This window comes from Micromonospora sp. NBC_01740, assembly GCF_035920365.1.
Classification (GTDB): Bacteria; Actinomycetota; Actinomycetes; order Mycobacteriales; family Micromonosporaceae; genus Micromonospora; species Micromonospora reichwaldensis.
Window position 1 is genome coordinate 1,185,129 of sequence record NZ_CP109150.1, and the last position, 56,429, is coordinate 1,241,557.

Below are 56,429 nucleotides of genomic sequence, written 5' to 3' on the forward strand. Positions count from 1 at the left end.
GGTAGACGACGAACCGGGAGTTCAGCCGCTGGTTGCCGACCCGATGGCCACGTTCGGACGGCCACGCCGCCGGGTTGCCGTCGACGCCGAACAGCGGCCTGCCCTCGCTGAACCACTCGTCGAGCACGTCGGTCGTCCAGCCGAAGACCGTCAGTACGCTGCGCCGTTTCGGCGGCGAGCCCTTCTTGGCCTTGCCGTGCCGGACGTAGCAGACGCCGTACTCGCCGAACTCCGTCCCGCGGGGGTTGCGGCCGAAGTCGGTCGCATCCAGCATCCGGGTTTCGTTGCGGCGCAGCCCGTAGGCGTACGCGGTCTTGAACAGGGTCGCGTCGCGGAACGCCGGCAGCCAGCCCTTGCGGCCGAAGCTACGGATGCGGTCCACCTGGTCGTCGCAGTAGGAGAAGAAGGTGTGCAGCTCGCGGAGGGTGAACGCCCGCTTCGCGGCGTCGGCCTCGTTCTCCTGGGCGTGCACCGCGGTGTTCCACTCGTGGACCACTTGGATCGGGTGCGACCCGAACCGGGCCTCGCACTGCTGCGTCCAGTCGTAGGCCGGGTCGGTGACGTACTGGCAGAACGAGCGCACCGCGTCCTGATAGGAGCGGATCGTGGTCCGCTTGACGTGCCGGATCGAGCGCAGATCACCGAGCCACTCGTCGAGCATCTGCGGCATCCACTGCCACGGGAACGCGTTGGCCGCCGCGGCGAACGCGCGGACCGTGGCCCGCCTGCCCTCGACCGTGCTCGCCGCGAGGTTGCGCGCCAGTTGCTGGTTGCGCCACCCGTCGAGCATCGCGTCGAACACCTGCTCGGCCGGCCGCAGCAACGGCACGCCGTCGACCACATGCAGCCGCGCCGCGCCCGGCATTGGTCCGTTGAACCCCATCCGAAACCACCCTCCGTCACTCGCATCCAACGCGTGGATCTCGCATCAGATGCGACCGCAGCCGCGTTTGGGCTGGTCAAGTCATCGAAGTGGGACGGCGGAAATCGGCGGGAATCACGTCCGCTACGGTGGAATCCGACTCTCAAGAGGTCGCGTATGCCCTGGTCAAAGCCCTGCGATCGCGCGGCGAAGCGGACACGCAAAGTGTCGCGAGTTCGCATCAGATGCAATACGCGGCAGAAGGAACATCGGAGCGATAAGTAACGCTAAGGATGATCTTGATGTGGATCGAGCGGGCGCCGATGTCGGTGCCCGCTCAATAGTTGGTGACGCTCGGGGACTTACTGCTCGGTCAGGTCGGGTCGCCACATCTGGATCTGAGCGTCGAGGTCGCCATCACGGAGGTCGTTGAGCGCGGCCATGTAGCCGATCTCGCAGGCGTTTACCAGCATCTTGATGACTTCGGTCGGTGCGTCTTGGTAGCCGTAGGCGGACCAGACGTTGGCGATCGCCTCGTACGCCTGGCGGCCGTCGGCGGGGTCATGCTCGGTGTTGGCGTGCAGGTTCGCGATCGCCTCAGACCATTGATGGACGTCGTACTCCGAGTAAGGCATGACGGCAAGTATGCGCGCGGTGCCGCGGTACCGAGGCTTCTGCGCACTTACGGCAGGCCGCCGACCTTGAACGGTTCCGCAGCGAGCTGGCCACCGCGCAGACCGCCCTGGCCACGGCCCGCGCCGCCGGGAAGAATCGCAAGCGGTCCGGTTGTGTCACTGCCCCCTGCTTCCGAGGAGTTCCCGCAGCGTGGCACCGTCGCGGTCGAGGATGTCCTGAACCTGTTCGGTGTCGCGTGGCCGCAGTGTGCGCCGCCGCGCCGCCCACTCGTCCCGGCGGCTAGTCCACTGCCGTGCAGCTGCGGCATTCTGCTGCGATTCTGCCTCGTCGGCTTTGGTGCTGGCGATGCCGATCAATTGAGCGAGGACGTCAATGGCCGCTTCAAACCCGACGGCTTGGCCTTGCGAGATCGTGTCGCGTTCCATGGCGTGGTCCTTCCGTATGGTGGGCGGTAAGGTCAGGATCCCACTGAGGATCTTGGAACGATGAGGGACTGCAGTTGCCGGACTACATCGGATGGTTGCGACAGCAGGTCGGCCAAGCCCCGATCTTCCTGAACTTCGCGGGCGCGTGTGTGCTGCATGACGGCCAGGTGCTGCTGCAACGTCGCAGTGACGACGGCTGCTGGGGGCTACCGGGTGGCGCCATGGAGCTCGGCGAGTCGGCCGAGGAGGCGGCGGTGCGGGAAGTCGCCGAAGAGACCGGACTGCAGGTGCAGATTGACGGCCTGCTGGGTGTGTGCACCAAGTACCGCCATGTCTACCCGAATGGCGACGTCACGCAGCCGATTACGGTGTTCTTCCGCTGCTCCGTCGCCGGAGGCCAGCTGACCGAGGGCGACAGTGAAACCCAGGAGCTGCGCTTCTTCGCGTTGTCCGCCCTGCCGCCGCTGAGCCACCAACAGCACACCGACGCGCTTGAGGACCTGCGGGCGGGCCGAGTCGGCGTTCACCGATAGCGGATACGCCACAATCAGCGGCCCCGTTCGGCATCGCCGGGTCCACGCTGGGCAGTGATGCCTTCCGGGCGCAAAGCCGTCTGCGGCGCAGGAGACGCTGCAGTCCGCAGTCCCCGTGCAGGGAAGGCGCGCGCCGCGACGAACGTTCGCGCATTCTCAGCCACGACGGCGGCGATCTTCTCGCTGATAGCGGGCGTGCCCACCACGAACGCCTCGCACTCCCTCCCCCATAACCGAACGCCTGACGTGGCGCCCGATGGGAGGTTGTCGTCCTCATGACATCGCTCCCTATAGGACAGTATCGGGGTGATGCATCGCGCTCGCGACTACCAACAGTTGGGACTGCATAGATTCCCACGCTTTGAGGACCTGGACGGCCCCGACGCCCGAGGCGAACGAGCCGCCGTCGGGAAGGGTTAGGACTGCGCCGGCAAGGCGGGCTGGCCGTAGGTGGTGTCGAACCAGCGAATGAAGCCATGGTGTTGCCCCATTGAGCGGTGATCCGGTCGTGGATTGCACGCTGGTCGTGGCCGGGTAGGAACTGCCGGGCGCCAGCGACAACGCCGGCGCAGCGGTCTTCCGCGTCTTCACGACGCGATCACGTCCAAGGAGATCTCGTCCCCGCACGCGCGGGGTCTTCCGATGCTCGCCGTGGTCGCACCCCGCGTATGGGACTCGTCCCCGCACGGCAGCGACTCGGAGCGTCGCGCGGGCAGCGCCTCGGCACGCCGCCGTGAGACGTGCCGGGGGTGGCTCAGCGGGGGGTGAGTTCCTTGGCGAGGAGTTCGGCTATCTGGGCCGTGTTCAGGGCGGCGCCCTTGCGGAGGTTGTCGCCGGTGACGAAGAAGTCCAGGGCGCGGGGGTCGTCGACGGCGCGGCGGATCCGGCCCACCCAGGACGGGTCGGTGCCGACCGCGTCGATCGGCATCGGGAACTCGCCCGCGGCCGGGTCGTCGACCAGGATCACCCCGGGCGCGTTCCGCAGCACCTCGCGGGCGCCCTCGGCGTCCACCTCGGTGGCGAAGACCGCGTGCACCGCGACGGAGTGGCCGGTCACCACCGGCACCCGTACGCAGGTGGCGGAGACCTTCAGGTCGGGCAACCCGAGGATCTTGCGCGACTCGTTGCGCAGCTTCATCTCCTCGGACGACCATCCCGCGTCGGCCAGGGAACCCGCCCAGGGCACCACGTTGAGCGCCAGCGGCGCGGGGAACGGGCCCACGTCGTCGCCGACCGCCTGGCGTACGTCGCCGGGGCGGGAGCCGAGCACCCGGTCCCCCGCGATCTTGGTGAGCTGGGCGTGCAGGGTGTCCACGCCGTTCTGGCCGGCGCCGGAGGCCGCCTGGTAGGAGGCGAGCACGAGTTCGCGCAGCCCGTACTCGCGGTGCAGCGGGGCGATCGCGATGATCATCGCCAGCGTGGTGCAGTTGGCGTTGGCGATGATCCCCTTCGGCCGGTTGCGTACCTGCTCGGGGTTGATCTCCGGCACCACCAGCGGGACGTCGCGGTCCATCCGGAAGGCGCCGGAGTTGTCCACCGCGACGGCCCCGTGGCCGACCGCGATCGGGGCCCACCGCGCCGAGACCTCGTCCGGGACGTCGAACATCGCCACGTCGACGCCGTCGAACGCCTCCGGGGTCAGCGCCTGGACGGTCAGCTCCTCGCCCCGGCACCGCAGCCGCCGCCCGACCGAGCGCTCGGAGGCGAGCAGCCGGATCTCGCCCCAGACGTTCTTGCGGCCGCTGAGCAGCTCGCACATCACCGTGCCGACGGCACCGGTCGCCCCGACCACGGCCAGGGTGGGCAGCGGCGACACGGTGGCTACCGTCCCGTTCCCGCGTAGACGACGGCCTCGGTGTCGCCGCCGAGGTCGAAGGCCTCGTGGATGGCGCGTACGGCGGCGTCCAGGTCGGTGTCGCGGCAGACCACGGAGACCCGGATCTCCGAGGTGGAGATCATCTCGATGTTCACCCCGGCCGAGCCGAGGGCGGCGAAGAAGCCGGCCGCGACGCCGGGGTGCGAGCGCATGCCGGCCCCGATCAGCGAGACCTTGCCGACGTGGTCGTCGTAGAGCAGGCCCTTGAACTTGACCGACTCCTGGATCTTGCTCAGGGCGGCCATGGCCGTCGGGCCGTCGGCCTTGGGCAGCGTGAAGGAGATGTCCGTGCGGCCCGTGCCCTCGGTGGACACGTTCTGCACGATCATGTCGAGGTTGATCTCGGCGCCGGCCACGGTGTCGAAGATCCGCGCGGCGGCGCCCGGCTCGTCGGGCACCCCCACGATCGTGATCTTGGCTTCGCTGCGGTCGTGCGCGACCCCGGTGATCAGTGCCTGCTCCACGGGAAGGTCCTCCATCGATCCGGTGACCATCGTGCCGGTGTTGGTCGAGTATGACGAACGGACGTGGATCGGCAAGCCCGCCCGGCGGGCGTACTCCACGCTGCGCAGGTGCAGGATCTTGGCGCCGCAGGCGGCCAGCTCCAGCATCTCCTCGTAGGTGATCTGGGTGATGTGCCGCGCGTTCGGCACGATCCGCGGGTCGGCGGTGAAGACGCCGTCCACGTCGGTGTAGATCTCGCAGACGTCCGCGTGCAGCGCGGCGGCGAGCGCCACGGCGGTGGTGTCGGAACCGCCCCGGCCCAGCGTCGTGACGTCCTTGGTGTCCTGCGAGACGCCCTGGAAGCCGGCGACGATGACCACCGCGCCCTCGTCGAGCGCGCCCTTGAGCCGCCCCGGCGTGACGTCGATGATCCGCGCCCGGCCGTGCACCGACGTGGTGATCACGCCCGCCTGCGAGCCGGTGAACGAGCGGGCCTCGTACCCCAGGTTGTGGATGGCCATGGCGAGCAGCGCCATGGAGATCCGCTCCCCGGCGGTGAGCAGCATGTCCAGCTCGCGGCCCGGCGGCAACGGGCTGACCTGGTTGGCCAGGTCGAGCAGCTCGTCGGTCGTGTCCCCCATGGCGGAGACCACCACGACGACGTCGTCACCGGCCTTGCGGGCGGCCACGATGCGCTCGGCCACCCGCTTGATCCGCTCCGCGTTGGCGACGGAGGACCCGCCGTACTTCTGCACCACGAGTGCCACGACGGTGCACTCCCTCCCAGCGACGACCCTGAGCGTGCCGACGCCGCCGGATCAGGGCCGGCGGCGCGTGTCAGACGCACCCAGGGTATCGGTCGGGCAACTCGGCCGGGTCAGGTGATCCCACGATCCGGCCCGGCAGCCCGGGGCGGGGTGGTGCGCGACACGCCGGGGCGCCACGCGTGGCAGGGGCCCCACGCGTCGTTTCCGGGCCGCAGAATGGCCCCGTGCACGCCCATCTCCGCCCGGCCGGCCCTCCCGCGAAGCCCGCGCGCCCGCCGGTGCGCCCGGCTCGACGCCTGGCCGGTCCGCTCGCGCTCGCCCTGCCCGCGCTCCTCGTCGCCTGCACCGCCGACGAACCGGCCACCCGGCCCACGCCCACCTCGACACCGGTGCCGGCGGGGGTGGACGCGGCGCGCGACGAGCTGGCGGCGCTGGCGGCCGCCGCGCAGGATCGGCACCTCGTCGCCAGCTACACGCTGCGCGCCCCGGAGTCCCCGGACCGGACGATCCTGGTGACCAGCGCGAACGACGGGAGCTGGCGGGTCGACGTGCCGGGCGGCGCGCTCGGCGGGACCGCCGACGTCTCGTTCGCCGCCACCGCCGACGGGCTGTTCCAGTGCGCCCTGCCGTCCGCCGCCCGGCCCGAGCCGGCGACCTGCGTACGCCTCGGCGACCGGGACGAGGCCGTGCCCCGCCGGCTCGACCCCCGGGTGCAGCACCCGTTCACCGACTGGCTGGACGTGCTGACCGACCGCCGGGCCCCGCTCGCCGTCTCCCCCGCCGAGCCGCCGCCCGGCGCGTCCGGCGCCTGCTACTCGGTGGAGACCACCTCGGCGTCGATCAACGCGCCGCTGGACGTGGGGATCTACTGCTACGACGCCGACGGCACGCCCACGGCGGTGCACACCACGTCCGGCACGCTGATCCTCGCCGGGACGCCCGCGCCCGCCCCGGCCACCGTGCAGCTGGCCGGGCCGGTGGTCGACGCCGAGCCGCTCGGCACGGCGGCTCCTGATCCGACTGCGGAGGCGACCACGAGCCCGAGCACGGGAACGCCGTGACCGTCCGTGATGTTACGGGTGCCGTTCGCCACATTCGGACATCCCACCTTTAACCGCTGAATCGCCCTTACGGGACACTTGGCCCATGGCCGACCTCACCCCGCTGCTCGCGTTCCGCTGGAGCCCCCGGTCCTTCGACCCGGTGGCGGAGCTGTCCCGCGAGGACGCGTCCGCGCTGCTGGAGGCGGCCCGCTGGGCGCCCTCGGCCGGCAACGCCCAGCCGTGGCGGTTCGCGCTCGGGCACCGCGACGACGAGACGTTCAAGCGGATCCTGGTCAACCTGCCGGAGGCTGATCAGCGGTGGGCGCAGCGCGCCGCCGCCCTGCTGCTCGGCGCGCACCGGACCGGATCGGCCGGGCACGCGTACGACCTGGGCCAGGCCGTCGCCCACCTCACCGTGCAGGCCACCGCGCTCGGCCTGCACGTACGCCAACTGCACGACCTCGACCACGCCGGCCTGGCCGCCGACCTCGACCTGCCGGCGGGCGTACGACCGCACGTGGTGGCGGCCGTCGGGCAGCTCGGCGACCCGCTCAGCCTCCCGGCGGACCTGCTGCGCTCCGAGACCGGCCTGCGCCGCCGGCTTCCCCTGGCCGAACTCCTGCTGACCAGCCAGGCTGCGAAGTGCGTCTCATAGTCCGGACCCGCCTTCCCGCACCCCGGCCCGCCACGTAGGGTTACCTGGTCATGTGGCGGGCGTACCTTCTCCTTGGTCGCCGCGACGAGGCCTGAAGGCCGGCACCTCGTCGCGGAGTCGAACCGCGCCGTCCAGCACATCCGAAACTTCCCATCGGCAACCGCCCGGGCACCGTCGCCCGGCACCTGGCCGACACCTTCCGATTGCTGACGCCACATGTTCCAGGGAGCACTCCGTCATGGCTCAACCCATCGCCGACGCTGAGACCGACCCGATCGCCCGGCAGCGCCCCAGCCGGATGCCGTACCACCGCTACCAGCCGTACCACCAGCAGTTCCGGCTCGACCTGCCCGACCGCACCTGGCCGACCCGGCACGTCGAGGCCGCGCCGCGCTGGTGCGCGGTGGACCTGCGCGACGGCAACCAGGCGCTGATCGACCCGATGTCGCCGGAGCGCAAGCGCCGGATGTTCCAGCTGCTCGTGCAGATGGGCTACAAGGAGATCGAGGTCGGCTTCCCCTCGGCCAGCCAGACGGACTACGACTTCGTACGCCAGCTCATCGAGCAGGACCTGATCCCGGAGGACGTCACGATCCAGGTGCTCACCCAGTGCCGGGAGCACCTGATCGACCGCACCTTCGAGTCGCTGCGCGGCGCGCGGCGGGCGATCGTGCACTTCTACAACTCGACCTCCACGCTCCAGCGGCGGGTGGTCTTCGGGCTGGACCGCGACGGCATCGCCGACATCGCCACCCAGGGCGCGCGGCTCTGCCGCAAGTACGCGGAGATCCACACCCCGGACACGGACATCCACTACGAGTACTCGCCCGAGTCCTACACGGGCACGGAGCTGGAGTACGCGCTGGAGGTCTGCACCAAGGTCATCGAGGTCATCGACCCGACCCCGGACCGCAAGCTGATCGTCAACCTGCCGGCCACCGTCGAGATGGCCATGCCGAACGTCTACGCCGACTCGATCGAGTGGATGCACCGGCACCTGCCCCGCCGCGACAGCCTGGTGTTGAGCCTGCACCCGCACAACGACCGGGGCACGGGCGTCGCCGCCGCCGAGCTGGGGCTGCTGGCCGGCGCGGACCGGGTCGAGGGCTGCCTGTTCGGCAACGGCGAGCGCACCGGCAACGTCGACCTGGTGACGCTGGGGCTGAACCTCTTCTCCCAGGGCGTCGACCCGATGATCGACTTCTCGAACATCGACGAGGTGCGGCGCGCCGTCGAGTACTGCAACCAGCTGCCGGTGCACGAGCGCCACCCGTACGCGGGCGACCTCGTCTACACCGCCTTCTCCGGCTCCCACCAGGACGCGATCAAGAAGGGCTTCGACGCGCTCGCCAAGGACGCGGCGGCGGCCGGGGTGCCGATCGACCAGCACACCTGGGCGGTGCCCTACCTGCCGGTCGACCCGAAGGACCTGGGCCGCACCTACGAGGCGGTCATCCGGGTCAACTCGCAGTCCGGCAAGGGCGGCGTCGCGTACATCATGAAGAGCGAGCACCAGCTCGACCTGCCGCGCCGGCTCCAGATCGAGTTCTCCGGCGTGGTGCAGCAGGTCACCGACCACGACGGCGGCGAGGTCGACCCGGGCACCATGTGGGAGATCTTCGCCACCCACTACCTGATCGACCACCAGGTCGACCCGGCGCTCGCCCTGGACGGCTACGCCATCGGCACCGCCGAGGGCAAGGTCGAGATCGAGGCCCGCGTCGGCCTGGGCGCGGAGCCCCGCTCGCTGACCGCCGTCGGCAACGGCCCGATCGACGCGTACGTCAACGCGCTCCAGTCGGTGGGCGTGGCGGTACGGGTGCTCGACTACCACGAGCACGCGCTCTCCTCCGGCGGGGACGCGCAGGCCGCCGCCTATGTGGAGTGCGAGGTCGACGGCCGTACGGTCTGGGGCGTCGGCACCGACGCGAACATCGTCACCGCCTCCGTGAAGGCCGTGACGAGCGCCGTCAACCGCGCCCGCGCCTGACGCGGCGAGGAAGGGCATCCGGTTGCGGCAGGGTGCCCTTCCTACCGCTTCGGTGGGCGGTGGATGAGCAGGGCCGCCATCGCCGCCCCGGCCAGCAGCAGGCCGGCGCACCAGAGCATCGCGCCCCGGTACGCGCTGGTCAACGCGGCCGGCTGCGCGTAGCCGGAGCCGGAGAGCCCGACCAGCAGCGGGAGCGCGGCCACCGCCAGCAGGCCGCCCGCCCGGGACGCCGCGTTGTTGAAGCCGCTCGCCACGCCCGCGAACCGGTCGTCGACCGCGGCCAGCACGGAGGCGGTCAGCGGCGCCACCACCAGCGTCAGCCCGATCCCGAAGAGCACCACCCCGGGCAGCACGTCCCGCCAGTACGACGCGCCGGGGCCGACGCCGCGCAGCAGCACCAGCCCCGCGGCGGCGACCACCGGCCCGACGGTCAGCGGCAGCCGCGGCCCGATCCGCGCCGACAGCGCGCCCGCCCGCGCCGAGCCGACCAGCAGCAGCACCGTCATCGGCAGCAGCGCGACCCCGGTGAGCAGCGCCGACCAGCCGACCACGTTCTGCAGGTAGACGGCGAGGAAGAACGTGAAGCCGCCGAGCGCCGCGTAGACGAGCACGGTGAAGACGTTCAGCACCGAGAAGAGCCGGCTGCCGAACAGGCCGGTGGGCAGCATCGCGCCGTCCCCCCGGCGCCGCTCGACCAGCACGAAGGCAACCGCGCCGACCACGCCCGCCAGCACGGCGACGAGCACCGGCACCGAGTCGAGGCCCCGGACGGGGGCGTCGATCAGCGCGTACGTGACGCCGGCCAGGGCGAGCGCGCCGAGCAGCGCGCCGGCCACGTCGAACCGGCGGCGGTGACGTCCCGGCCCCCCGGTGCGGGACGCGGCCTCGTCCCGGCTCTCCGGCACCCAGCGCAGCGCCGCCAGCACCACGAGCACGGCCAGCGGCAGGTTGAGGAAGAAGATCCACCGCCAGGAGAGCGCGTCGACCAGCCAGCCGCCGAGGAAGGGGCCGAGCGCGGTGGAGACGCCGGAGAGCCCCGACCAGGCGCCGATGGCGCGACCCCGGTCGTCCGGGTGGAAGCTGGCCTGGAGCACCGACAGCGAGCCGGGGGTGAGCAGCGCGCCCCCGGCGCCCTGGAGGAACCGGGCCGCGATCAGCCACTCGGTGCCCTGGGCCAGGCCGCAGAGCAGCGACGCTAGCGTGAACCAGACCACCCCGAGCAGGAAGACCCGCCGCCGCCCGAAGCGGTCGCCGAGCGCGCCGCCGAGCAGGACGAAGGCGGCCAGCATCAGCAGGTACCCGTTGACCGTCCACTGGAGACCGGCGACGGTGGCGTCCAGGTCCGCACCGAGGCGGGGCAGCGCCACGTTGACCACGGTGGTGTCGAGGAAGACCATGCCGGAGGCGAGGACGGCGGCGAGCAGGGTGCCCCGCCCGTGCGCGGTGCCCAGCCGGAGCGCGGGCGTGGTTTCGGTCATGGCGTCCAATCTGCCCCGCACGATATGAGAGACGCCACGAATCGCCGAAACCCGGCCCGGGTACTGTGCGGGATCGCCGGGAGCCCGCAAGCTGGAGAGGTGTCGTCTGTGCGTACCAGATCAGGACCGCGCGCCGCAGTGACGGCCGCGCTCGCCGCGGCGCTGGCGCTCGGCGCGGCCGGTTGTGTCGCCGTCGACGAGCCGGACGTCGCGCCGAGCAGCGGTGGCAGCGGCGGCAACGCCGCGCAGAAGCTGACCCAACTCACCGTGGCCACCGCCGGGTCGATGAAGGGCTACAGCCGCAGCCGCTTCCCGCACTGGCGGGACACCGGCAAGAACTGCGATGTACGCGACAGCGTGCTGAAACGCGACGGGGAGGACATCAAGCTCTCCGGCTGCAACGTGGTCGGCGGCCGCTGGGAGAGCGTCTACGACGACCGCGCGTTCACCGACCCGTCCGACGTGGACATCGACCACACCGTGCCGCTGGCGAACGCGTGGCGCTCGGGCGCCGACGAGTGGGACGACGCGAAGCGTGGCGAGTTCGCCAACGACCTGGACCGGCCGCAGCTCATCGCGGTTTCCGCGTCCTCCAACCGGGCAAAGGGTGACCAGGACCCGTCCCAGTGGAAGCCGGCGAACCGGTCGTTCTGGTGCCAGTACGCCGACAACTGGGTGACGGTCAAGCACCACTGGCGGCTGACGGTGACCAGTGCCGAGAAGGCCGCCCTGACCGACATGCTGGAGGGCTGCACATGGGCGAGCAAGCCGTGACCGGAGCCGGGGCGACCCCCGCCCCGGAGCAGACGCCGGACGCCACCGGGGAGGACGCGGCGGCGGCCACCGGCAGCGCGCCGCCCGGGCCGACCACGGCCGGCATGACGGCGGACGGCGCGGCCGGCACGACCACCGGCGTGCCGGGGGCCGGGATGGCCGCCGACGCCGAGGGCACGTCGACCGCGGCGCGGGAGCGTACGGCCGACGTGGTGCCCGGCCCGGGCGGGGTGATGACCGACGAGGTCGGGGTGGTCACCGGCGAGCTGACCCTGCGCACCGCGTACGCCGACGGCCAGGTGACGCTGACGGTGCAGTACCGGGACGCCGACGAGTGGTACAGGGTCACCGGCGGCACGGTCGCGCTGGCCGACCCGGCCGGGCTGGACGCGGTGCACGGGATCGCGGTCGCGCTCCTGCACCGCCCGGAGGGCTGACCCGCCGACCGCCCGGACGCGGCCCCCTCGACGAGGACCGCGTCCGCGACGCGGATCAGACGTACGAGCCGGGCTCGTTGGGGGCGGAGACGGTGTGCGGCTCCTCGCCCTCGCCGAGCGGGCGGGTGAGCTGCACGCTGACCTTGTGCGGGCGCAGCTCCCCGCTGGCGATCCGCTCGGCGAAGTGGCAGGCGACCCGGCTGCCGCCGACATCCCGCAGCGCGGGCCGCTCGTCCGCGCAGCGGGTCGGCTGCGCCCACGGGCAGCGGGTGTGGAACCGGCAGCCCGCCGGCGGGTTGGCCGGCGAGGGCAGGTCGCCGGCGAGCAGGATGCGCTCTCGGCGGTCCTCCACGTCCGGGTCCGGCACCGGCACCGCCGACATCAGCGCCCGCGTGTACGGGTGCATCGGCTCCGTGTAGAGCCGGTCGCTCGGCGCCTCCTCGACCAGCGCGCCCAGGTACATCACGCCGACGGTGTCGGAGATGTGCCGGACCACCGCGAGGTCGTGCGCGATCACCAGGTAGGTCAGGCCGAGGGTGTCCTGGAGGTCGTCGAGGAGGTTCACCACCTGGGCCTGGATCGACACGTCGAGCGCGGAGACCGGCTCGTCGGCGACGATCAGGTCGGGCCCGAGCACCAGCGCGCGGGCGATGCCGATGCGCTGCCGCTGGCCGCCGGAGAACTCGTGCGGATAGCGGGAGAGCGCCCAGCGGGGCAGGCCGACCTTGTCCAGGGTCTCGCCGATGACCCGGCGCCGCTCGTCCCGGTTGCCGCCGATGCCGTGGGCCTGAAGGCCCTCGGTGAGGATCGACTCGACGTTCTGCCGGGGGTCCAGGCTCGACATCGGGTCCTGGAAGATCATCTGCATCCGGCGGCGCATCGACCGCAGCTTGCCCGCCGGCAGCTTCGTCAGCTCGACACCGTCGAACCGGACCTCGCCGCCGGTGGGCGGGGTGAGCTGGAGCAGCGCCCGCCCCAGCGTCGACTTGCCGCAGCCGGACTCGCCGACCAGGCCGTACGTCTTGCCGCGCGGGATGCTGAGGTCGACGCCGTCGACGGCCTTCACGTGGCCGATCGTCCGGTCGAAGATCACCCCCGTGCGGATCGGGAAGTGCACCTTCAGGTCGCGGACCTCGACGAGGAATTCGCTCTCGGTCACGGCTTCTCCTCCTCGCGCGGGGCGGGCACCTGGCCCGCGGTCGCCTCCGCCGCCGGGGCGGTGGCGGCCGGTGCCTCCGCCGGGGCGGTGCTGGTGGCGGCCGGCGCCGCCGCAGGCGCGGTGCTGCTGCTGGCGGCCGGCCGGGGCACGGTGCCGGGCACCGGCGCCGGGTTGACGCAACGGTAGCTGCGCCCGTCGTGGGCGTGCACCAGCGCGGGCGGCTCCCCCACGCACTCGTCGACCCGCCGGGTGCAGCGCGGCGCGAAGGCGCAGCCGTCCGTCCAGGGCAGCAGGTCGCGGACCGAGCCCGGGATCGGGTTCAGCCGCTCGCCGCGCCCGGCGTCCAGGCGCGGCACCGAGCCGAGCAGACCCACGGTGTACGGGTGGCGGGGCTCGCGGAACAGCGGGCGACGGCGGGCCGTCTCCACCACCCGGCCGCCGTAGAGCACGTTGATGGAGTCGCACAGGCCGGCGACCACACCCAGGTCGTGCGTGATCATCACCAGGGCGGTACCGGAGTCCCGGACCAGCTCCTTGAGCAGTTCCAGGATCTGCGCCTGGATGGTCACGTCCAGCGCCGTGGTCGGCTCGTCGGCGATCAGCAGCCGGGGCTGGCAGGCCACCGCCATCGCGATCAGGGCGCGCTGGCGCATGCCGCCGGAGAGCTGGTGCGGGTACTCCTTCAGCCGCCGCTTCGGGTCGGGGATGCCGACCCGGTCGAGCAGCGCCGCCGCCTCCTTCTCCGCCGCCGCGCCCTTCATCCCCCGGTGCCGGGTGAGCACCTCGGTGACCTGCAACCCGATCGGGATCACCGGGTTCAGCGACGAGAGCGGGTCCTGGAAGATCATCGCGACGTCGCGGCCCCGGATGTCCCGGCGGGACCGGTCGTCGAGCTGGAGCAGGTCCGTGCCGTCGAAGACGGCCTTGCCGCCGACGCGCAGGCCCGGCTGCTTGGGCAGCAGACCCATGATCGCCAGCGAGGTGACGCTCTTGCCGCAGCCGGACTCGCCGACCAGGCCGACCACCTCGCCCGCGTCGACGGAGAAGGAGACCCCGTCGACGGCGTGCACGGCGCGCTGACCGCGCCGGGCGAAGGTGACGGAGAGATCTTCGACATCAAGCAGAGCCATGTCGGGCCCGCCTTTCGTTCGCGACTGCGGGGCTCGTCAGCGCACTCCTCGCGCTCACCGGGCTGGCCTTTTCGTTCGCGACTGCGGGGCTCGCAAGCTCACTCCTCGCGCTCACCAGGCTGGCCTTTTCGTTCGCGACTGCGGGGCTCGCAAGCTCACTCCTCGCGCTCACCGTGCTGGCCTTTCGTTCGCGACTGCGGGGCTCGCAAGCTCACTCCTCGCGCTCACCGGCCCTACTTCCGCAGCTTCGGGTCGAGTGCCTCGCGCATCGCCTCGCCGAGCAGGGTGAAGCCCAGCGCGGTGACGATGATGGCGAGGGCGGGCAGGATCGCCAGCCGGGGCGCGGAGTCGAGGTACTGCTGCGCGTCGGCGAGCATCACACCCCACTCGGGGATGGAGGCGTCGTTGTTGCCGAGCCCGAGGAAGGAGAGCGCCGCGGCCTCGATGATCGCGGTGGCCAGGGTGAGGGTGGCCTGCACGATGACCGGGGCGAGCGAGTTCGGCACCACGTGGGTCAGCGCGATCTTCGGCTTCTTCACGCCCAGCGAGACGGCGGCCAGGACGTAGTCGCTGTTGGCCTGGGAGATCATCGAGCCGCGCAGCAGCCGGGCGAAGACCGGCACCGACACCACGCCGACCGCGATCATGACCGTGGTCAGACCGGCGCCGAGCAGGGCGGCGATGCTGATCGCCAGCAGCAGGCTCGGCATGGCCAGCAGCATGTCGACGAAACGCATCAGCACGTTGTCGACCGCCCGGCCCCACCGGCCGCCGAGGCCGGCGGCGGCGCCGGCGACCCCGCCGATCAGCGAGCCGACCGCGAGGCCGATCAGGGTGGAGACCACGCCGACCAGCAGGGTCTGCCGGGCACCGACGATCATGCGGCTGAACTCGTCGCGACCGATGTGGTCGACGCCGAACCAGTTCTCGCCCCGGAAGCCGGGGAAGTCGCCGAGGCGGATCTCGCTCTTCCAGAGCTGGGCGTCGGGCGCGTACGGGACGAAGAACGGCCCGAGGACGGCGACCAGCAGGAACAGGCTCAGGATCACCGCGCCGACGATCGCCGCCGGGTTGCGCCGCAGCCGGCGGAACGCCTCCTTCCAGAGGCTGACGCCGCGCTCGTCCTCCCGGGCCGCCAACTCGGCGAGCCGGTCGATCTTTTCCTTCTTGGTGCCGCCGGTGATCGTCATCGGACCCTCACCCTCGGGTCGATCAGGCTGTAGGAGAGGTCGACCAGGAGGTTCACCAGCACGTACACCACCGCGATGATCAGGATGAAGCCCATCAGCACGGGATAGTCACGCTGGCTGATCGCCTCGTAGATGAAGGCTCCGATGCCGCTGAAGGCGAAGACGGTCTCGGTCAGCACCGCGCCGGAGAGCAGGCCGCCGGTGAGCAGGCCGATCGAGGTGACCACCGGCAGCATGGAGTTGCGCAGCACGTGCCGGCGCCGGACCGTGCTCTCGGTCAGGCCCTTCGCCTCGGCGGTGCGTACGAAGTCCTCGTTGAGCACCTCCAGCACGCTGGCACGGGTGATCCGGACGATGATCGCCAGCGGGATGCTGGCCAGCGCGACGGCCGGCAGCACCAGGTGCCAGAGCGCGTCGGCGGCGGCGTCCCACTCCCGGGTCATGATCCCGTCGAGGACGAAGAAGTTGGTGACCCGCGTCGCCCCGAGCGTCGGGTCCTGCCGGCCGCTCGCCGGGAACCAGCCGAGGTTCTCCGCGAAGATCGCCTTGAGCACGTACGCGAGGAAGAAGACGGGGATGCAGATGCCGATCAGGGAGCCGCCGACCGAGAGGTGGTCCAGCATCCGGCCGCGGCGTCGGGCCGCCAGGTAGCCCAGCGGGATGCCGACGCCGACCGCGATCAGCATCGCCGTGACGGAGAGCTCCACCGTGCCGGGGAAGCGCTCGACGAACTCGGTGACCACCGTCCGCTTGGTGGAGGTCGACGTGCCCAGGTCGAGGCGGATCAGCCGCCGCACGAACCGGCCGTACTGCACCAGGATCGGCTCGTCGAGGCCCATGTTGCGCCGGATCGCGGCGCGCATCTCGGGCGTCCCGCGCTCACCGAGGATGGCGGTCTCGGGACCGCCGGGCAGTCGGCGGAGCCAGATGAACAGCAGGAGGGAGAGCCCGAACAGCGTGGGTATCAGCTGAAGCAGGCGTCTGACGATGAACCGGAACACGGCGGCCTCGAAAGGGGTACGGAGGGTCGTGGGCGGGCGCTGCCGAAACAGCGCCCGCCCACGACTCGGAGCGTCAGATCAGGACTTGAACTCGGCGGTGGAGAACCGCTCGTCGGTGAGCGGGCTCGCCTTGACCCCGGTCACGTCCTTGCCGAACACGATCGCCGGCGGCGAGTGCGACACCGGGACACCGGGCAGGAAGTCCATGATGGCCTTGTTCAGGGCCTTGTACTTCTCGGTCCGGGCCGCCACGTCGGCGGTGCTGTCCGCGTCCTTGAACTGGTCGAACAGGGCCTTGTTGGTGAAGCCCCACTCGGCCTTCGTCCGGTCGAACATGGTGCCGATGAAGTTGTAGCCGTCGCCGTAGTCACCGGTCCAGCCGAGGAAGTGCAGGTCGTGCTTGTTGCCCGAGGTGGTGGCGTTCAGGTAGTCCGGGCTCCACTTGAGCGGGATGGCCTGGACGTTGATGCCGACCGCCTTGAGGTCCGCCGAGAGCAGCTCGAAGATGTCCTTCGGGTTCGGCATGTACGGCCGGGTGACCTCGGTCGGGTAGTGGAACCGCAGGGTCAGGTTCGTCGCGCCGGCCTCGGCCAGCAGCGCCTTCGCCTTCGCCGGGTCGTAGTTGTACTTGGTGACGTCGCCGTTCCAACCCTCGACGGTGTCCGGCATGAAGTTGTCGGCGACCTTGGCGCCCGGGGGCAGCTTCGAGTCGACGAGAGCCTGCCGGTTCAGCGCGTGCGCGATGGCCTGGCGGACCTTCACGTCGGCGAGCTTCGGGTTCCCCTTCTGGTTCATGGCCAGGTAGAGGATGTTGAACGCCGGGCGGGTCAGGACGTTGAAGCCCTCACCCTTCAGCGGCTCGACGTCGGCCGGGCCGACCAGGTCGTAGCCCTGGATGTCGCCGGAGCGCAGCGCCTGCTTGCGCGCGTTCTCGTCCGAGATCGTCTTGTAGATGAGGGTCTTCAGCTTCGCCTTGGTGCCGGCGTAGTCCTCGTTGCGCTCGATGGTGAGCGTCTTGTTGGCGACGTCCCAGGACTTGAACTTGAACGGGCCGGTGCCGGTCGGGTGCGCCGTGGCGTAGGCCGGGTACTTGATGTCCTCGGCGGTGCCGCCCACGTTGCTGGCGTCGTACTTCTCCAGCGCGGTCGGGCTGTGCATCGAGAACGAGGGCAGCATCAGCGCGGCCGGGATCTTGCTGGAGACCCGGGTGAAGGCCAGGTCGACCGTCGTGGCGTCCTTGGCGGTGCACGACTTGAAGAGGCTCGGCGGCAGGTCCGCGCTCTCGTTCTTGGCGAAGCCGCCCATGACGTCCTGCCAGTACGGGGTCACGTCCGGGCTCTGCATGAGGCCCTTGGCGTTGTACCAGCGGTCGAAGTTCTTGCAGACCGCCTCGGCGTTGAATTCGGTGCCGTCGTGGAACTTCACGCCGGAGCGCAGCTTGAAGGTCCACGTGGTGCCGGCGGCGTCCGGGGTCCAGGTCTCGGCCAGACCGGGGGTGACCTTGGTGCCACCCTCCTCCGGACGGACCAGCGTCTCGAAGACCTGACGCGCCACGCGCAGCGACTCACCGTCGCTGGCGAAGCTCGGGTCGAGCACCTTCGGATCTCCGGCTACGCCGAAGACGAGGGTGTCCTTCTTGCTACCGCCGGAACTGTCATCGCGGTTGCTCTCGGCGCAGCCTGCTACCGCGAGGGCCGCGACCGCGACGGCCGCGAGGGCGACCTTCGGCCTGGATGCACGCATGGGTGCTTCACCTCGTCCTTGGGGTTACGGACAATCGTGGTGACAGGGGTCACCGATCGCCGTGACCTTAGCCGCCGTTCGGACCGGCGGGAAACCATCGCGGAACCGGTTGGTACCGGATCGTGTCTTAACCGATGCGCACCGCCTCAGCGGCCGTTCCGGACCGCCGACAAAGGGGCGCTATGTCCGGGTTGGCCGATGCCGATTTGTTACATCGATCGTCGCCTGCTTCGCTCCGATGTCAGACCCCACAGTGGATCCGACAGTGCCCGTACGGCGATGGCCGGCACCCGAATCGGGTGCCGACCATCGCGGAAACGTCAGACGGCGCGACGGCCCTCGAAGGCGCGGCCGAGCGTGATCTCGTCGGCGTACTCCAGGTCGCCGCCGACCGGCAGGCCGCTCGCCAACCGGGTCACCGAGATGCCCATCGGCTTGACCATCAACGCCAGGTACGTCGCGGTCGCCTCGCCCTCGGTGTTCGGGTCCGTGGCCAGGATCAGCTCCCGCACGGTGCCGTCGCTGAGCCGGGCCATCAGCTCGCGGATGCGCAGATTGTCCGGCCCGATCCCCTCCAGCGGATTGATCGCCCCGCCGAGCACGTGGTAGCGGCCCCGGAACTCGCCGGTCCGCTCGATCGCGACCACGTCCTTCGGCTCCTCGACCACGCAGAGCACCTCGTCCGTGCGGCGCGGATCGCGGCAGATCCGGCACCGGTCGGACTCGGCCACGTTGTAGCAACTGGTGCAGAACCGCACCAGCTCCTTGACCTTGCGCAACGCCCCGGCCAGCCGGTTGACGTCGGCCGGGTCGGCGGACAGGACGTGGAAGGCGATCCGCTGGGCGCTCTTCGGGCCCACGCCCGGCAGCCGCCCCAGCTCGTCGATCAGGTCCTGGATGGCGCCCTCGTACATCTGCCGCTCAGAAACCGGGCAGGCCGAGGCCGCCCATGCCGCCGGTGACCGGGCCCATCTTCTGCTCGGTCAGCTCCCGCGCCGCCTCGGCGGCGTTGTGCATGGCCGCGACGACGAGGTCCTCCAGGGTCTCCACGTCCTCCGGGTCCACCGCCTTCGGGTCGATCCTGATCGACTTCAGCTCGCCGCTGCCGGCGACGGTCGCGGTGACCAAGCCCCCGCCGGCGGTGCCGGTCAGCTCCGCCTCGGCGAGCTCGGCCTGCGCCTTGGCGATCTGCTGCTGCATCTTCTGCGCCTGCTTCAGCATCTGCTGCATGTTCGGCTGTCCACCTGGGCGCACGGATGGCTCCTTCTCGCACTCGTCTGCTCGGCCGCCGCTCAGCCTATCGGCTGTGAGCAGCCTCGCCCCGCCCGGTGCTTCCCTCGCGCCGGGTCCGGGCGCAGGATCACGGGACCGACCGGACGGAGGTGGCGGATGTCCCGGGAACAGGCCGCGGCGGCCATGGAACGACAGGCCCGGGCCTGCGCCGACATGGATGCCGCCCTCTACGCCCACCTGCTGGCGCGCGCCGCAGGGGACGTACGGGCCGGCGGCCCGTGCGCCACCGTCATCAAGGGGTACGAGGACGCCGACGCCGACGCCCTCGTGTCGATACGCCTGCTCGGCGGGGTGCACGCCCTGGTGCTGTCCGGCCGGGCGCCCGAGCTGGCCCGGTTCTACCCCAGCGCGGGTGGGGCGTACCGGGCGGCGGACGCCCCCGCCTGCTGGGCCGCGTTCCGGGCGGTCGTCGAGGCCGAGCACGACACGCTGCGCGGCTGGCTGCGCCGACCGCCCCAGACCAACGAGGTCGGTCGGGCCAACCTGCTGCTGGCCGGCCTGCTGCACGCCGTCCACGAGGTGGGCGGGCTGCCGGTGCGCCTCGTCGAGCTGGGCGCGAGCGCCGGGCTGAACCTGCGCGCCGACCGGTTCCGCATCGAGGCCGCCGGCTTCGCCTGGGGACCGGCCGACTCCCCGGTACAGCTGCCGGACGCCTGGCGGGGCGGGGTGCCCGACTGGCTGCGGGCGGCGGCCGAGGCGTACCCCGAGCTGACCGTGGTGGAGCGGCTCGGCTGCGACGTCAGCCCGCTCGACCCGGGCGACCCCGACGGCGCGCTCGCGCTGCGGGCGTACCTCTGGCCGGAGCACACCGCCCGCGCGGCCCGGCTGGCCGGCGCGCTGGAGCTGGCCGGGCGACTGCCGGCCCGGGTCGTCGCGGCGGGGGCGGCGGACTTCCTCGCCGGGATCACCCCGCGCCCCGGCACGCTGACCGTGGTGTGGCACTCGGTGATGCGCCAGTACGTCCCGGGCGAGGAGTGGGCGCGGGTCACCGCCGAGCTGGACCGGCTGGCCGCCGCCGGCGGCACCGACGCGCCGGTCGCCCACCTGTCCTTCGAGCCGCACCCGCGGGAGGCCCGCAACGACTTCCAGCTCCGCGCCCGGCTCGGTACCGGCCCGGAACGCCTGCTGGCCGAGGCACACCCCCACGGCCTCCCGGCCTGGCCCGCCTGACCCCCACCCTGACCGGCCCGACCCGCCTGGCCGGCGGCCCTGACCGCCGCACCCGCGCCCTTGCCCCGTGCCACCGCGCCCGATGCGTCATCGCCGTCGCCGTCGCCGTCGCCGTCGCCAGAGATCTTGGTACTGGAGCGCCCCTGGAGGGGCCGATTCCTGCCAAGATCTGCCGCGTTCGCCTCGCCGTGCTCGGCGAGGCGTGCCCCCGCGTCGGCGTGCCCTCCGCGTCGGTGTCGGCGTCGGGGTCGATGCCCAAGCTCCCCATGTTGGCCAAGGGCGTCGGCGTGCCCTCCGCGTCGGTGTCGGCGTCGGGGAGGGCTATCGGGCGTCGACCTCGTCGATCTTCTCTGCGCCGAACGCCTCGCGGAGCAGTCGTACCGCCTGTTCCTCGCTGGACTCCCGCGCGGTCTGCTCGTCGATGACCTCGTCCAGCGGCTCGTCACCCGGGTCGAAGCCCTCGAAGTTCGGGGCCGCCGGCCGGGCACCGCCGGGGCGTCCCCCGCCGCCGCGCACCGGGCCGTCGAAGTCCGGGTCGTACGGCGGCTCGCCGGCCCAGTCGGCGTCCGCGGTCTTGCGGACCGGCTGGCCGGTACGCGGACCACGTCCCGCCGCAGCCGCCCGCGCCGCCGCGATCGCGCTGCTCACCGGAGGGCTGGCGGGCGCGGCCTGCTGCGGCGCACCCGAGGGACCGGCGGGCTTCGGTACGGCGGGCGCGGCGGTCGCCGACGCCGTGGCGGCGGTCGCCGGCCGGGTGGTCACCCCTGCGCCGGGCAGGCCGGTCGCCGCCGGGGCAGCGGCTGCCGTACCGCTGGTCGACGTGACGGCCGACGCGCCACCCGGTCGAGCCGGTTCCGGCCAGTCGTCGCCGCCCCCCGCCGCGCCACCTGGGCGGGCGGGCTCGGGCCAGTCGTCGCCGCCTCCGGCCGCGCCACCCGGGCGGGCCGGTTCGGGCCAGTCCTCGGCGCCGCCGGCAGCGGCGGGAGCACCTCCGCTGCCCGACGCACCAGCGCCGGAGGTGGGTCGGGTCGGGTCGCCCTGACCGCCCGCAGCACCACCCGCGCCGTTCGCGCCACCAGGCCCGCCGGCCGCACCACTGAGGCCATGTGGGCCGGCCAGGCCACTCGCGCCGGCCGGGCCACTCGGACCGGCCAGCCCACTCGGACCGCCCAGCCCACTCGGACCGCCCGGGCCGCTCGGACCGCCCGAGCCGGTCGCGCCGGTCAGGCCATTCGGGCCGCCTGGGTCGGCCAGGCCACTCGCACTGCCTGGGCCGGTCGGGCCACCGGAAATGCCGCCGCCGCCCGCGCCACCACCGGACGCACCGCCACCAGACGGGCCACCACCAGCCGGGCCGCCGCCGGACGGGCCGGCGCCGGACGGGCCGGCGCCGGACGGGCCGGCGCCGGTCCGGTCCTGGTGGGCGGGGGCTGCCGACGGCGGGGATGCCGGGCGGGCCGCAGCGGCGGGACGGGACGAGCCACCGAGTGACGTGCCACCCCGCTCGCCGGCCACCTCGCAGCGGATCTGCCAGCGGCCACCGAACTCTTCGTAGAGCACCTCGGCCAGCACCGACGTGTGGTTGCCCATCATCTGCGCGAGCACCGCCGACTTGACGGTCAGCACCAGGGTGTCGCCATCCACGTCACGGACCACCGCGTCGCGCATCAGCGCGGCGGCCGGCTTCTTGATCCGGTTGACCTTCGCGACGATGTCCGGCCAGACCCGGCGCACCGCGACGGCGTCCAGGGGGCCTGCCGCAGCCGCGCCGGGGCGGGGCGGGGCGGGGGTGGCCGGGTCGGGCAGCACCGCCGAGGGGGGCACCTGACGGTGGGCGGGAGCATCAGCGGGCGGCCCACTGGCGGGCGCGCCCACCGGCTCCGTGGCGCCCGGGGCTGCCTGCGCCGTACGGGAGCCGGTGGCGGCCAGAGCCGCCGCGCGGGCAGCCGCAGCGCCGGACTGGGCGCCGGCAGCCGCCGGCGGGCCGGCGGGCGACGGGTCGGGCGCGGCGGCAGCCGCGGTCGGGGCGGGAGCTTCGGGGCGTACGGGAGGAGGGGCGGCAACCGGCGCGAGGCCGGCGGCGGCCGGCGGCACGTCGGTGCCGGCGAGGGTGAGCCGGCGCTCCATGCGTTCGAGGCGCTGGAGCAGGCCGCCGGTGCTGTCGTCGGCGCCGGGCAGCAGCATCCGGGCGCAGATCAGCTCCAGCAGCAGCCGGGGCGCGGTGGTGCCGCGCATCTCCACCAGGCCGTTGTGCACGATGTCGGCGCAGCGGGACAGCGTGGCCGGGCCGAGCCGCTGGGCCTGGGCGGCCATCCGCTCGATCTGGTCGGCCGGGCCGTCGATGAGGCCCTTGGCGGCGGCGTCCGGCACCTGCTGGAGCACGATCAGGTCGCGCAGCCGCTCCAGCAGGTCGGAGGCGAACCGGCGCGCGTCGTGCCCGGCCTCGGCGACCCGGTCGACGGTCGCGTACGCCGTCGCGCCGTCCCCGGCCGCCAGCGCGTCGCACATCTCGTCGATGAGGGCGGCGTCGGTCACGCCGAGCAGGGCGGCGGCCCGGGAGTAGGTGACTCCCTCCGGCCCGGCCCCGGCGATGAGCTGGTCGAGCACGGAGAGGCTGTCCCGGGCGCTGCCGCCGCCGGCGCGCACCACCAGCGGGAAGACCGCCGGCTCGACGGCGACGTTCTCGGCCTCGCAGAGCTGCTCCAGGTAGGGCCGGAGCACCTTCGGCGGGATCAGCCGGAACGGGTAGTGGTGGGTCCGCGACTTGATCGTGCCGAGGACCTTCTCCGGCTCGGTGGTCGCGAAGATGAACTTGACGTACTCCGGCGGCTCCTCGACCAGCTTGAGCAGGGCGTTGAAGCCGGCCGACGAGACCATGTGGGCCTCGTCGATGACGTAGATCTTGAAGCGGCTCTTGGCCGGCGCGAAGATCGCCTTCTCGCGCAGCTCGCGGGCGTCGTCGACGCCGCCGTGGCTGGCCGCGTCGATCTCCAGTACGTCGATCGAGCCGCCGTCGGTGGCCAGCTCGCGGCAGGAGTCGCACTGCCCGCACGGCTCCGGCGTCGGGCCCTGCTCACAGTTCAGCGAGCGGGCCAGGATCCGGGCGCTGGAGGTCTTGCCGCAGCCGCGTGGGCCGGAGAAGAGGTAGGCGTGGTTGAGCCGCCCGCTGCGCAGCGCCTGCGACAGCGGCTCGGTGACGTGCTCCTGCCCGATGACCTCGGCGAAGGTACGCGGCCGGTACTTGCGGTAGAGCGCCAGTGCCACTCGTCCCGCCTCCTCTCGACCGAGCCATTCTGCGCCGGTCGGGCGCGGGTGACCACCCACCACCCCGTGACCTGACCCGCAGGGACGTTACCGGGACCCGGAGACAAAAAGGCCTCCCGTGCACCCGGCAGAGCCCGCTTATCCTTGCTGCCTTCCGGCCCTGGGGAGGTTCACGAGATACCGCCGCACGGGAGGTACCGCCAACCCTACCCGACGCCACGTCGATCTTCAGGGGGTGGTGGGGTGGCCCACCCGCCGGGGACCTGTATCCTCGTCTGCGGAGGATTCGCCTAGAGGCCTAGGGCGCACGCTTGGAAAGCGTGTTGGGTTAACACCCTCACGAGTTCGAATCTCGTATCCTCCGCTCGCTGAGCAGCACGAACGCGAGGGCCGACCCCCATCGGGGACGGCCCTCGTACCGTTTCTGCCGAGCGCCACGGCGGCTCCCCTGGTTACGCTCCTCCGACCTGTGTCGATGCCTCATCGACGATCGGTCGGTGGCGGTCGCGCCTCTCGACGGGTGAGGTCGGAAGGGGCGACCCGCTTGGGCAAAAATCCGCGCTGGCTGCTCTGGACGCAACTGGTCGCGATGTCCTGCGTCCTTCTCTCCCAGGTGGGGTCCGGGTTCGACCGACCGCTGGAGATCGTCGTCGGCTGCGGGGCGGCCGGGATGGCGCTGTACTGTGTCGCCGCGCTGATCATCGGCCGCACCAGCGGCAACGCCGAGAAACCCGATGCCGGGTGAGCGAGCGGCCGACCGACCCGGAGTTCGACGAATGCGACTGCCCGGAGAAGGTCGACGCGGCCTTGGCGCGTACGGAGCCCGGGGCCGGGCCGGCGCTTCTCTGGCTGGTGCTGGACGAGTTCCACCCGCCTGCCGTCGTCCTTCCCCGGATCAAGCGCGGGCTCCGGTCGCGGGACGCGCAGACCAGGGGGAACGCGTTGCAGTCGCTGGGTCACTTCGGGCGCCTGCACCGCGACGTCGACGTCGAGTCGCTGGCGCTGCTCCGGGGCGCGCTGCGCGACCGCACCCCGCTCGGTGGCTGTCAGCTACGCGGCTACGCCGACAACGCGGCGGACGACATCGGCACGTTCGTGCCCCGGCACCGTCTGCCCCGCTGGCTGCGCCGCCGCCACGCCGGGCCCTGGCGACCGCGCCGGCTGCGACGGTGAACGCCGCCGACGAAGCGACTGGTCACGGCGTGATCCCTGCCGCACGTCGATCAGGAAACACCGCCCGCGTCCTACGCTGACAGCCGCATCCGACAGCGAGACAACCGGGCGGCGGCGACCTGCGGGCGTCGACCGGCCCGGGGAGAGCGCGGACACAGGTGAACGCAACGCTGAACGTCGCCGACGGGCTGGCCGTGCTGGCTGCCGGGGTCGCGGCGGGAGCCATCAACGCGGTGGTGGGCTCGGGCACGCTGGTGACCTTCCCGGTCCTGCTCTCCCTCGGCTATCCTTGACCACCGACCCGGGTACGGGCCGCACCGGACGAATCCGGGCGGCGCGACAACGGGTGGGCGCGGCAACGAGCGGGCACGGCCACGGGTGGGCGCGGCTCGGCGGGCGGTCATCCGCGTGGGCGGGCCCAGGAGACGAAGCGGTCGGCTAGTTGGGCCGGGCTCACGCCGGGGTCGAGTGCGACGAGCTGTGCGGCGGCCTCGACCTGGAGAGTCGCCAGGTGGACGGTGAGCGCGGCGCGGTCGTGGCGGTACTCGCCGAGCAGCCGCAGCTTCGCCGGCGAGCAGGGCCAGGCAATGCCGCACGCCCGGCACCGCCACGTGGGCCGGGTCGGGACGTGCTCCCGGGTGCGGCGGCTCACCGCGCCGCCGGTCCCGCAGACCCGACCCGGTCCACCGACCCGGGTTGCTCCGTCCCGAGCCGGTCCACCGTCCCGAGCCGATCAGCCGTCCCGGGCTGTTGAGCCGCCCCGAGCCCGTCCGCAGCCCGGACCCGGGGCGTATCGGTGGCGATCACCCGGGCGCGGTCGACGCGGATCGAGGCGAAGCGCTCGCGGGGGCGGAGGGTGCCGTCGGCGTTCACCTGATGGCCGCGTACCTCGGCCCAGAGCCGACCCTCGAACGGGCCGACGCTCAGCACCTCGGTGACGCGCAGCGTCAGAGGGCCCTCGCCGAAGCGGTAGGCGTCGTCGGGAACGCGGATGGTCGTACCGGCGGGCCATCCCACCGGCCGGCTCCGGGCGGGGGCGGCCGGTGGGGGCGGATCGTCGCGGTCGGCCGGGGGACGGGGCTCGCCCCGATGCTCGGAGACTGGAGCGCGGCGGGTTGGCACGGGCGGACCTCCTTGGCGGCTCGGCAGGGCTCGCCCTGGCGGGACGAAAGGCTGAAAGGGCCGGGCTGGCAGGGACGTGGGACTGGAGGGGGGCCGCCCCGCCCTCCCCGCCGGGGCGGCCCCGCGACTGACGCCGACCGCCGGGCTCCTTCGCCTCCACCGGCCGCGCCGTCTTCGTCACCCCAACTTGCCGTGTGTGGGCAGACAGATACATCCCGTAGCGCTATGGTCGCCAGATATTTGAGACATCCGATGGGAGGAGCCCGTGAACGATGCGCTCCGGGTGGCGCTCAGCGACACCGGGCACACGATCGAATCCCTCGCCGAGACCGTCGGCGTCGACCCGAAGACGGTCGGGCGGTGGCTGACCGAGGACCGCATCCCGCACGCCCGGCACCGGTTGGGGGCGGCGGAGGCCCTCCGCCGGGACGTGTCGGACATCTGGCCGGACACTTCGAGACGTCGTGACCCGATCTGGTTCCGTCCGTGGCAGGAGATCGAGCGCGAGGCGGTGTCGCTGCGGTCGTACCAATCGATGGTGTTGCCGGGCCTGCTCCAGACCGAGGCGTACGCGCGGGCCGTGCTGACCGGCGGCGGCCTCTTTCCCCGCGGCGACGTCGAGCGCCACCTCGCCTCCCGGCTCGCCCGCCAGGGCATCCTGCGGCAGGACGAGCCGCCGCAGTTCACGGCCGTGATCGACGAGGGGGTGCTGCGCCGTCCGGTCGGCGGCCGGGCCACGATGCGCGAGCAGCTCCGGGCCGTCGTCGCCGCCTGCGCCGAACCACACGTGCGGGTGCACGTCGTGCTGTCGTCGGTCGGCGCCTACGCGGGCCTGAACGGGCCGTTCGTGATCGCCAGCAGCCACGACCACCGGGTCGCCGGCTACCTCGACAACCAACTCCAGGGCCAACTGGTTAGCGATCCCGCGGACATCGCCGCCATGATGGCTGCGTGGGAGAACGTGCGCGGCGAGGCGCTGTCCCACTGGCAGTCGGTCGATCTCATCACGGAAGTGGCGGAGACATGGAGCTGAACGGCGCGCGGTGGCGCAAGAGCAGCCGCAGCAGCGGCAACGGCGGTGACTGCGTCGAGGTCGCCGACAACCTGCCCGGCGTCGTCGCGGTGCGCGACTCGAAGGACCCGGCCGGCCCGGCGCTCGCCTTCGCGCCGGCGGCGTGGCGCGCGTTTGTCGCCACCATCGCCGAGCGCCCCTGAACCGAGCCCGCCCACGGCAGAGGTACCCCCGACACAAGGCGCGGGTGGAACACCACGGGTGCCTCCCGACGCGGGATGCACCCGTGTCGTTCCACCCGCCCTTGGCGGCGGCAGGGATCACCTCCTGCCTCTCCGCCCTGCCCGACCGACCCTCGCCGGAGGCCGCGCCACGCCCGGAGGAGGGCCGGCAGTGCGGCATTGCGGGGCGGTGCCGGAAGGGGACGATTGGGTACGGTGCGGAGAACGGCGTAGGCGGGACTCGTCGTACACATGTTCCATCCACAGGCTGTGGACGGCGGAGGGCTCCCATGGGTTACCAGCTCAGCGCGGTCGTCGCGGACGCCGAGCTGCTCCGCGAGCACACCGCCGACCTGGACCACGCGGTCCTCGGCGAGTTGCGCCAGGAGTTCGCGCTGCTGCCGGTCACCCCGCAACTGGTCGAGGAGCTGACCGGGGCGCCGCCCGACTACTCGACGACGGAGCGGTCCCCGGAGGAGCCGTTCCACCTGGTGCTCTCGGCACCCCTCGCCGAGGTCCTCGCCCGCTGGTCGCGGTCGGGTCCGGTGGCGTACCTGGAGGCGGAGTTCCTCGGCGGCGCCGGCTACCAGTCGGCGCTGGTGTGGCTCGGCGGCCAGGTGAGCTGGGGGCCGGGGTTCGACCGTCTCTTCGACGGGCCGCGTCCGGAGTGGCCGCTCAACGCGGCGCTCGCCCGGCTCGGGGCGGAGCCCGGCGCGTGGATCGACCCGTTCGCCGAGCTGGGCCTGCACGTCGAGCGGAGCACCGCCGGCTGGCTGGCGCACGGGCGCCGACGGCTGAGCGCCGACTACTGGGACGAGCTGGCCGAGGAATGGGAAAACCGGCAATCTGCGGGCGGGCAGCAACCTGAACGGCCCGGTCCCGTTGGGGACTGGGGGATTCCATGAAATTGCGACAATTTGGCTTTATAGCCGCGCTGACGACGGCTGCCTGGGTCTCGGGCAGCGGCGTGCACCCGCCGCTGCGCGAGTTGGACGGCCGGCCCGTCGGGGCCGTCGAGGTGGTCGACCTCAACGGCCTGCGCGACGTCGAGTTCGGCGACACCGAGGACGAGCTGACCCGGCGGGGCATCCTGCGCTCCGACATCGACGCCTGCGGCCCGGCGCTGGCCGGGTACGACACGACCAGTCCCATCTTCGTCGACGACCGGCTGGTGCTGCTCTGGCTCGGCGAGGCGACGCGCACCCCGCAGGGAGTCACCGCCGGCATGCCGGTCGACGAGGTCCGCACCCGCTACCCGTCCGCCCGGGAGCTGGACGCTCCACAGGGGACGTACCGGCTCGACGGGCTGCTCGCCCGGCAGGGCGACCGGGCGTACCTCTTCCTGCACGACGGGCGGGCGGTGAAGAAGATCATCGCCGGGTACGCCGACTGGGCCCAGCGCCTCTTCGACGAGGGCCACAGCCCCTGCTGAGCCCCGCGCAGGCTTGACGCGTGAGGGCCGCGAGGTGGGGTAACCGGCGGCATGGCGCGGTATACGAAGCCCGAACTCAGGGAGCAGGTCAAGGAAGAGATCAAGGCCTCCGACAAGGGCGGCCGGCCGGGACAGTGGTCGGCACGCAAGTCGCAGCTGGTCACCCAGGAGTACAAGAGGCGCGGCGGGGGCTTCGTCGGCCCGAAGGACGAACGGCAGAAGTCCCTCCAGCGCTGGGGCGGCGAGCACTGGCAGACCAAGGAGGGCGACACCCGGGCGCGGCACGGCGACGAGACGAGTCGCTACCTGCCCGAACAGGCCTGGAAGGAGCTCTCCGAGAAGGAGAAGCGGGCGACCGACGCCAAGAAGCGGAAGGAATCAAAGTCCGGCAAGCAGTACGTCGCCAACACCGGACCGGCCAAACGCGCCCGCCGCAACGCCACGTCGGCCGAACAACTGTCGGAGCTGCCGGTCGCCGAGGCGGCCAAGCTCGTCCGCGACCTCGACAAGGGCCAACTGAAGTCGGCGCTGCGCCGCGAACGCGACGGCAAGTCCCGCAAGACCCTCATCACCCGCCTGGAAAAGGAACTAACCCGCCGCTGACCGGCCCCTCCGCCCCGCCCCACCCATCTCGACGTCGATCATGCACTCGCGGTGGGCAACAGCTACCCAGACGCCCCTTTCGCGGGACACCGCAACTGCATGATCGACGCAGGCAGGGGTGCGGGGGGGGTGCATGCGAGAACGCCCGGCCGATCCTTGCGGATCTGCCGGGCGTTCTCGCACTTCACGAGCGGTGGCGGAGGGATTTGAACCCTCGGAGGGCGTAAACCCTCACACGCTTTCGAGGCGTGCTCCTTAGGCCGCTCGGACACGCCACCGCCGAGAAGGGTACATGACCCCGGGTTCGGACGCCGAACCGGTACGCCCCGGGGCGGCCTGGCAGGATCCTTGCCATGAGTACGCACATCGGCGCGAAGCCGGGAGAGATCGCCGAGCGGGTCCTGATGCCGGGCGACCCGTTGCGGGCGAAGTGGATCGCGGAGACCTACCTCGAGGGCGCGCAGTGCTACTCGACGGTCCGGGGCATGCTGGGCTTCACCGGCCGCCACAACGGCGTCGAGGTCTCCGTCCAGGGCTCCGGCATGGGCATGCCCTCCGCCTCGATCTACGCCCACGAGCTGGTCAACGAGTACGGCGTGAAGAGCCTGATCCGGGTCGGCTCCTGCGGGGCCCTGAGCGAGGACCTGCGGCTGCGCGACGTGATCGCGGCGATCGGCTCGTCCACCGACTCGAACATGAACCGGATGCGCTTCGACGGGCTGATCGACTACGCCCCGGTGGCCGACTTCGGGCTGCTGCGTACGTCGGTCGAGGTGGCCGAGCGGCGCGGCATCGCGATGCGGGTCGGGCCGATCCTGGCGGCGGACGCCTTCTACACCGACCGCCCGGACCTCTACGACAGCCTCGCCGAGTACGGCGTGCTGGCGGTGGAGATGGAGTCGGCGGCGCTCTACACGATCGCCGCCCGGTTCAAGGCCCGCGCCCTGACGCTGCTGACCGTCAGCGACCACATCAAGACCGGTGAGAAGACCACCTCCGAGGAGCGTGAGCAGACCTTCAGCCAGATGGTCGAGATCGCCCTGGACACGATCATCGCCTGATCCTCGTCGGCCCCGACGCCGCCCGCCGTCCGTCCCGGATGGCGGGCGGCGTCGCTGTGTCGTGACCACGGTCACGCCAAGAAACTATACGAACGGTCGTGCTTATTCATTAGCCTCTGCCCATGACAGTCGACGGACGCGTCGCGCGGGGCGACCGGACCCGCACCGCGGCGCTGGACGCCGCCGTGGTCCTCGCCACCGAGGTCGGCCTGCACGGGCTCTCCCTCGCCCAGCTCGCCGACACGCTCGGCGTCAGCAAGTCCGGCCTCTTCGCGCACTGGGGCTCCAAGGAGGCGCTCCAGCTCGCCACGGTCGACCGGGCGGTCGAGCAGCAGCGGGAACGGGTCATCGAGCCGGCCCTGCGCGCCCCCCGGGGCGTACGGCGGCTCTGGGCACTGCACCAGGCCCGGATCGACTTCTTCGCCGCCCGGGTGCTCCCCGGCGGCTGCTTCTTCGCCAGCGCCGACTTCGAGTACAACGCGCGCCCCGGCCCGGTCCGGGACCGGCTCGCCGAGGTGTTCGGCCGCTGGACCGCGTTCCTCGAACAGCTCGTCCGCGAGGCGGTCGCCGCCGGCGAGCTTCCCGCCGACGTGGACGTCGCACAGCTGGCGTACGAGATCGACGCCCTCGGGATCACCGCCGCGATGCGCTCCCGGCTGCTGGACCCCGACACCGCCTACCGGCACGCCCGCCAGGGCCTGCTGAACCGCCTGCGGGCACTGTGCCCCGATCCGACCCTGCTACCGGAAGGCCTCTCATGAGCCACGCCATCGTCGACCAGCCCGCCGTCGAGTTCGGTCACGTCGCGCACGTCGCGGTGCACTTCGACGACCTCGACGCGTTCGGCCTCCTGCACAACGCCCGGTACGCGGTGCTGCTCGAACGGGCCCTGACCGGGTACTGGGCGGACCACGGTGTCGCGTTCCAGGCCGGCCGGCAGAGCGCACCGGACGTGTTCCACGCCGTCCGCGAGTTCACCATCACCTACCGGGCCCCGGTCACCGGGACCGGCCCCGTGGCGGTGCACTTCTGGCTCGACCACTTCGGCACCAGCAGCGCCCGGTACGCCTACCGGTTCCACTCAGTCGACGGACGCATCGTGCACGCGGAGGGCCAGCGGTCGATCGTCCGGGTCGACCCGGCGACCCTGCGCCCCGCCCCCTGGACCGACACCGCCCGCGCGGTGGCCGCGACCCTGCTCCGGCCCGCCCCGGCCGACGCCTGAGCCCCGTCACCCCGGCACGGGCGGCCCGCCCGAGGGGTCAGGAAGGGGCCCTTCCTGAACCGCAGACGTCAAGAAGGTGCCTTCCTCACACCCGGAAGAAGGCGCGCAGGATGGCGGCGCTCTCCGATTCCAGGATGCCGCCGTAGACCTCCGGCCGGTGGTTGAGCCGGCGGTCGCGCAGCACGTCCCACAGCGACCCGGCGGCCCCGGTCTTGGGCTCCCAGGCGCCGAAGACCACGGTGGACACCCGGGCCAGCACCAGCGCGCCCGCGCACATCGTGCAGGGTTCCAGGGTGACGACCAGGGTGCAGCCGTCGAGCCGCCAGCGGCCGAGCCGTCCGGCGGCCCGGCGCAGCGCCAGCACCTCGGCGTGCGCGGTCGGGTCGCCGGTCAGTTCCCGCTCGTTGCGCCCGATCGCCAGTTCGGCACCGTCCGGCCCGTAGAGCACGGCGCCGACCGGGATGTCGTCGGCGGCGTCGGGGCCCGCGTCGGCGGGGCTGTCGGGGCCGGTCACGGCGACCGCCAGGGCCCGCCGCATCCACAGCTCGTGCCGCTGCCGCCGGCCGGCGCCGTCCGGCTCGGCCAGCCCCTCGTGGGCGCCGGGCCCGACCCGGCCCGCCGCGCCCGGGGTCGGCTGACCGGGGCGTACGGTGCCCAGGGCCGGATCGGTCGCGTCGGCCGGCTCGGCGCCGCCCGTACCGGCCCGGCCGGGCCCGGACGGCTCAGACCTCACGCAGTTCCTCGACCTCGTCGGCGCAGCCGAGCACCTGGCACACCTCGGCGGTGACGTCGGCCGGCATCATGCCCTCCTGCGCGCAGAGGTTGAGCAGCTTCTGCGCGGGGATGCCCAGGTCGGCCAGGAGGTCCGCCTCGCCGACCGGGTCGGCCTCGGGGTCGACGGCGGGCTGCTCGGTGTCGTCGTCGCCACGGCCGGACGGGCGCGGCTCGTCGGTGTCGTCGAGCCCGGTCACCGAGGTCTTCAGGTCCCCGACCAGCAGGGCGCCCAGCCGGGACTCCTCCGCGTAGGCCGAGTCGGAGCCGAAGACCCGCAGGTCCTCCCCCTCGTCCAGGCGCATGACCACCAGGTACGTGTCGTCGGCCTCGACGAAGAGCAGCGACAGGTCGGCGTCGGAGTCGACGTCGCGCAGCCGGTCGGCGACGTCCTCGATGTCGGTGACCCCCCGCAGGTTCACCTCGGCGGCCGTCCAACCGCTGTCGTCACGTACGACGGCCGCAGCGAAGTACGACACGGTTCCCCCAAAAGAGCCTCGGCAGGCCGACCCGTTACGCGTGCACGTTAGCCGGTCGGGTCGGCAGGCGACCGGTCAACGCCCCGAAGGGCCGGTCAATCCTGGGAAAGTCTGCCGGTCGTCAGCCGGCGACCCGGCGGCGGGTGGCGATCAGCTCCCGCAGGCGCTCGCTGCGCACCCGCTGCGGCCGTACGCGCTGGCGTACCGCCCGGGCGCCCGCCAACTCGGCGAGGAGCTGCTGGCGACGGCGGCTGCGCTCGGGATCGAGCCGCGGAGTGGTCCAGGCCATAACGCCGAGGGTGCCGAGTTCGGGCGGCCACGTCAAGGCAGGATTCGCTGCGCAGCCGGCCCGCGACGCAGCGCAGCCACGGGCCCGCCGGAACGGGTCCCGCCAGGCGGGTCGCGGGACGGACCGGACCGGGCTCACCAGAGCGGCCAGTCCCCGCTCGACACCCACCGCACCGTGACGATGGCGGCGGCGATGCTCCACCCGCCGGCGGTGACGATCGCGATGCCGGTGGCCACGCCCCGGTCGCCCGCGCGGACCAGCAGCAGCGCGGCCAGCCAGGCCAGGCCGCCGGCCAGCAGCGTCCACCAGGCGTACCCGGGCACGCCGCGGCCGAGCAGGCCGAACAGGAGCAGCCAGACGGTCGCCACGGCGGCGCCGGACGCGACGCCCGCGCCGGTGACCGGGTGCGGTTCGCGGTAGGTGGGCTGGGACGGCGGCGTGGACGGAAAGAGCCCGGAAGGGACCCGTGGCGCCGGCCGGAACCCGGCGTCCGGCTCAGGCGGGAAGGCGTACCGTCCGGTCGTCATCGACCCCTCCCCTTCTGCCGCGCACCTCCACCACCGTACCGACTCTGCGAGGATGACCGGATGCCCTCGCCGACGATCGGACGCCGCGCGCGTCCGGCGTACCCGGTCCTGCTGGTGCTGGTGCCGGTGCTGGCCGCCGGCTGCGCGACGACGCGGCCCGGGACGACGCCCGGCGCACCCCGGCCGAGCCTGCCGGCGACGGCCGGGCAGCCCGCGCCGCCGGCCGTCACCCCGACCGGCGCTCCCAGCCCGACCGGCGCCGCCGCCCCGACCGGCCCGTCGACCGCGCCGACCCGCGCCGGGCTGCCGCACGTCTTTCCGGTACGCGCGGCGAACGTCGCCTACCACCCGACCCACTCGGCCTATCCGGGGACGGACATCTTCGCCGACTGTGGCGAGCCGGTCGTGGCGGTGACCGACGGCGTCCTCCTCGAGGTCAGCCGGGTCGACCGGTTCGACAGGCGCGGGCCGCGGGGGCCGCACAACGGCGGGCTGTCGGTGTCGCTGCTCGGCGACGACGGGGTGCGCTACTACGGCTCCCACCTGCGCCGCGTCGCCGACGGCATCGACGTCGGGGTGCGGGTGCGCGCCGGGCAGCGGCTCGGCGAGGTGGGCCGGACCGGTAACGCGAACAACGTGTGCCACCTGCACTTCGGCATCTCCCCGCCGTGCACGGGCCGGGACGGCTGGTGGATCCGCCGGGGCGTGGTCTGGCCGGCGCCGTACCTGAACTCGTGGCGGCGCAAGGGCAACAAGGAGCCGTCCGCCGAGGTGGCCGCCTGGCACCGCCGGCACGGCTGCCCGAAGGCCCCGCCGACCGCCTGACGACCCGCTCCGGTTTGTCGTCATCAGCGCTTCATCGCTGGGAAACATTGACGGAAGTCTCGACGCTGGGCTAGCGTCCCGTCGCAAGAGAGCGCTCTCTGAGACCACTTTCCACACAATTCGTTCGCAGAACGCGCCCGTCCCCGACCGGCGCCCCCCGACCGGAGGCACTGTGACACCTCCTGCGACACGCCGCACCTGGGCCGTGGCGGCCACCTCCGCCCTGGCCCTCGCCCTCGGCGGCCTCGCCGTCGTGACCACCACCCCCGCCGAGGCCGCCACCGTCGGCGCCGGCAGCTACACCACCGACCGCGTGGGCCCCCTGCCCACCGGCTGCGGAGACATGACCACCAACCCCCGGCAGTTCGCCACCGCCGACGCGCCCCCCGGGCCGGTACCCACCAACGACTGGTGGTCGTCGCTGCTGTGGAAGCGGACCAACTGCTCCTACAGCGAGCCGCTGCACGCGCACCCGGCCTCCTACCAGCCGGCCGGCGACGGCCTCGGGATCTCGGCCACCTCCACCCCGACGATCAGCGGCACCGCGACCGGCGTCGGCGAGTTCAAGTACACGTACTCCGAGGACATCCGCGTCGGCATCGCGGGGCTGAGTGCCCCGGTCGTCAAGGTCGACGGCTGGACCGACTGGACGGTCACCCCGCACTGGACCGACGGCACCCGGACCATGCGCGCCACCATCGGCCACGGACTTCCGTTCGCGTACTTCCGCACCAGCGGCGGCAACGCCCTGGTCAACGCCACCGGCGGCAGCCCCACGGTCTGGTCGAACAGCGGCGCCACGATCGGCTTCACCGTCCGGGGGCACGACTACGTGGCGTACGCGCCCACCGGCGCCACCTGGACCGTCAGCGGTGGACGGATCACCTCCACCCTGGCCGGCAAGGGCTACTTCTCCGTCGCCCTGCTGCCCACCACCCCGAGCACCGACGCCGCCACCCGCGCCGGGCTGGCCACCACCTACGGCCAGTACGCCCACGCCCACGTCACCGGCACCCGGGTCTCGTACGCCTACGACCAGGCGACCAGCACCGTCAACACCACGTACGCGTTCACCACGACCGCCCGGGAGGGCACGGCGAACCGGACGGTCGTCAGCCTCTACCCGCACCAGTGGCGGTCGCTGACCGGAGCCACCCCGCTGGCGCTCACCTACCCGTCGGCGCGCGGCCGGATGAAGGTGCTCACCGGCGTCGACGCGTTCCGCACCTCGATGAAGTTCAACGGCGTACTGCCGGAGGTTCCCGCCGTCGCCACCGGCACCGGGGCGGACCTGACGACGCTGCGCAACCACCTGGCGGCGGTCCGGGGCAACCCGATGGACCAGCGCGGCACCGACACCTACTGGACGGGCAAGGGCCTGGGCCGGGCCGCCCGGATCGCCGAGATCGCCGACCAGGTCGGGGACGCCGAGACGCGTACCGCCGCGCTGAACGCCATCCGGGGCACCCTCAACGACTGGCTCACCGCCACGCCCGGGGAGACCGAGGGCGTCTTCCACTACGACCGCAACTGGGGAACCCTGATCGGCTACCCGGCCTCCTACGGCTCCGACCAGGAACTCAACGACCACCACTTCCACTACGGCTACTACATCGCCGCCGCCGCCACGCTGGCCAAGTTCGACCCGACCTGGGCCCGGCAGGACCAGTACGGCGGCATGATCGACCTGCTGATCCGGGACGCGAACAACTACGACCGCACGGACAACCGCTTCCCGTACCTGCGCGACTTCGACATCTACGCCGGGCACGACTGGGCCGCCGGGCACGGCTCGTTCAACGCCGGCAACAACCAGGAGTCCTCGTCCGAGGGGATGAACTTCGCCAACGCCCTCATCCAGTGGGGTCAGGCGACCGGCAACACCGCCGTTCGCGACGCCGGCATCTTCATCCACACCACCCAGGCCGCAGCGATCCACGAGTACTGGTTCGACGTGACGAACGAGAACTACCCGGCCGCGTTCGGGCACTCCACGGTCGGCATGGTCTGGGGTGACGGCGGCGCGTACGCCACCTGGTTCAGCGCCGACCCGGAGATGATCCAGGGCATCAACATGCTCCCGGTCACGGGCGGGCACCTCTACCTCGGGCAGTACCCGGCGTCCAACCGCGCCAACTACCAGGAACTGGTGCGCAACAACGGCGGCGAACCGACGGTGTGGCAGGACATCCTCTGGCAGTTCCTGGCGCTCGGCGACCCGGACGCGGCGCTCGCGAAGCTCCGCGCGAACCCCGGGTACACGCCGGAGGAGGGCGAGAGCCGGGCGCACACCTTCCACTGGATCCGCAACCTCGCGGCCCTCGGGACGGTGCACACCCCGGTCACGGCCAACCACCCGCTGGCGGCGGTGTTCCAGCGCAACGGCGCGCGCACCTACGTGGCGAGCAACATCACCGCCGCGCCGCTGACGGTCACGTTCTCCGACGGCACCCGGCTCGCCGTGCCCGCCGGAAAGACGGCCACCAGCGGGGCGTACACCTGGAGCGGCGGCACCGCGACCGGCGGGGTCAGCGGCACGACGCCGCCCACGACCGCCCCGCCGACGACCCCGCCGCCCACCACGGCCCCGCCGACGACCCCGCCGCCCACCACCCCGCCGCCGTCGTCGGACTTCCCCACCCGGTACCTGCTGCCAGGTGGCGGGCTGGCCGCGGCCGGCAGCCCGGCGACCGCCACGGTGGCCGGCGCGGGCGGCGCGAACCGCGACGGCACGCCGACCAACCCGCAGGTGTTCACCGCCACGGGCCTGGATCTGGCGTACGGCGGCGGGCAGACCACGTTCGACCTGTTCCTCGACGCCGGCAACGCGGTCGGCAACGGGGTGCAGGTGCGGGTCTCCTACGACCTGACCGGCAACGGCAGCTGGGAGCGGGTGGAGACGTACCGCTACTTCGCCACCGACCCGGTTCCCGGGTACGAGCGCTACACCCAGCAGAGTGGCCTGCACTCCGCCACCGGCGCCCTCGGCAACCTGTCGAACGGCACCGTGCGGGTGGAGGTCTGGTCGGCGATCGGGAACAACCCGACCACCCTCGGCATCGGCGACAGGTCGCTGGTGAAGCTGCCGCACTCCTGATTCCGTACGCCTCCGCTGATTCCATGGCCCTCCGCGCCGTCGGTCGTCCCGCGACCGGCGGCGCGGAGGCGTATTTTCCATGGCATGAGCGCCCGGGACCCCATCGCCGACCTGCGCCGGATCGCCTTCCTCCTGGAGCGGGCGAACGAGGCGACCTACCGGGTCCGGGCGTTCCGCTCGGCGGCCACGGCCCTCGCCGCGCTGCCGGGGAGGGAACTGGCCGAGCGGGCCCGCACCGGCAAGCTCACCGAGCTGTCCGGGGTCGGCGACGTCACCGCCCGCTGCGTGGCCGAGTCGCTCGCCGGCGAGGAGCCGGTCTACCTGCGGCGGCTGCTCGCCACGGAGGGCACGGACCTGGACGAGGCGGCCACCGCGCTGCGTGCCGCGCTGCGCGGTGACTGCCACACCCACTCCGACTGGTCCGACGGCGGCTCACCCATCGAGGAGATGGCGCTCGCGGCGGTCGAGCTGGGCCACGAGTACGTGGTGCTGACCGACCACTCGCCCCGGCTGAAGGTGGCCCGTGGCCTGACCGCCGACCGGCTGCGCAAGCAGCTCGACCACGTGGCGAAGGTCAACGAGGCGCTGCCGGAGGGCTTCCGGATCCTGACCGGCATCGAGGTGGACATCCTTGCCGACGGGTCGCTCGACCAGGACGAGAAGCTGCTGGCCCGCCTCGACGTGGTGGTCGGCTCGGTGCACAGCGGCCTGAACGACGACCGGGCGAAGATGACGCGGCGGATGCTGACCGCGATCGCGAACCCGCACCTGGACATCCTCGGCCACTGCACCGGGCGGATGGTGGCGTCCCGGCCCGCCGGGGTGAAGGGGCCGGGCGACCGGGCGCACCGGCCGCGTACCCGGGCGGAGAGCGACTTCGACGCCGACGCCGTCTTCGCCGCCTGCGCCGAGCACGGGGTGGCCGTCGAAATCAACTCACGGCCGGAGCGGCAGGACCCACCGAAGCGGCTGATCCGCCGGGCGCTGGAGGCGGGCTGCGACTTCGCCGTCAACACCGACGCGCACGCCCCTGGTCAGCTCGACTGGCAGCGGTTCGGCTGCGAGCGCGCCGCCCTGTGCGGGGTGCCCGCCGACCGGGTGGTCAACACCTGGGACGCCGACCGGCTGGTCGACTGGGCCCGCTCCGCCCGCTGACGTCCTGGCTGCTCGCCTGGCGCACCGGGCCCTCGCCTCGCCTGGCGGACCGGGCCCTCGCGGCAACACGCCGGCGACCAGGGGATGACACCACGGACGCTGTCGAGCTGCCCCGTTCATGAGACCGCATCACACGGACGCCGGTGGCCGCCGGGCGCGGCCACCACACGCGCCGGCCTTCACAAGCGCCGGCCATCACAGGCGGCCCGGCCGAACAGGCGGCCCGGCCTCACACGCGGCCCGGCCGAACAGGCGGCCCGGCCGTCACTGACGGGCGGCGGAGCGGTGACCGCGCCTGGACGGGTGCGAAGCGGCAGCGCGTGCGGCGACGAGCCGCGCTGCTCCTGAAGGTTGCCGGCCCACGGCATGTCCCGCCACGTTCACGAGTGGAACACCATGGGTGTCAAAGGCGGGCGTTGACACCCATGGTGTTCCACCCGTCAGCCGGGCGGCCGGGCGGCAGCCGGGCGACCGCGCGAAGGGCGGCAGCCGGGCGACCGGGCGGGCGACCGGGCGACGGGCGGCAGGCGGCAGGCGGCGCCGGGCGGCCTGGCGAAGGGCGACCGGGCGAAGGGCGGGCGACGGGCGAAGGGCGGGCGACGGGCGGGAGCGCTCAGCGGTGGGCAGCCGGCACGGACGGCGCGGCCTGCGCGGCGACGCCGGACGGCGCGACGACAGCGGCCGGCACATCGGCATCGGCATCGGCCGTGGTCGACTCGATCACGCCAGCGGGCGCGGACGGCTCGGTGGGGTCAGCGGGTGCGGGCCGGCGGCGGCCGATCAGGCCCTGCGAAACGGCGACGCCGAACAGCACGATGAGCGCGCCCACCGGCTGGTGCCAGGTGAGCCGCTCGTCGAGGGCCAGGGCGCCGATCAGCACCGCGAACACCGGCACCAGGTAGGTCACGGTGGAGGCGGTGCTCGCCCCGGCGACCCGGATGTTGCGCAGGTTGATGACGAAGGCGAGGCCGGTGCCGAGCGCACCGAGCGCGAGCACGCTGGCGAGCACCTCGGCCGAGAGGCCGGTCGGGGCGGGCGGTGCCCCGGCCACCAACGGCGCGACGACCGCGAGCTGGGCGGTCGCGACCAGGAGCTGTGCCGCCGAGAGCGAGAGCCCGGAGTGCGCGCTGCCCGCGACGAACTTCTTCTGGTACGGGATGGCGACGCCGTAGCAGGCGGCCGCGCCCAGGCACATGAGCTGCCCGGTGAAGTGGGCGCCGCCCACGCCCTGCCAGACCCCGAGCACCACCAGCACCCCGGCGAAGCCCAGCGCCATCCCGACCGCCCGGCGCGTGGTGAGCCGCTCGGTGCGGAACACCAGCACGGCCAGCGGCAGCACGATGAGCGGGGTGGTGGCGTTCCAGATGCCCGCGAGCATCGACTCGACGCGCTGCTCGCCGTAGCCGAAGAGGGTGAACGGCACGGCGACGCCGAACGCGGCGGCCACGGTCAGGTGCGCCCAGACCCGGGGCTCGGCGGGCAGGCGGTCGCGGAGCACGGCGAGCACCAGCAGCAGGGTCACCGCGCCGGCGGCGACCCGGTAGAGGGTGAGGTGTAGTGGATGCAGCTCCCCAATGCCGATCTTGATGAACAGGAAGCTGGAGCCCCAGATGGCGGCCAGCGCCAGGAACCCGGGCAGCCAGCTCCGCAGCGCCGCCCGGTCAGGAGTGGAATCCACTGTCACCCCTGACACTCTGCCGCAGCCGTACGACGAAGTCCCGCGACTTTCGGGCGCCGTGTCGACCACCACAGAAACGCCTACGCTGTTGACGCGTTGACCACCCCGAGGAGGTGCACGCCGTGGCGATACCGATGCGTTTCGACCCGCTCGTCGACCTCGACGGCATGTGGACGACCCAGTTCGCCGACCGGTACCTCCCGTTGCCGGGGCTGCCCGATGCGCGCTACGAGTGCATCGACGGGAGGTTGGTCATGACGCCCGCCGAGGTCGGCACGAACAGCTACGGCGAGATAAAGCTCGCCCGTCTGCTGTCACCCGCCGCAGAGACCCACGGGTTCTACGTGTTCGGGCAGGTGAACCTGACCTTCTCGCCGCGGCGCTGGATCCAGCCCGACATCACCGTCCTGCACGCGCTGCCAAAGACCGACGAGGAGGACCGGTGGATCCCGGCCCACCTCTGCACGATGGCGGTGGAGTTCGTCTCGCCCGACAGCCGCCGGCAGGACTTCGTCGACAAGCCGATGCGGTGCGCGGAGGGACGGGTGCCGTACTTCCTGCGGGTCGAACTCTCCCGCCGGCTGGGGCATGCCCAGGCGGAGCTCTTCACCCTCGGCAAGTTCGGCGGTTACGACACCGTCGCCAAGGCGGTCGGCGGTCGGCGGCTCTCGGCCGACCTGCCGTTCCCGATCGACTTCGATCCCGCCGACCCGCTGCCCTGAACACGCAGAACGCGTTCGACAACTCGACGGTGCCCTCACGTAGGGTCGCAGCGTGGGACGAATCGATGACCTCGCGAACCGCTACGTGGCCGAGTGGGCGCCGCTGAGCCCGATCGGCGCCACCTATGTCGGCATTGCCGGCTACGACGACCAGCTCGACGACCTGTCGCCCGACGGGTACACGGCCCGCGCGGAGCTGATCCGGCGGACGCTGACCGACCTGGAGGTGACCGAGCCGGAGTCGGAGTTGGAGCGGACCGCCAAGGACGCCATGCAGGAGCGGCTCGGCCTCGACCTCGCCCGCTACGACGCCGGCGAGGCGAGCAGCGAGGTCAACGTGATCTCCAGCGGCCTGCACGAGGTCCGCATGGTCTTCGACCTGATGCCGACCGAGGGCGACGACGCCAAGGCCCACGTGGCGGCCCGGCTCAACCGCTTCGCGAGCACCCTGGAGGGCTACAAGGCGACGCTGCGCGAGGCGGCCGCCGCCGGCCACGTCAGTGCCCGGGTCCAGCTCGTCGAGGTCGCCAAGCAGTGCGACATCTGGGTCGACCCGGACGGCGACAACTTCTTCCACGGGCTGGTCGAGCGGCTGGGCGCCGACGGCACCCTCGGCGCCGAGCTGCGTCGGGGTGCGGCGGCGGCCACGGCGGCGACGGCCGAGTTCGGCCAGTTCCTCCGCACCGAGATGGCTCCGCTCGGCCGGGAGAAGCAGGCCGCGGGTCGCGAGCGCTACGAGCTGGCCTCGCAGTACTTCCTCGGCGCCAGGGTCGACCTCGACGAGACGTACGCCTGGGGGTTCGAGGAACTGGCCCGGCTGGAGGCCGACATGCGCGCGGTGGCCGGCCGGATCGTCAGCCCCGGCGCCACCATCGACGAGGCGGTCGAGGCGCTGGACGCCGACCCGGCCCGGACGATCCGGGGCAAGGAGGCGTTCCGGGACTGGATGCAGGCGCTCGCCGACAAGGCCATCGGCGACCTGCACGGCACCCACTTCGACATCCCGGAGCAGGTACGCCGCATCGAGTGCTGCCTCGCCCCGACCAGCGACGGCGCGATCTACTACACCGGCCCGAGCGAGGACTTCTCCCGCCCTGGGCGGATGTGGTGGGCGGTGCCGCAGGGCGTCACCGACTTCTCCACCTGGCGCGAGGTGACCACCGTCTTCCACGAGGGCGTGCCGGGTCACCACCTCCAGGTCGCACAGACGGCCGTCCGGGCCGAGCTGCTCAACCGCTGGCAGCGCCTGCTCTGCTGGGTCTCCGGGCACGGCGAGGGCTGGGCGCTCTACGCGGAGCGGCTGATGGACGAGCTGGGTTACCTGGAGGACCCGGGCGACAAGCTCGGCATGCTCGACGGGCAGGCGTTCCGGGCCGCCCGGGTGATCGTCGACATCGGCATGCACCTGGAGTTGGAGATCCCGAAGGACAACCCGTTCGGCTTCCACCCCGGCGAGCGTTGGACGCCGGAGCTGGGCTGGGAGTTCATGCGGGCGCACTGCCGGGTGCCGGAGGAGAACCTGCGTTTCGAGCTGAACCGCTACCTCGGCTGGCCGGGGCAGGCCCCCTCCTACAAGGTGGGCGAGCGGATCTGGCTCCAGGCCCGTGACGAGGCGAAGGCCCGCAAGGGCGCCGACTTCGACCTCAAGGAGTTCCACCGGCAGGCGCTCGACCTCGGCTCGCTGGGGCTCGACCCGCTGCGCAAGGCGCTCGCCCGCATCTGAGGTCGGCGGTGCGGGGCCGGCGGACACCGGCCCCGCACCGTCGGTGGTGGTGGAGTGAGGTCAGGAGAGGGTCAGCTTCAACGCCGGCGTGGCGGTCAGCGTGTCGCTGCTGACGAACGCCAGTTCCATGGCCGGCTCGGTGAAGGTGATCGGAACGGGTGACGTGATCGGCAGGCCGTCGGGGAACGGCAGGTCCGGGGTCAGCGTGATCTTGACGCCGAGCAGCCGCCCGACGAACCGGGTGGCGTAGAAGGCGACGTCCCCCTGCACCGTCAGCCGGTCCGTGGCGAACCGCATCGTCCGGCCGGCCGGCGCGGGCGCCCGGAGCAGGAAATCATCGGTATCCGCGCGGTCCATGGTGAACTTCAGTGCCTTCAGGCTGCCGTCGGCGGTGGGCAGGTCGACGATGCCCTCGAACCGCAGCCCGTCCATGGTCACCTTCGAACCGGTGAGCTTCGACGGAACCGCCGCCACCACCGGCTGTCCCGGCTCGGCGGCGATCGGGGGCAGCGGTCTGCCCGCCGCCACCTGCCCGGGTCGGCTCGGCTTCGGGCTGGCCGGGACGCACCCCCGGCCGGGCGCCGGCGGCCGACCCGTGGCCGAGGCCGTGGGACGAACGCTCGACGTGACCGTTGGACGAACGCTCGACGTGACCGTTGGACGGACGCCCGGCGCGGTCGTTGGACGGACGCTCGGCGCGGTCGAGGGACGAACGCTCGGCGTGACTGTGGGACGGACGCTCGGCGCGGTCGATGGCGTCGCCCGGCGGGCCACCTCCTCGGCGTCGTTCCGGCCGCGATCGAAGAGGTCACCGATGCCGTCGAGGATGTCGCGGACGGCGTCGCCTCCGCCGCCCGTCGACGGGAACGGGCCGGGGGCGGTCGGGGCCGGCGTCGCGCCCGGCGTCCCGGTCGGGGCCGGCAACGCGCCCGGCGTGCCGCTCGGCGCGGGTCGCGTTCCGCCCGGCGTGCCGCTCGGGGCCGGCTGCGTTCCGCCCTGGCCGGGAACTGTGGTGGGGCAGGCGGAAGTCGGCGGCGCCACGGCGCGCACCGGCGTCGGGCCGGGCGCGGCGAGCGCCACGGCGGCGGCAAGGCCGAGCAGCACCGGCAGCACCACGTACGGACGGAGGTCGCGCGGCCTGGCGTCGTACTGCATCGACTCGGCCGCCGGCATGGCATTGGCAGGCCTCGCGCCGATAGGCAGGGCGCCGGTAGGCACGGCAGGCACCGGCACGGCGGACAAGGTGGGGCTGCCGAGCGACATCTGAGTGGTACCGAAGATCTCCAGATCGGCCAGCGCGGTCAGCAGGCCGCCCCGGAACGGTCGCACCCGCCGCCAGCGGCGGAAGCCGTGCCACGCCTCGCGGAACCGGCCGCGCCACACGGGCTGCGGATCGTCGGTCGTCACGTACGCCTCCTGGCGGGCCAGAGGGGACGGAGCTGGAACGGGCCCACGGAGCACAACCGCCGCGGTCCCGGAATCCAGGTCAGGAGAGCGTGGCGCTGCGGATGCCCGAGACCGCCACGGGGTCCGTCGTCCCGTCGGACACCAGCAGCGCGGCGAAGCGCCGCCACCGGTGGCCGCCCTGGTCGTCGAACCGGTCCTGCACGGTTCCTCCCCTCAGGGATGTCGCGCGGGTCGCCGGTCGACCGGCGACGGCCCCACACCGGGCTGCCACAGTTACCGGCGAGTAGGGAACTGGGACGATGATGCCGCGCGAAGACGCAGGCCACAAGGCCCGGATCGCCGACCGCCACAGCCGAGGTCACGCGGAGTAGTGAGGCAGCGCGACCGAACCCCTGACTCCATGGACATTGATCAATGATTCTCCCGCAAACCGGGCACGTCACACTTCGAGCACGACCGTCCGTGACGAGCAGCGATTCAGATTACGGTTCAGTAACGGCGAGGCCCCCTGCACGACAGGCCGCCACCGTCGCCCCTGAACGGGGACGACGGTGGCGGCCTGTCAACTGGTTGCCGGTGATCGACGTCCGCACCCGGACGCCGGCCGAGGTGGCTCCGCTACCGGCGTCCGGCCTCGCCGTCGTGCACGGGCGCCCCGGAGGTGACCTGCTCGGACGACGCCCGCGGGGCGGGCGCCGTGGCAGCGTCGGCGTCGCCGTCGGCGCGGTGCCGCGCGGCGGCGGTGGCCCGGCGTCCGGCCAGCACCAGCCAGAGCCCGATGATCAGCGCAAGAGCGCCGACGACCGTCAGCACGAGCGGAATGGTCCGACCGATCAGCAGCAGCTTGTCCCGGTTGTTCCCGGCAGACTCGACGCTGTTGGCGATCGTCTGGTCGGTGTAGACGAAGTCGCCGTCCAGCAGCGGGGTGCTCGCGCCCTGGTCCGGCACCAGCGTCTTCTTCTGCTGCTCGCGCACCTTGACGAAGTTGCCGCTGACCGGCTCGACCCAGATGGTGCGGGTGTTGCTGTACATCACCTTGCCGCTGGTCGCGCCCGGCGCGAACGCCCCGAGCAGGCCACCCACCCGCTCGGCCGGCATGCCCAGGTCGGTCTCCTCGATGACCTGCTGGAACCGGTACGCCTCAGTGCCGTTGATCTTCTCGGTGCCGTCGAACCGGATCGGCAGCGCCTTGCGCAGGTCACGGTCGAAGTACTCGTAGTCCTTGCGCTCCGTGTTGAACGGGAACTTGTAGGTCTGACCACCGAAGGTGACCTCGCTCGGCCCCTCCGGGCCGTCGGCCTGGAGAAACTGCTTGTCCCAGTCGACCGCCGCGGCGGTCTTCCGGTCCAGGGCCAACTCCGCGGAGTACTGGCTGATCACCTCGCCGGTCTGGACCCACTTCACCGTGCCGTACGCGCCCCAGACGACCGACTTGCCCTCCAGGTCGCCGGTCATCTCCGCCTCGGTGCTCCCGGCCTGCGGCGCCACCTCGGTGGTGGACTCCAGCCTGCCGGTCTGCACGGTCGGCGGGGCGTCCTTCTTGAGCTGCAGGAACTTGGCGTTCTCCGCCACCGCGACGCTCGGCTTCAGGCAGCCCTCGGGCTTGCCCTCCGCGTTGCACAACTTGAGGTCGTACGGCAGTTTCGTCACCGTCGGTGCCACGAAGAACGCCGCTCCCGCGGCGAGCACGAGACACAAGACGCCTATCCCGAACAGCACGGCGCCCAGACGAGCCTTCACTGATCCTCCTAACAAAGACAGTCAGCCGGTGTCCGGCGAGCGGTCCTGTCCCTAAACTTGGCCGCAGGTTACTCCCGGGTTACATATTCACGCGACCCTCTGGACGGTTGATGTCTGCCCCAACTCCGGATCACGACCTCCGCCGACTGCCCGCGTTGGACGCCGTACGGGTGATCGGCGCGCTGGCCGTCGTCGGGCACCACGTCGGGTTCGCCACCGGTGCCAACACCGGCGACTCGGGGCTGGGCAGCTGGTTGTCCCGCCTCGACGTGGGCGTCGCCGTCTTCTTCGTGCTCTCCGGCTTCCTGCTCTTCCGCCCGTACGCCCACTCGTCGGCCACCGGGCAGCGGTCCCCCTCCGCCCGGCGCTACCTGTGGCGCCGCGCGACCCGCATCCTGCCCGCCTACTGGCTGACCGTGGTGGTCTGCCTGCTGGTGCTGCCGCAGAACCAGCCGGCCTCCGCCGGCGACTGGTGGCGGCACCTGACGCTGACCCAGATCTACGAACCCCGGCAGTTGCGCCACGGCCTGAGCCAGACCTGGAGCCTCGCCACCGAGGCGACCTTCTACCTGCTGCTGCCGCTGCTCGCCGTGCTGCTGATGCGGCGGCGCTGGCGGCCCGGCCGGTCCACCGTCCTCATCGTGGCGGCGGGGCTGGCCATCACCGCCGGCTGGGTGGCCCTGATGGGATCGGGCCTGCTCAACCTGGGCCTGCACACCATGTGGCTGCCCTCGTACGCCGGCTGGTTCGGCGCCGGCATGGCGCTGGCGACCGTCCACGTGTCGCTGCGCACCGGCACCGGTCACCGCTGGCGGTGGCTGGACGACCTGGGCGCCGCACCGCTGGCCTGCTGGTCGGTCGCGCTGGCCGCCCTGGCCGTGGCCACCACGCCGATCGTGGGTCCCCGCGACCTGGCCGAGCCCACCGCCGCCGAGTTCGGGCTGAAGATGGCGCTGTACGCCCTGGTGGCGGTGATGGTGGTGCTGCCGGTGGCGTTCGGGCCGGCCACCCGCACCAAGGCCGTCCTCGGCGGCGCGGTCGGCCGGTGGCTCGGCCGGGTGTCCTACGGGCTGTTCCTCTGGCACCCGTTCGTGCTGGAGGGGGTCTACATCGTGGGCGACCGCCCGAACTTCAGCGGCGACACGGGCGAGATCTTCCTGCTCACCGTCGCCGGTGGGCTGATCCTCGCCGCCATCAGCTACTACGCCGTCGAGCGCCCCTTCCAGCGCTGGAACGCCCCCCGGCCGCGTCGGCGCGGGAGCACGAGGGAGAACCAGAGCACCGTCACGGCGGCGACCGCCGCCAACTGAGGCGCCGCGTCGGTGTGCCCACCCCGGGTCACCGCGTACCAGCCGGCCAGCCCGAAGCCGGCCACCGGCAACCAGCGCCCGGCCACCCGGTACAGCCGGCGCAGCCCGCGCCGGTCCGGTGGGTGCAGGTGTGGCGCCAGCGCGTGGCCGGCCACCACGCCGGCCGCCGCCAGCAGCGCCACCGCGACCGCGGCCAGGCCGCCGACCAGCAGCAGCGCAGTCCCGCCGAACAGCAGGGCGAGCAGCCGGTGCCGGCGTCGACGCGGCGGCCCCGCCGCCGGCACCGGCACCGGCACACCCCGACTCGGGAGCAGGGCGGCCAGCGCGACCCCGCCCAGCGCGATCGCGCCGGCGCCCAGCGCCAGGACGTACCCGTCGTCCGGGGCGAACCGCAGCAGCACCTCGCCGGAGAACCCGGCCGGCACCAGCCAGCCCTGCTGCCAGCCGTCCACCACGAACGGGGTGAGTCGCTCGCCGCCCGCGGTGGCCTCCCACCCGGGGTTCGCGTTCTCGCGCAGGGCCAGCACCCGCTGGCCCGGGTACCCGTCCAGGTGCAGCGACCGTCGGGTGGCCGACCAGCCGTCCACCCGGACCGGAGTCTGCACGGCGTCCGGGACCTGCGCCGAGCCGGCGACGCCCGCCGAGCCGGCCGCGCTGCCGTCGGTGGGCCCCGGGACCACGGCGTGCGGCGTCAGGACGAGCCGGGTGGGCGTAGCCAGGCGGCTCGCCGCCGCCACCACCCGCACCTCTGCGCCGGCCAGCGGCAGTGGATCCTTCGCTCCGGCGCCGCACAGGAGCGCGTCCACCTCGCGCAGCTCCGCCAGCTCCCGCCGGCTGGCCACCAGCGCCGTCCGGCGCCGTACCGCACCGACCTCGACGGTGGGCCCGGTGCCGCAGGGGAGCGTGACGCGCGCCTCCGGGTCGTTGCGGGGCACCGGTCCGTCCGGCAGCACGGTCAGCTCGCCGACGCCGACGGGCAGGCTCTGTGACAGCCGCCGGTACGGGTCGAAGGTGTTGGCCGGCACCACGTCGGAGATCAGCACGGTGATCTCGTCCGTCTTGAGCGGCCGGTCGAAGACCAGGCTGCCGCCCTCGTCGAAGACGCCGCCGCGCATGCCGCCGTCGCCGATCACGGTCGCCTGCCACGGGCGGGCCGCCGCCGCGGTGGGCGGCAGGGTCACCTTCAGCCCGGCGATCTGGCGGGCTTTCGGCCAGGTCAGGCGCAGCCACGGCTGCCGGTCGGAGCTGGCGGCGTACCAGGTCGTCGCCGGGTCGCCGTCGACCACCGCGCCCGGCCGGGCCGCGGGGTGGGAGACGCCGACGCTGGAGGCGGCGACCACCGGGGTGACCCCGCGCGCGACGGCCGCCGCGCCACCGCCGTCGAGCAGCGCGTTCAGCGCGCCGCCCGCACGTGGGCGCACCCGCAGCGCGACGTCGTAGCCGGCGGCGACCGGCAGGCTCAGCGTCCGGTCGATCCGGTCGCCGTCCTCGGACTCCCGGACGAGCCCGCCGTCGCAGATCGGCCGCCCCTCGTCGAAGACGCAGGGCGCGGCACCGGCGGCGGCGGTGAGCACCACGGAGGCCGGGGCGGCGGTCGCCGGGGGCGCCGGCACGGCCAGGGTGCGCTCGGCCCGCACGCCCGGGATGGTGATCTCGGCGATGCCGACGCCGCCGAAGCCGGCCCGGATGTCGAAGACCTCGTCGATGGAGATCCGCACCCGCCGGGTCGGGTAGCCGGCGGGCACGGTGACCTGCACGCTCTGGCCCGGGTTCTCCACCACCGCCTGCTGGTTGCCGGCGCTGACGGTGATCTTCGTGGGCAGGGAGTCGGCGCCGGTGTCGAAGACGATGCCCACCTCGCGGACCACCTGCGGCTCGGTCAGCTCCACCTCCAGCCACTGCTCGGTGGTGACCGTCCCGGGCGCCGAGCGCCAAGCGGTGGCGAGGCTGCCGTCGAGCGCCGCGTACGGCTGGTGCGCCGGTCGGCCGCCGACCAGCGGCTGCGCGTCGGACCAGGAACTCGACGCGGTGACCGACCCGATGCCCAGGTAGCGCACGGTGGTGGCCTGGCCCTCGCCCCACGGCGGGAGGTAGTCCCGGGCGGGCGCGCCGAGCCTCGCCTCGTCGGCGGAAGTCATGGTCGCCGAGGCGTTGTCGTGCGGCTGCCCGAACGCGACCTCGCGTCGGCGCATCCCGTCGGTGAGCACCACCGGGCCGTCGGTCAGCCCTGCCGGCCGATCCCCGACGAGCACCGTCGGGGCGTCGGAGAGCCGGCCGGCCGCCGCGATCTGGAGCAACGACTCCGGCCCGCCCACCACGGTGGTCAGGCCCTTCACGTCGTACGCGACGACGGGGCTGACCGGCTGGGCGACCTCGTACACCTCCAGGGCCCGGACCTTCACGTCCAGTCCGTGGTCGACGAAGTTGCCGGGCAGTTGGCCGCCGCCGACCTCCGGTCCGAAGGCCCGCACCGGGCGGATACCGGGCGAGCGTTGCAGTGCCTGCCGGACCACCACCGGTTGGGTGGCGCCCGAGCGCCCGTAGTCGAGGTCGGAGCGGAGCAGCAGGTACCGCACGCCGGAGCGGGCGAGCAGGTCGGCCAGCCCGGCGGAACCCTCGCCGTTGGCCAGTGCCGACTCGACGGCGTCGAGCAGCCGGATCGTGCCCGGCGGGGTGAGCGGCACCGAACTGCGTACCGCCCAGGGGCTCTCCAACAGAGGTTGGGTGACCTCGTCGCTCGGGCTGCCCCACAGGTAGCGGGGGAAACGGGCGGCGGGCACCACCAGCACCCGGTCGTCGCCGAGGTTGCTGTCCAGCCAGGAGGTCGCCTGGTGCCAGTAGCCGGGCACCTCCCGGAAGCTGCCCTGGGCGGGCAGTCCGGCGGCCAGCGCCGGGGCGGCCACCCCGGCGACCGCGACGAGGGCGGTGCCGCTGACCAGCGTGGCGCGCAGCCGCACCGGCTGGAGCAGTCGGGGCAGGCCCGGGTTCACGTCGGGCCGGTCGCCCGCGCGGGCCGCCCGCGCCACCAGCCCCAGCAGGTGGGCGAGGCCGAGGATGAGCGGCAGCCGCAGCACCACGTCGAACTTGTGCACGTTGCGCAGTGGCGCGCCGGCCGCGTCGAGGAAGTCCCGCTGCGTCTGGGCGCCGAACCCGTCGATAGCGCCGACGTGGCCGAGCCCGACCAGGGCCAGCCCGACCAGCAGGCCGGTGACCAGGAAGCGCCGGTGCGGCATCCCACGCCGGGCCAGGCCGGCGAGGCCGAGGCCGGCCACCACCAGGGTGGCGATCACCAGCGGCTGCTCGGTGGCCAGCCGCCAGCCGGCCGACCAGGGCGGCCCGTACGCGCCGTTGAGGTACGCGTGCCAGTGCGAGGCGCCGCGCAGCACGGTGGTCAAGTCGGTGGGGGCCGTGGTGACCGGCGCCGTCTCGATGTAGTCCAGGAACGGCGGACTGTACCGGCCCAGCAGCAGCAGGGGCACCAGCCACCAGGCGGTGGCGGTGCCCACCGCCAGCCCCCAGGCGACGAGCGCCCGGATCCGCAGCCGGAACGGGTGCAGGCCGACCAGCCACAGACCGGCGAGCGGCACTACGGCCAGCACCGCCGTCGCGTTGACGCCGCCGGCGCACGCCACGACCAGCGCGGACAGGGTCACCGCCCGGCGTACGGAGCCGCCTCGGGCCAGCCCCACCAGGGGCACCAGCACCCAGGGTGCGAGGGCGCTCGGCCATGCCTCCACCGAGATCGGGCCCAGCTCGGTGACCAGCCGGGGGGAGAGCGCGAAGGCCACCCCGGCGAGCAGGCGGGCGGCCGGCGTGCCGATGTGCAGCCGCTCGGCCAGCCGGACCACGCCGGTGCAGGCCACCGTCATGACCAGCGCCCACCAGAGCCGTTGCACCACCCAGGCCGGGATGTCGAGCACCTCGCCGAGCAGGAAGAACGGGCCCATCGGCCAGAGGTAGCCGTACGCCTGATTCTGAAGCTGGCCGAAGGTTCCGTCCGGGTCCCAGACGTGCAGGGCGCGGCTCAGCCATCCGGCTGGATCGACCGCCAGGTCCACCTTGGTGTCGATGGCGATCATGCCCGGATCCTGGAGGAACGCCAGGGCCGACAAACCGAGACAGACCGCGACCAAGCGTAGACGCCACACCCTTCTCGATGTGGCGTCCGGTCGGTCGGTCAGCTCCGGGCGGGCCGGCGCCTGCTGCATTTCGCCTCCGATCGGGCATTGCGGGGGCCGTGACGAAGCCCATAGTGTGACGCGACGCGAAGACTACTCGGCAGTAGGAGTAAGTGTGGAAGCACCGCCTGCCGCCACCCGGCACGTACTTTTCCTCAACTGGCGCGACACCCGGAACCCGGAGGGCGGCGGTTCGGAGGTGTACGTCGAGCGGATCGCCGGTGAACTCGTACGCCGGGGCCACCGGGCCACCCTGCTCTGCGCCACCCACTCCGCCGGCCCGGCCGAGGAGATCACCGCCGCCGGCGTACGCGTGCTGCGGCGCGGCGGCCGACACACCGTCTACCTGCGCGCCGCGCTCGTCTACCTGGCCGGAGCCCTGGGCCTCGGGCCGCTGACCCGGCGCCGGGGCGGTCGCCCCGACCTGATCGTGGACGTCGGCAACGGCCTACCCTTCCTGTCCGCCCTGTACGCCCGCCGGCCGGTCATCGCACTCGTGCACCACGTGCACCGTGAGCAGTGGCCGGTGGTGCTGGGCCGCTGGCTGGCCGGCTTCGGCTGGTGGGTCGAGTCCTGGCTCGCCCCGCGCGTCTACCGCCGCTGCCAGTACGTGACCGTCTCGGCAGCCACCCGGCGGGAACTGGCCACCCTCGGCATCGACCCGTCCCGGGTCGCCATCGTGCACAACGGCACCCCCGACATGACGGTGGGGCCGGTGCCGCGCACCCCGCAGCCGTCCCTGGTGGTGCTCGGCCGGCTGGTGCCGCACAAGCAGGTCGAGCTGGCCCTGCACGCGGTTGCCGGGCTCACCGGCGAGCTGCCGGGGCTCACCCTCGTGGTCGCCGGCCAGGGCTGGTGGGAGCCGCAGCTGCGCCAGCTCGCCGAGGAGTTGGGCGTCACCGACCGGGTCCGGTTCACCGGCTTCATCAGTGACGCCGAGAAGCGGGAGCTGCTGGCCAGCGCCTGGGTCGCGCTCACCCCCTCGCTCAAGGAGGGCTGGGGGCTGACCATCGTGGAGGCCGGGGCGGTCGGCACGCCGACGGTGGCGTTCCGCGGTGCCGGCGGAGTCGAGGAGGCGCTCGTCGACGGCGAGACCGGCCTGCTCGCCGACGGTGTCGACGACTTCGTCGCCAAGGTGCGGCTGCTGCTGACCGACGACGCTCGGCGCACCGCGATGGGCACGGCGGCGCGGGCGCACGCGGCCCGCTTCACCTGGCCGATCTCGGGCGAAAAATTCGCGGCCCTCGTGACGAGGGCCGCGAACGTTCGGAGCGTGGTGCCGGCGGAGCAGATGGAACCGGTGGAGCCGTCCTACCTCGTGCCGTAGACCAGCGGCTTGTTGGCGCCGCCGCCACCGCCGTCCGAGCTGGTCCGCGCGGCCTGCTCGGCCTTGGCGGCCTCGGACGACGAGGTGCCGGTGAGGGTGGTGGCCAGCGCCACCGACCCGAAGACGCCGAGAGCGACCGCGATCACTCCGGCGAGAACCAACGAGAGAGCACTGCGCATGGTGCTGACTTCCTCCTCGTGAGCTGCGTGCGCGGGACGTTACCACCAAGTAGCGTCGGTGGGGAGGGCCGCGAGGACGATCGATTCCGGCCTGGCGGCGGGAACCCTCGGCAGCTCACCGCGCACCGGGGCCGCGCGCGGTCGGGTTCTCGTACAGGGTCAGGTCCTCGCCGGCGTACACCTCGCGGAGCCCGACCAGCGTCGCCGGGTCCGTCCGCTGCCCGCCGGCCACCCGTTGCACCACCACCCAGCGCACCCCGGTGGCCCGCACCGGGGCACCGGAGTCGAGCACCCGCCGCACGTACGCGACGCGCCGGTTCTCCCCGCTCACCTCGCTCGTGCCCACCCAGAGCGTGTCGTCGACGAGGACCTCGGCGTCGACGTAGCGGGGCAGCGGGTCGAGCGCAGTCCGGCCGCCGTTCCACGGATAGGCCCGGTAGGAGCCCAGCGGCAACGAGAGCACCTCGCCCGGCTGGCCGTCGAGGCGGGCGGCGACGGCGTCCCAGTCCGCCGGATAGGCCACCGGCCGCAGCCGGCCGGCCGCGCCGAACGCCAGGTCCGGCAGGACCACCACCGGCAGCGCCAGCGCCCCGGCCAGCACCGCGCCCGCGCCGGCCCGCCCGACCCGGCCAGCCGCTCCGGCCAGCCGTTCCGCGCCGAGCGCGAACCCCACGGCCACCAGCAGGGCGTACGGGACGAGGAACTTCTGCCCGTCGCGCAGCACCCCGGCTCCCGGCACCGTGGCGACCAGCCACTCCAGCGACGCGCCCAGGCCGGGCAGCACGCCCAGGGCTGCGAGCAGGAACCCGCCGGCAGCCAGCACGGCCAGCCGGTCGCAGATCCCGTCCGGCCACCGGTGGCGCAGCGCCCGGTAGCCGAGGACCGCCAGGGCCAGCACGACGGCGGTGGCCAGCGGCGCCAGCGGGGACGACCGGCTCACCGGTGTGGTCTGCGCGTTCCAGATCCCGCCCGTGCCGGCCAGGGCTCCGAGCGCTCCGCTCCAGTTCTCCGCCCGCGCCGCGAACGCCGCCACCCCGTCGGGATCGGTCCGGGCGTCCGCCCTGGTCAGGGCGGCAGCCACCAGCCAGGGCGCGTTCAGCAGCAGCACCACCGCGATCGCGATCGCGCCGACCCGGCCCCTGCCGCGCCGCGGCACCAGCACGACGGTGGCCGCCAGGGCGATGAGGCCGCCGGTCGGGGTCACCGCGGCGAGGGCGGCCGCCAGCACCAGCAGCGGCAGCGCCCGCCGTCCACCGGCCCGCAGCCGGATCACCGCCAGCACCAGCCAGGGCAGCGACGCGTACGCCAGGAGCAGACCCCAGTGCCCGATCAGCAGCCGCTCCGCCAGGTAGGGCGTCCACACGTACCCGACGGCGGCCACCAGCCGGGTGACCGGGTGCCGGGCCGGCACCAGCAACCCGGCGCCGACGGTGGCGAGCAGCAGCACCGCGACCAGCGCCAGCCGCTGCACCAGCCACCCTGGCACCGCCTGGCTCGCCAGCGACACCAGGGCGTCCAACGGCACCGCCCGTGGCAGCGAGTCGGACGGGGCGACGAGTTCGGCGCGCCACGGCTGGTGCGGCACGAAGACCATGTCGTAGCTGAGCACGTAACCGGGTGCCGCCAGCGGAGCCAGCACCAGCAGGGTGACGGCCAGCCCGAGCCCGACGAGCATCGACCTCTCCCGCAGGGTTGACCTCCTCATTACGCTGACCGGGCGTGGCACCGGCGTGGCGCCACTGTACGCGCGCCCGTTGCACAGCCGGGAGTGCCGGCGACACGGGACGGTTGATGGGTACGGATTCGGAAAAGCCCGGCCGGGCGACCGGGCTCGGCACCGCCGGCATCGCAGTGACGCTCGCCGGCGTGTTCGTCAACGGGCTGGCCTACGTGGTGCCCGTCCTCGGTGCGCGGCACCTCGATCCGGCGGAGCTGAGCGCGCTCGCCACGCTCCTGGCGCTGGGTGCGATCGGTGGCGTGGCCAGCACCGGGCTCCAGATCGCGGTCGCCGTGCACCGGGCCCGGCACGGTCGCGCCGCCACCGCCCGGCCGGCCCTGCTCACGGTGCTCGTCACCGCCGCCCTGCTCGCCCTGACGCTGCCGGTGGCCGCCGTCCAGCTTCGACTGACCGCCCCGGCGGTGCTGCTGCTCGGCGTGCTGACCGTGGCGGTCGTGGCGGCCGGCCGCTGGCTCGGCGAGTTGCAGGGCGACCAGCGCTTCCTGCGGCTCGCCGGCGGCATGGCGCTGCTCGGCGCCGGCCGCTACGGGGGCATGGTGGCCGGGCTCTCGCTCGGCGGCGGGCTCACCGGGTCGCTGCTGGCCGGCGCGCTCACCTCGGTCCTGGTGCTCGCCCTGCTGGTGCGCCTCAACCGGGGCGCAGGTATCGACCCGGCCGTGCCCTCCCTCGCCACCCGGACGGTGCTCACCGCCAGCGGCGCCACCCTGGCGATGCTGGTGGTCTCCTACGCCGACCTCCTGCTCGCCCGCCGCTTCCTGCCGCCGGACGTCTCCGGCACCTACGCCGTCGGCACGGTGCTGACCAAGGGGGCGCTGTGGGCGCCGCAGGTGGTGACCGTGATCGTGCTGCCCCGCCTGGCCAAGGGGGACCGGCGGGCCCTGGTCGCCGCGCTGGCCCTGGTCGCCGGCGCCGGGGCGGTGCTGGTGCTCGGTTCGGCGCTCGCGGGCGGGCTGGCCTTCCGCCTGGCCGGCGGCCCCGACTACGCCGCGGCCGGTCGTTACGCCCCGGTCTTCGCCGCCACCGGCGCCCTGTACGCGGTCGTGTTCATCCTGGTCAACGCCCGGGTCGCGGCGTCGGTCCGGTGGCCCGCCGCTCCGCTGTGGACGTCCACGGTGATCTTCGTGGCCGCCGTCGCGACCGTCGTGCCGCGGACCGTCGCCGGGATCGCCGGGGCCGCCCTGGCGACGGCGGCGGCCACCGCCGTCGCCACCGGATTACTGACATTGGCTTATGAACGGGGCAGCAGGTCGAAACGCACCCGTACGGCCACTACCACCCAAGCGGGAGGACATGTCACAGTGCGGGACGGATAACCAGGAGACGGGGGTTTCTGGTGAGCGTCAGCACGGCCACGACCGGGTCCGGTCCAGGGAAGGTCCGCACCCACGCCCGCTGGTTGCTCGTTCTGTACGCCACCGCGCTGGTGCTCACCCTGACGGCCGGCGTGCCGGGCCGGACACGGGCCGAGGGCGGCATGTCGGCCGACCGGCTCACCGCCCTCTTCGAGCGTTACGGCGACACCTCCGGCCGGTGGAACGGCGCCGACCGGACGGCCTCGGTCCGGC

At 73.0% G+C, this 56,429-nt stretch carries 54 protein-coding genes, 2 tRNA genes, 1 other RNA gene and 1 pseudogene (2 of these 58 cut by a window edge); 29 read left to right on the forward strand and 29 right to left on the reverse strand.

Going from position 1 to position 56,429, the window contains the following annotated elements; genetic code table 11:
- The 3 genes from OG989_RS05670 to OG989_RS05680 form a co-directional block, all read right to left on the reverse strand.
- Window positions 1–883, reverse strand: partial view of a tyrosine-type recombinase/integrase gene (locus OG989_RS05670; protein ID WP_327029896.1) — the 5' portion only. 242 nt of this gene lie to the left of the window's left edge; 883 of the gene's 1,125 nt are visible here — the first part of the coding sequence; the start codon lies at window positions 881–883; the stop codon falls past the left edge of the window.
- Window positions 884–1,224: 341 nt separating this feature from the next.
- Window positions 1,225–1,497 carry a hypothetical protein gene (locus OG989_RS05675; protein ID WP_327029897.1) on the reverse strand — a complete coding sequence of 91 codons (273 nt, stop codon included), beginning with the start codon at window positions 1,495–1,497 and terminating at the stop codon, window positions 1,225–1,227.
- A gap of 156 nt (window positions 1,498–1,653) precedes the next feature.
- Window positions 1,654–1,923 carry a hypothetical protein gene (locus tag OG989_RS05680; protein WP_327029898.1) on the reverse strand — a complete coding sequence of 90 codons (270 nt, stop codon included), beginning with the start codon at window positions 1,921–1,923 and terminating at the stop codon, window positions 1,654–1,656.
- 74 nt (window positions 1,924–1,997) lie between these two features.
- On the opposite strand from OG989_RS05680, the gene OG989_RS05685 reads away from it, so the two are divergent.
- Window positions 1,998–2,456, forward strand: coding sequence for an NUDIX hydrolase (locus tag OG989_RS05685; protein WP_327029899.1), 459 nt, complete (start codon window positions 1,998–2,000; stop codon window positions 2,454–2,456).
- A 754-nt stretch (window positions 2,457–3,210) separates the two neighbouring features.
- Here the strand turns inward: OG989_RS05685 and OG989_RS05690 are convergent.
- On the reverse strand, window positions 3,211–4,272 hold the full coding sequence (locus OG989_RS05690) for an aspartate-semialdehyde dehydrogenase (protein ID WP_327029900.1): 1,062 nt from the start codon (window positions 4,270–4,272) through the stop codon (window positions 3,211–3,213).
- Between the two features lie 5 nt (window positions 4,273–4,277).
- A complete protein-coding gene (locus OG989_RS05695) occupies window positions 4,278–5,543 on the reverse strand; it encodes an aspartate kinase (RefSeq protein ID WP_327029901.1) in 1,266 nt (421 codons plus the stop codon).
- A 224-nt stretch (window positions 5,544–5,767) separates the two neighbouring features.
- Here OG989_RS05695 and OG989_RS05700 point away from each other — a divergent pair, with 224 nt between their 5' ends.
- The 3 genes from OG989_RS05700 (at window position 5,768) to leuA (ending at window position 9,231) form a co-directional block, all read left to right on the forward strand.
- The gene (locus OG989_RS05700) at window positions 5,768–6,604 is read left to right on the forward strand and encodes a hypothetical protein (RefSeq protein ID WP_327029902.1); all 837 of its coding nucleotides are present in this window, start codon (window positions 5,768–5,770) and stop codon (window positions 6,602–6,604) included.
- Window positions 6,605–6,689: 85 nt separating this feature from the next.
- Entirely contained in the window at window positions 6,690–7,241 is a 552-nt protein-coding gene (locus OG989_RS05705) for a nitroreductase family protein (protein WP_151453568.1), read from the forward strand.
- Window positions 7,242–7,479: 238 nt separating this feature from the next.
- Complete coding sequence (gene leuA, locus OG989_RS05710) at window positions 7,480–9,231, forward strand: 2-isopropylmalate synthase (RefSeq protein WP_151453567.1); 1,752 nt, start codon at window positions 7,480–7,482, stop codon at window positions 9,229–9,231.
- Window positions 9,232–9,272: 41 nt separating this feature from the next.
- Here the strand turns inward: leuA and OG989_RS05715 are convergent, their stop codons facing one another.
- Complete coding sequence (locus tag OG989_RS05715) at window positions 9,273–10,709, reverse strand: MFS transporter (RefSeq protein WP_327029903.1); 1,437 nt, start codon at window positions 10,707–10,709, stop codon at window positions 9,273–9,275.
- A 108-nt stretch (window positions 10,710–10,817) separates the two neighbouring features.
- Between OG989_RS05715 and OG989_RS05720 the strand changes: the two genes are divergently transcribed.
- Entirely contained in the window at window positions 10,818–11,483 is a 666-nt protein-coding gene (locus OG989_RS05720; protein WP_151453565.1) for an HNH endonuclease family protein, read from the forward strand.
- Complete coding sequence (locus OG989_RS05725; protein WP_151453564.1) at window positions 11,465–11,920, forward strand: hypothetical protein; 456 nt, start codon at window positions 11,465–11,467, stop codon at window positions 11,918–11,920. Before OG989_RS05720 ends, OG989_RS05725 begins: the two co-directional genes overlap by 19 nt.
- A gap of 55 nt (window positions 11,921–11,975) precedes the next feature.
- Here the strand turns inward: OG989_RS05725 and OG989_RS05730 are convergent, their stop codons facing one another.
- From OG989_RS05730 to OG989_RS05760, 7 genes are all read right to left on the reverse strand, one after another.
- A complete protein-coding gene (locus OG989_RS05730; RefSeq protein WP_327029904.1) occupies window positions 11,976–13,079 on the reverse strand; it encodes an ABC transporter ATP-binding protein in 1,104 nt (367 codons plus the stop codon).
- Window positions 13,076–14,209, reverse strand: a complete 1,134-nt coding sequence (locus tag OG989_RS05735) for an ABC transporter ATP-binding protein (protein WP_151453562.1) — start codon at window positions 14,207–14,209, stop codon at window positions 13,076–13,078. Before OG989_RS05735 ends, OG989_RS05730 begins: the two co-directional genes overlap by 4 nt.
- Before the next feature lie 233 nt (window positions 14,210–14,442).
- The gene (locus tag OG989_RS05740) at window positions 14,443–15,399 is read right to left on the reverse strand and encodes an ABC transporter permease (RefSeq protein ID WP_327029905.1); all 957 of its coding nucleotides are present in this window, start codon (window positions 15,397–15,399) and stop codon (window positions 14,443–14,445) included.
- Window positions 15,396–16,400, reverse strand: a complete 1,005-nt coding sequence (locus OG989_RS05745; RefSeq protein WP_132238455.1) for an ABC transporter permease — start codon at window positions 16,398–16,400, stop codon at window positions 15,396–15,398. Before OG989_RS05745 ends, OG989_RS05740 begins: the two co-directional genes overlap by 4 nt.
- 78 nt (window positions 16,401–16,478) lie before the next feature.
- Window positions 16,479–18,143, reverse strand: coding sequence for an ABC transporter substrate-binding protein (locus OG989_RS05750; protein WP_151453560.1), 1,665 nt, complete (start codon window positions 18,141–18,143; stop codon window positions 16,479–16,481).
- 320 nt (window positions 18,144–18,463) lie between these two features.
- Window positions 18,464–19,057, reverse strand: a complete 594-nt coding sequence (gene recR, locus OG989_RS05755) for a recombination mediator RecR (RefSeq protein ID WP_089003014.1) — start codon at window positions 19,055–19,057, stop codon at window positions 18,464–18,466.
- Between the two features lie 7 nt (window positions 19,058–19,064).
- On the reverse strand, window positions 19,065–19,373 hold the full coding sequence (locus OG989_RS05760) for a YbaB/EbfC family nucleoid-associated protein (RefSeq protein WP_225852050.1): 309 nt from the start codon (window positions 19,371–19,373) through the stop codon (window positions 19,065–19,067).
- Between the two features lie 159 nt (window positions 19,374–19,532).
- Here OG989_RS05760 and OG989_RS05765 point away from each other — a divergent pair, with 159 nt between their 5' ends.
- Window positions 19,533–20,606, forward strand: a complete 1,074-nt coding sequence (locus OG989_RS05765) for a DUF2332 domain-containing protein (protein WP_327029906.1) — start codon at window positions 19,533–19,535, stop codon at window positions 20,604–20,606.
- Window positions 20,607–20,927: 321 nt separating this feature from the next.
- Here the strand turns inward: OG989_RS05765 and OG989_RS05770 are convergent, their stop codons facing one another.
- Complete coding sequence (locus OG989_RS05770; RefSeq protein WP_327029907.1) at window positions 20,928–23,870, reverse strand: DNA polymerase III subunit gamma and tau; 2,943 nt, start codon at window positions 23,868–23,870, stop codon at window positions 20,928–20,930.
- 107 nt (window positions 23,871–23,977) lie between these two features.
- Window positions 23,978–24,067, reverse strand: an RNA gene (gene ffs / locus OG989_RS05775) — signal recognition particle sRNA small type.
- An 82-nt stretch (window positions 24,068–24,149) separates the two neighbouring features.
- Between ffs and OG989_RS05780 the strand changes: the two genes are divergently transcribed.
- From OG989_RS05780 to OG989_RS05795, 4 genes are all read left to right on the forward strand, one after another.
- A tRNA-Ser gene (locus OG989_RS05780) sits at window positions 24,150–24,234 on the forward strand.
- A 180-nt stretch (window positions 24,235–24,414) separates the two neighbouring features.
- Window positions 24,415–24,615, forward strand: a complete 201-nt coding sequence (locus OG989_RS05785) for a hypothetical protein (protein WP_151457623.1) — start codon at window positions 24,415–24,417, stop codon at window positions 24,613–24,615.
- Window positions 24,612–25,043, forward strand: coding sequence for a hypothetical protein (locus tag OG989_RS05790; RefSeq protein WP_151457622.1), 432 nt, complete (start codon window positions 24,612–24,614; stop codon window positions 25,041–25,043). Before OG989_RS05785 ends, OG989_RS05790 begins: the two co-directional genes overlap by 4 nt.
- A gap of 158 nt (window positions 25,044–25,201) precedes the next feature.
- Window positions 25,202–25,336, forward strand: coding sequence for a hypothetical protein (locus tag OG989_RS05795; protein ID WP_327029908.1), 135 nt, complete (start codon window positions 25,202–25,204; stop codon window positions 25,334–25,336).
- 107 nt (window positions 25,337–25,443) lie between these two features.
- Here OG989_RS05795 and OG989_RS05800 read toward each other — a convergent pair whose 3' ends face one another.
- Both OG989_RS05800 and OG989_RS05805 read right to left on the reverse strand, forming a co-directional pair.
- Window positions 25,444–25,695 carry a flavin reductase gene (locus tag OG989_RS05800; RefSeq protein WP_151457621.1) on the reverse strand — a complete coding sequence of 84 codons (252 nt, stop codon included), beginning with the start codon at window positions 25,693–25,695 and terminating at the stop codon, window positions 25,444–25,446.
- Window positions 25,692–26,060 carry a hypothetical protein gene (locus OG989_RS05805; protein ID WP_151457620.1) on the reverse strand — a complete coding sequence of 123 codons (369 nt, stop codon included), beginning with the start codon at window positions 26,058–26,060 and terminating at the stop codon, window positions 25,692–25,694. Before OG989_RS05805 ends, OG989_RS05800 begins: the two co-directional genes overlap by 4 nt.
- Before the next feature lie 370 nt (window positions 26,061–26,430).
- Between OG989_RS05805 and OG989_RS05810 the strand changes: the two genes are divergently transcribed.
- From OG989_RS05810 to OG989_RS05830, 5 genes are all read left to right on the forward strand, one after another.
- Window positions 26,431–27,198 carry a helix-turn-helix domain-containing protein gene (locus OG989_RS05810; RefSeq protein WP_151457427.1) on the forward strand — a complete coding sequence of 256 codons (768 nt, stop codon included), beginning with the start codon at window positions 26,431–26,433 and terminating at the stop codon, window positions 27,196–27,198.
- Window positions 27,189–27,380: a DUF397 domain-containing protein gene (locus OG989_RS05815; protein ID WP_151457426.1), complete on the forward strand. Its 192-nt coding sequence runs from the start codon at window positions 27,189–27,191 to the stop codon at window positions 27,378–27,380. Before OG989_RS05810 ends, OG989_RS05815 begins: the two co-directional genes overlap by 10 nt.
- 308 nt (window positions 27,381–27,688) lie before the next feature.
- Complete coding sequence (locus OG989_RS05820; protein WP_151457425.1) at window positions 27,689–28,303, forward strand: hypothetical protein; 615 nt, start codon at window positions 27,689–27,691, stop codon at window positions 28,301–28,303.
- Entirely contained in the window at window positions 28,300–28,830 is a 531-nt protein-coding gene (locus OG989_RS05825; RefSeq protein ID WP_327029909.1) for a hypothetical protein, read from the forward strand. Before OG989_RS05820 ends, OG989_RS05825 begins: the two co-directional genes overlap by 4 nt.
- A gap of 51 nt (window positions 28,831–28,881) precedes the next feature.
- Window positions 28,882–29,433, forward strand: a complete 552-nt coding sequence (locus OG989_RS05830; RefSeq protein WP_327029910.1) for a DUF5872 domain-containing protein — start codon at window positions 28,882–28,884, stop codon at window positions 29,431–29,433.
- Window positions 29,434–29,624: 191 nt separating this feature from the next.
- Here the strand turns inward: OG989_RS05830 and OG989_RS05835 are convergent.
- Window positions 29,625–29,711 (reverse strand) — tRNA-Ser (locus OG989_RS05835).
- Between the two features lie 75 nt (window positions 29,712–29,786).
- Here OG989_RS05835 and deoD point away from each other — a divergent pair.
- From deoD to OG989_RS05850, 3 genes are all read left to right on the forward strand, one after another.
- Window positions 29,787–30,494, forward strand: a complete 708-nt coding sequence (gene deoD / locus OG989_RS05840) for a purine-nucleoside phosphorylase (RefSeq protein WP_327029911.1) — start codon at window positions 29,787–29,789, stop codon at window positions 30,492–30,494.
- Between the two features lie 122 nt (window positions 30,495–30,616).
- Entirely contained in the window at window positions 30,617–31,255 is a 639-nt protein-coding gene (locus tag OG989_RS05845) for a TetR/AcrR family transcriptional regulator (RefSeq protein WP_327029912.1), read from the forward strand.
- Window positions 31,252–31,719, forward strand: coding sequence for an acyl-CoA thioesterase (locus OG989_RS05850; protein ID WP_327029913.1), 468 nt, complete (start codon window positions 31,252–31,254; stop codon window positions 31,717–31,719). The genes OG989_RS05845 and OG989_RS05850 overlap by 4 nt, the downstream gene beginning before the upstream one ends.
- A gap of 85 nt (window positions 31,720–31,804) precedes the next feature.
- Here OG989_RS05850 and OG989_RS05855 read toward each other — a convergent pair whose 3' ends face one another.
- The 4 genes from OG989_RS05855 to OG989_RS05870 all read right to left on the reverse strand — a co-directional run bounded on the left by OG989_RS05855 (window position 31,805) and on the right by OG989_RS05870 (window position 33,785).
- On the reverse strand, window positions 31,805–32,257 hold the full coding sequence (locus OG989_RS05855; RefSeq protein ID WP_327031117.1) for a nucleoside deaminase: 453 nt from the start codon (window positions 32,255–32,257) through the stop codon (window positions 31,805–31,807).
- Window positions 32,258–32,441: 184 nt separating this feature from the next.
- The gene (locus tag OG989_RS05860; protein ID WP_311414585.1) at window positions 32,442–32,969 is read right to left on the reverse strand and encodes a tRNA adenosine deaminase-associated protein; all 528 of its coding nucleotides are present in this window, start codon (window positions 32,967–32,969) and stop codon (window positions 32,442–32,444) included.
- A 121-nt stretch (window positions 32,970–33,090) separates the two neighbouring features.
- Window positions 33,091–33,258, reverse strand: a complete 168-nt coding sequence (locus OG989_RS05865) for a hypothetical protein (protein ID WP_165947875.1) — start codon at window positions 33,256–33,258, stop codon at window positions 33,091–33,093.
- Window positions 33,259–33,392: 134 nt separating this feature from the next.
- Complete coding sequence (locus OG989_RS05870; protein WP_151457442.1) at window positions 33,393–33,785, reverse strand: hypothetical protein; 393 nt, start codon at window positions 33,783–33,785, stop codon at window positions 33,393–33,395.
- Window positions 33,786–33,845: 60 nt separating this feature from the next.
- Here OG989_RS05870 and OG989_RS05875 point away from each other — a divergent pair, with 60 nt between their 5' ends.
- The 3 genes from OG989_RS05875 (at window position 33,846) to OG989_RS05885 (ending at window position 38,862) form a co-directional block, all read left to right on the forward strand.
- Window positions 33,846–34,610, forward strand: a complete 765-nt coding sequence (locus OG989_RS05875; protein WP_327029914.1) for a M23 family metallopeptidase — start codon at window positions 33,846–33,848, stop codon at window positions 34,608–34,610.
- Between the two features lie 172 nt (window positions 34,611–34,782).
- Window positions 34,783–37,707: a glycosyl hydrolase gene (locus OG989_RS05880; RefSeq protein ID WP_327029915.1), complete on the forward strand. Its 2,925-nt coding sequence runs from the start codon at window positions 34,783–34,785 to the stop codon at window positions 37,705–37,707.
- Between the two features lie 84 nt (window positions 37,708–37,791).
- On the forward strand, window positions 37,792–38,862 hold the full coding sequence (locus OG989_RS05885) for a PHP domain-containing protein (RefSeq protein WP_151454832.1): 1,071 nt from the start codon (window positions 37,792–37,794) through the stop codon (window positions 38,860–38,862).
- Between the two features lie 613 nt (window positions 38,863–39,475).
- Here OG989_RS05885 and OG989_RS05890 read toward each other — a convergent pair.
- On the reverse strand, window positions 39,476–40,546 hold the full coding sequence (locus tag OG989_RS05890; RefSeq protein WP_327029916.1) for a DMT family transporter: 1,071 nt from the start codon (window positions 40,544–40,546) through the stop codon (window positions 39,476–39,478).
- 116 nt (window positions 40,547–40,662) lie between these two features.
- Between OG989_RS05890 and OG989_RS05895 the strand changes: the two genes are divergently transcribed.
- On the forward strand, window positions 40,663–41,262 hold the full coding sequence (locus OG989_RS05895; RefSeq protein WP_327029917.1) for a Uma2 family endonuclease: 600 nt from the start codon (window positions 40,663–40,665) through the stop codon (window positions 41,260–41,262).
- Window positions 41,263–41,314: 52 nt separating this feature from the next.
- Window positions 41,315–42,985, forward strand: a complete 1,671-nt coding sequence (locus tag OG989_RS05900; protein ID WP_327029918.1) for a DUF885 domain-containing protein — start codon at window positions 41,315–41,317, stop codon at window positions 42,983–42,985.
- Window positions 42,986–43,045: 60 nt separating this feature from the next.
- Here the strand turns inward: OG989_RS05900 and OG989_RS05905 are convergent, their stop codons facing one another.
- Complete coding sequence (locus tag OG989_RS05905) at window positions 43,046–43,513, reverse strand: hypothetical protein (protein WP_327029919.1); 468 nt, start codon at window positions 43,511–43,513, stop codon at window positions 43,046–43,048.
- Between the two features lie 67 nt (window positions 43,514–43,580).
- On the opposite strand from OG989_RS05905, the gene OG989_RS05910 reads away from it, so the two are divergent.
- Window positions 43,581–44,252, forward strand: a complete 672-nt coding sequence (locus OG989_RS05910) for a hypothetical protein (RefSeq protein WP_327029920.1) — start codon at window positions 43,581–43,583, stop codon at window positions 44,250–44,252.
- A 219-nt stretch (window positions 44,253–44,471) separates the two neighbouring features.
- Here OG989_RS05910 and OG989_RS05915 read toward each other — a convergent pair whose 3' ends face one another.
- Window positions 44,472–44,594: a hypothetical protein gene (locus OG989_RS05915; protein WP_327029921.1), complete on the reverse strand. Its 123-nt coding sequence runs from the start codon at window positions 44,592–44,594 to the stop codon at window positions 44,472–44,474.
- A 416-nt stretch (window positions 44,595–45,010) separates the two neighbouring features.
- Window positions 45,011–46,132 carry a DUF3068 domain-containing protein gene (locus OG989_RS05920; protein ID WP_192581409.1) on the reverse strand — a complete coding sequence of 374 codons (1,122 nt, stop codon included), beginning with the start codon at window positions 46,130–46,132 and terminating at the stop codon, window positions 45,011–45,013.
- 110 nt (window positions 46,133–46,242) lie between these two features.
- Here OG989_RS05920 and OG989_RS05925 point away from each other — a divergent pair, with 110 nt between their 5' ends.
- Window positions 46,243–47,442: an acyltransferase family protein gene (locus OG989_RS05925; RefSeq protein ID WP_327029922.1), complete on the forward strand. Its 1,200-nt coding sequence runs from the start codon at window positions 46,243–46,245 to the stop codon at window positions 47,440–47,442.
- On the opposite strand, the gene OG989_RS05930 is transcribed toward OG989_RS05925, so the two are convergent.
- Entirely contained in the window at window positions 47,334–51,650 is a 4,317-nt protein-coding gene (locus OG989_RS05930; protein WP_327029923.1) for an alpha-(1->3)-arabinofuranosyltransferase, read from the reverse strand. The genes OG989_RS05925 and OG989_RS05930 overlap by 109 nt on opposite strands.
- Before the next feature lie 85 nt (window positions 51,651–51,735).
- On the opposite strand from OG989_RS05930, the gene OG989_RS05935 reads away from it, so the two are divergent.
- Window positions 51,736–52,947 carry a glycosyltransferase family 4 protein gene (locus OG989_RS05935; protein ID WP_327029924.1) on the forward strand — a complete coding sequence of 404 codons (1,212 nt, stop codon included), beginning with the start codon at window positions 51,736–51,738 and terminating at the stop codon, window positions 52,945–52,947.
- On the opposite strand, the gene OG989_RS05940 is transcribed toward OG989_RS05935, so the two are convergent.
- On the reverse strand, window positions 52,932–53,126 hold the full coding sequence (locus tag OG989_RS05940; protein WP_132238409.1) for a hypothetical protein: 195 nt from the start codon (window positions 53,124–53,126) through the stop codon (window positions 52,932–52,934). The two genes, OG989_RS05935 and OG989_RS05940, sit on opposite strands and share 16 nt — an antisense overlap.
- Before the next feature lie 139 nt (window positions 53,127–53,265).
- Window positions 53,266–54,831, reverse strand: a pseudogene (locus OG989_RS05945) (hypothetical protein); the annotation flags it as partial.
- 86 nt (window positions 54,832–54,917) lie between these two features.
- Between OG989_RS05945 and OG989_RS05950 the strand changes: the two are divergent.
- Both OG989_RS05950 and OG989_RS05955 read left to right on the forward strand, forming a co-directional pair.
- On the forward strand, window positions 54,918–56,177 hold the full coding sequence (locus tag OG989_RS05950; protein WP_327029926.1) for a polysaccharide biosynthesis protein: 1,260 nt from the start codon (window positions 54,918–54,920) through the stop codon (window positions 56,175–56,177).
- 20 nt (window positions 56,178–56,197) lie between these two features.
- Window positions 56,198–56,429, forward strand: the 5' end (the start) of a protein-coding gene (locus tag OG989_RS05955; protein WP_327029927.1) for a fibronectin type III domain-containing protein. The gene runs 2,300 nt beyond the window's last position; 232 of the gene's 2,532 nt are visible here — the first part of the coding sequence; the start codon lies at window positions 56,198–56,200; its stop codon lies beyond the right edge, outside the window.

What these genes read in the sequence shown, in the direction of transcription:
- OG989_RS05705 (WP_151453568.1), top strand. Translation starts at nt 6,690, where the DNA reads ATGGCCGACCTCACCCCGCTGCTCGCGTTCCGCTGGAGCCCCCGGTCC.
- OG989_RS05825 (WP_327029909.1), top strand. Translation starts at nt 28,300, where the DNA reads ATGAAATTGCGACAATTTGGCTTTATAGCCGCGCTGACGACGGCTGCC.
- OG989_RS05735 (WP_151453562.1), bottom strand. Translation starts at nt 14,209, where the DNA reads ATGGCTCTGCTTGATGTCGAAGATCTCTCCGTCACCTTCGCCCGGCGC.
- OG989_RS05820 (WP_151457425.1), top strand. Translation starts at nt 27,689, where the DNA reads ATGGGTTACCAGCTCAGCGCGGTCGTCGCGGACGCCGAGCTGCTCCGC.
- OG989_RS05675 (WP_327029897.1), bottom strand. Translation starts at nt 1,497, where the DNA reads ATGCCTTACTCGGAGTACGACGTCCATCAATGGTCTGAGGCGATCGCG.
- OG989_RS05680 (WP_327029898.1), bottom strand. Translation starts at nt 1,923, where the DNA reads ATGGAACGCGACACGATCTCGCAAGGCCAAGCCGTCGGGTTTGAAGCG.
- OG989_RS05850 (WP_327029913.1), top strand. Translation starts at nt 31,252, where the DNA reads ATGAGCCACGCCATCGTCGACCAGCCCGCCGTCGAGTTCGGTCACGTC.
- OG989_RS05875 (WP_327029914.1), top strand. Translation starts at nt 33,846, where the DNA reads ATGCCCTCGCCGACGATCGGACGCCGCGCGCGTCCGGCGTACCCGGTC.
- OG989_RS05885 (WP_151454832.1), top strand. Translation starts at nt 37,792, where the DNA reads ATGAGCGCCCGGGACCCCATCGCCGACCTGCGCCGGATCGCCTTCCTC.
- OG989_RS05760 (WP_225852050.1), bottom strand. Translation starts at nt 19,373, where the DNA reads ATGCAGCAGATGCTGAAGCAGGCGCAGAAGATGCAGCAGCAGATCGCC.
- OG989_RS05940 (WP_132238409.1), bottom strand. Translation starts at nt 53,126, where the DNA reads ATGCGCAGTGCTCTCTCGTTGGTTCTCGCCGGAGTGATCGCGGTCGCT.
- OG989_RS05715 (WP_327029903.1), bottom strand. Translation starts at nt 10,709, where the DNA reads ATGACCGAAACCACGCCCGCGCTCCGGCTGGGCACCGCGCACGGGCGG.
- OG989_RS05855 (WP_327031117.1), bottom strand. Translation starts at nt 32,257, where the DNA reads ATGCGGCGGGCCCTGGCGGTCGCCGTGACCGGCCCCGACAGCCCCGCC.
- recR (WP_089003014.1), bottom strand. Translation starts at nt 19,057, where the DNA reads ATGTACGAGGGCGCCATCCAGGACCTGATCGACGAGCTGGGGCGGCTG.
- OG989_RS05750 (WP_151453560.1), bottom strand. Translation starts at nt 18,143, where the DNA reads ATGCGTGCATCCAGGCCGAAGGTCGCCCTCGCGGCCGTCGCGGTCGCG.
- OG989_RS05845 (WP_327029912.1), top strand. Translation starts at nt 30,617, where the DNA reads ATGACAGTCGACGGACGCGTCGCGCGGGGCGACCGGACCCGCACCGCG.
- leuA (WP_151453567.1), top strand. Translation starts at nt 7,480, where the DNA reads ATGGCTCAACCCATCGCCGACGCTGAGACCGACCCGATCGCCCGGCAG.
- OG989_RS05740 (WP_327029905.1), bottom strand. Translation starts at nt 15,399, where the DNA reads ATGACGATCACCGGCGGCACCAAGAAGGAAAAGATCGACCGGCTCGCC.
- deoD (WP_327029911.1), top strand. Translation starts at nt 29,787, where the DNA reads ATGAGTACGCACATCGGCGCGAAGCCGGGAGAGATCGCCGAGCGGGTC.
- OG989_RS05765 (WP_327029906.1), top strand. Translation starts at nt 19,533, where the DNA reads ATGTCCCGGGAACAGGCCGCGGCGGCCATGGAACGACAGGCCCGGGCC.
- OG989_RS05815 (WP_151457426.1), top strand. Translation starts at nt 27,189, where the DNA reads ATGGAGCTGAACGGCGCGCGGTGGCGCAAGAGCAGCCGCAGCAGCGGC.
- OG989_RS05950 (WP_327029926.1), top strand. Translation starts at nt 54,918, where the DNA reads ATGGGTACGGATTCGGAAAAGCCCGGCCGGGCGACCGGGCTCGGCACC.
- OG989_RS05870 (WP_151457442.1), bottom strand. Translation starts at nt 33,785, where the DNA reads ATGACGACCGGACGGTACGCCTTCCCGCCTGAGCCGGACGCCGGGTTC.
- OG989_RS05925 (WP_327029922.1), top strand. Translation starts at nt 46,243, where the DNA reads ATGTCTGCCCCAACTCCGGATCACGACCTCCGCCGACTGCCCGCGTTG.
- OG989_RS05865 (WP_165947875.1), bottom strand. Translation starts at nt 33,258, where the DNA reads ATGGCCTGGACCACTCCGCGGCTCGATCCCGAGCGCAGCCGCCGTCGC.
- OG989_RS05725 (WP_151453564.1), top strand. Translation starts at nt 11,465, where the DNA reads ATGGGCGAGCAAGCCGTGACCGGAGCCGGGGCGACCCCCGCCCCGGAG.
- OG989_RS05830 (WP_327029910.1), top strand. Translation starts at nt 28,882, where the DNA reads ATGGCGCGGTATACGAAGCCCGAACTCAGGGAGCAGGTCAAGGAAGAG.
- OG989_RS05930 (WP_327029923.1), bottom strand. Translation starts at nt 51,650, where the DNA reads ATGCAGCAGGCGCCGGCCCGCCCGGAGCTGACCGACCGACCGGACGCC.